We start from the raw sequence: 57671 nt of genomic DNA on the forward strand, positions 1-57671 counted from the left end.
ATAAGATGTTTGCGGAGTATTTTGGTGGAGGTGCTGGCTATAATGATAAGGGCGAGTGGAGTGCTCCAAGTTTCAAGCTACAAACTGTCAACTCTGAAGGTAGTTCTGAAGAGAAGAGCTATGATAATGTTGCGGATGCATTAGCAGGAGTAGGGACATCTTTCACGAATATTCACAAAGAAATTAACAATGTTGTTAGTGATAGCTTAGTTAAACAAGATGACAAGACGCATGTTATTAGCATTGGAGGCGAAAAAAGTGGCACAAGCATTACCCTTTCCAACATTGATGGAGCGGAACGGACTCTTTCTGGAGTGCGTGGTGGAACGATTTCAGAAACATCCACGGATGCGGTTAATGGTTCACAACTTTATTCTATGAGTAATGTCTTAGCGGCCTATTTAGGAGGAGGAGCCGGCTATAAGGATGGGAAATGGAGTGCACCGGAATTCAAGGTTGCACAATTTAAGAGCGACGGTAGTTCAGATGAGAAGACGAGCTATGATAATGTTGCGGCTGCGTTTGATGGTGTGAATACAGGTATGACCAATATCAACAATCGTATTCATGATGTTGAGAAGAATGTGGCGTCCAATGGTTTAAATTGGAATGAAACTGAAGGAGCGTACGACGCGAAGCATGATGACAAGTCGAGCAAGATTAAGAATGTCTTAGCTGGTAAAGTTGAAGAGAATTCACAAGAAGTTGTGAATGGAGGTCAGCTATGGGAGACGAATGAGAAAGTGAAAGAGGTTGAAAAGAAAGTAGATACGATTGATCAACATGTAAAAGATATTACAACAACGGTTATGGATGGAGCGGTTAAATATGACAAAGATGGTGATGGTAAAAAGACGAATAAGGTTACGTTGGTAGGTGGGAATGAGAGTGATCCAGTTTTGATAGACAATGTAGCGGATGGAAAGATTGAAACGGGCTCGCATGAAGCTGTTAATGGGGGTCAGTTACATGATTACACCGAACAGCAGATGAAGACGGTTCTTGAAGATGCCAATAAGTATACGGATGAGAAAGTTTCTCATATTGTAAAAGATGGAGTTAATGAGGCTAATTCGTATACGGATATGAAGTTTGAGACGTTAAATTATGCTGTTGAGGATGTTCGCAAGGAAGCAAGACAAGCTGCAGCGATTGGTCTAGCGGTGTCAAACTTACGTTACTATGATATACCAGGATCTTTAAGTGTTTCATTTGGTAGTGGTTTATGGCGTAGTCAATCCGCATTTGCTATTGGGGCGGGTTATACATCTGAAGATGGAAATATTCGCTCGAATGTATCTATTACGAGTGCTGGAGGTCACTGGGGGATAGGTGCTGGAATTACTCTGAGGTTGAGATGATAATAGAAAAAATGGCTGTTATTGTAAAAAAGAGAAGTATGTTAGTAAAGGTTTTGTTTGCTCTTGCCTTAATAGGCAAGAGCGAAAGCTTTGCTAATGAGAACAATAATATTTATACAGTGCATCCACCGCACTTATCGATACCTAAGGGAGAACCTGGTGAAACACGTCGAATTATTATGCAGTTTTATGACTGGACTTTGATTTGTGACGAAAAACAAAAGCTTAAACATAAGCAAGGTATATGTAATGTGACACAGACTGTTCATGATCAAGAAGGAAATACCATTTTTAGTTGGTCTCTTGTGTCTACGACAAGTGGTCAAGCAGTGATGCTTTTTCGGACATTGCCAAATTCTGATATAAATGTTCCGATTCAAATGTTTGTAAAAGGTGTTAAAAAACCTGTTCTTATTCATTATACGCAATGCAATGAAACTGTTTGTTTGGCACAATCGCCTGTAGGGCCGGTTTTGACTAAACAAATAGAGCAGGACAATAAAGTACGTATTTCCTATAAAATTAAAGAAGGAAAGGTATTTTCTTTTACTGTACCATTTAAAGGATTAAATGCGGCACTTAATTCTTTACGTCCTTAGAATCCATCGAGTGTTTTTAACAAGATTTATTTTTCATAAATTGTTGTATTATATTTTTGAGTGTAAATTATAAGGCCAAATAAGTAAGAATTTTTATATAATATGATATAGAGGTAATTTATTGGAAAGAGCGAGAGTTTTATGAATATAAAGTCACAATAAGTTCTTTGTATGTAATAGAAATTCAAGTTAGTAATTTCCATAAAGCTTAAAGAGTGATTTCGTTAGTTATTAAAAGTAAAAAAGATTAGCAATACTCGATTTAAAATAATTAAAAAGATAGCTTCCTTACAATAATAAGTAGGCTAAATTCTTTTTTAAAGCTTTAAATGGATTTTTAGAGCGATCTGATTAAGCATTAATATTTTTTAGATAAATTTATAATCCTAGAGAATTTTTTGAACGATAGTTTTAATTGGTATTCACAAAATAACAGCTATTGTAATTGCATTTTGTAGTACTACGGAACTTTTATTCCAGCATAATCAAAGCCATTTCATTGTATACAACAAACGAGGCTCGTGTGTGGATAACGAGATTGAAAAAAGAAAAATTTTTTTATAAACCGTACTAATGTATAGGTTGTTGTGACCTTAAGAGTCAGCAAATAGTATTGTTATAATAGAGGTGTGCTCCGTGTAAATGGTATAAAGAAAAGAGCAAAATTTATAAAAATTGATGCGAACGTAAACGATTAATTTATAGTTTTAAGTACATAAAGAGAAGCATGATTTTACGGAAACAATCAAAAGATTATACAAAAATCTGAATGATGCTAGTGTAGAAAATTTTAATGATAGGCAAAGAAAGAATGATTTTTTGTATTTATCATTTGATGCTGCATTATTGCTTTATTTAGGAATGAGCAGAAGAGTTTTCGCGTTTATTTATTGGGGGGAACGCTCAAGGGATAAAAGAAATGACCCCGTTAAATTATGGTTCAAAAGAGTTAAAGCGAGGAGAAATATACGATACCAAAGCAGATCAGTTGTATGATCAGGGTGGTAGTAATACAAATAATCGTTCTGCATTGTCACGAACAGAGGCATACTCTGTCTTTGTTGATATAAAGAGACAACAGAGAAAAAAACATTATGAACAGAAACAGGCTTTTGTTCAATCTGAGACAGCTTTTGAGTTTCATAGTCAGATAATGATAGCTGCTCAAAAAACAAAAAAACTCAAAGCGCCTTTTCTTCGACGGTTCCCTCCAGTAAAATCTCCACCTCTTTATGCGGCACTCGATCTCGGAACGAATAATTGTCGTCTTCTTATCGCATCTCCCAGTAGACCTGGATATTTTCGTGTTGTTGATGCTTTTTCTCGTATTGTACGATTGGGAGAAGGTTTAATAAATAACGGTTTTCTTAATACACAAGCTATGGATCGTGCGATTGAAGCATTAAAGATTTGTCATTTAAAGCTAAAACAAAGGCATATTAAGCGTTATCGCTTGATTGCAACAGAAGCTTGTCGTTCTGCAGAAAATGGTAGACATTTTATTCAGCGTGTTTTGGAAGAGACAAGTCTTGAATTGGAAATTGTTGATCGGCAAACAGAAGCGCGTTTTGCTGTTACAGGGTGTAGTACACTTGTTGAACCAAATACTGACGCAATTGTACTTTTTGATATTGGAGGAGGATCATCAGAAATTGTGCTACTTGATGTTTCTCAAAGGCGTTCTTTTAGTTTAGCGAGACAAATTATTGCTTGGACTTCTCTTCCTGTTGGTGTTGTTACGCTTGCTGAACGTTTTGGAGGAAATGATATTAGCTTAGACGATTTTGAAAAAATGAAAAGCTATGTGCGAGGGTTATTAAATAATTTTTCAGATCGTCATAAATTAGGAGAGTTAGCGCAAGGTTCGAAGTTTCATCTTTTGGGAACTTCTGGTACGGTTACGACTTTAGCAGGAATGTATCTTAATTTAGAGCGTTATGATAGGAAAAAAGTAGATGGCATTTGGATGAATGATGCAGACATTACACTTATGACACAACGCCTGTTATCATGGGATATAGAAAAACGTGTCATAAGTCCTTTTATTGGGCGCGAGAGAGCAGATTTAGTTTTAGCTGGTTGTGCAATTTTAGATGTTATTCGGGAAGTTTGGCCAAGCCAGCGTTTAAGAGTTGCTGATCGTGGATTAAGGGAAGGAATTTTGATAGATCTGATGTTACGCGATGGGGTATGGTGTCGTCATAGAAAGAGCAGAGGTTCCAAGCGTTAGAGAATTAAATATGGAGACAATGAATAACGATGAAAAAAACAACAAAAACACCGAGAGGTGGCTATGGAGGTTCAGGGTCACATGAATTATATCAGCGCGTAAAAAAGAAAGCAGGAACCATTAAAGCTTCATCACGACGATGGTTAGAGAGGCATCTGAATGATCCTTATGTTCATCAATCAAAAGTAGATGGTTATCGTTCGCGTGCGGCTTATAAACTCATTGAAATTAATGAGCGTTATAGGTTTTTGAAAAAAGGTCAAAAGGTTATTGATCTAGGAGCAGCACCTGGGGGCTGGTGTCAGGTGGCTGAGCGTATAGTAGGGTCAAGTGATGAAGATCCTAGCGTTGTTGGTATTGATTATTTACATGTTGATCCATTGCCTAGAGTTGCCATGTTGGAAATGGATTTTTTACATACAGATGCACCGCAGAAATTAATTGAAACTTTAGGGACAAACCCGGATGTGGTTCTTTCTGATATGGCAGCGCCAACAACAGGTCATCGTCAGACGGATCATTTAAGAACGATTTATTTATGTGAAGTTGCGGCTGATTTTGCTCTTTCGGTTCTTAAGCCTGGGGGACATTTTTTAGCAAAGGCTTTTCAAGGAGGAGCAGAAAATACTCTTCTCACGATACTAAAACAGCATTTTAAAAAAGTCTATCATGTTAAACCACCCGCAAGCCGATCAGAATCAGTAGAGCTTTATCTTCTAGCTCTTGAATTTAAGGGAAAAACAAAAATACAAGAATAGCGCCTTCTTTTAAGAAGCCTTAACTTTACTTAACCTATTTAGATGTGATGATTTTTTCTCAAAGAGTTATCGGCGATATTGACAGTTTTTCTGTTATCAATGATGAAAAACTGGTAAAACTAATGTATTGCCTATAGAGGTAGAGAGATTGATTCCTCAGTGAGTGCTTCCAATGAAATTTCTTGATCAAGCTAAAGTTTATATTCGTTCTGGTAATGGAGGTTCTGGAGCAGTATCATTTCGTCGTGAAAAATTCATAGAATTTGGGGGACCTGATGGGGGGAATGGAGGACGGGGTGGTGATGTTTGGGCTCTTGTTGTTGATGGGCTTAACACGCTGATTGATTATCGCTACCAACAGCATTTTAAAGCAAAAACAGGGGGGCATGGCAAGGGTCGTAATATGACGGGTGAAAAGGGTGATGATGTCATCCTTAAAGTTCCGGTTGGGACGCAAATTTTTGAAGAAGATAATACAACGTTAATCTGTGATTTAACAGAAGTGGGACAGCGCTATCGTCTTGCAAAAGGAGGGAATGGCGGTTTTGGGAATCTTCATTTTACAACATCGACAAATCGGGCACCGCGTCGTGCAAATCCAGGTTTGGCTGGAGAAGAGCGTGCAGTATGGCTTCGTTTGAAGTTAATTGCTGATGCTGGGCTTGTTGGTTTACCTAATGCTGGAAAATCAACTTTTTTAGCTTCTGTAACGGCTGCAAAACCAAAAGTTGCAGATTATCCTTTTACCACTCTACATCCTCATCTTGGTGTTGTACGTATTGATGGTCGTGAATTTGTTTTGGCTGATATTCCAGGATTAATTGAAGGAGCGCATGAAGGTGTGGGAATTGGAGATCGTTTTTTAGGACATGTGGAACGTTGTCGCGTACTGCTTCATCTAATTTCTTCTCAAGAAGAAGATGTAGCAAAAGCATATCAAATTGTGCGTCATGAACTTGAGGCATATGGAAATAATCTAAGTGATAAAACTGAAATTGTCGCTTTAAGCCAGATAGATACTCTGACAATTGAAGAGCGTAAAATGAAACAGGAAGCTTTGCAAAGAGCAGCGGATCAACCTGTTATGATGTTTTCTGCGGTTAGCCGCGAAGGTTTAGAAAATGTGCTGCGTGCTGGTGCACATATTATTGAAATGTCACGCAAAGAGGAGATTAGTGGGGATAGCAAGGTTGATTGAGATGGCTTTTGGATCGCAAAAACTTACACACTATAAACGTATTGTGGTCAAGATTGGATCTGCCCTTTTGGTTGATCCTCAGACAGGTTTACGGGTTGAATGGCTTAAAAGCTTAATCAGTGATGTTGTTGAATTGCACAAAAAAGGCGTAGAGATATTGTTGGTGTCTTCAGGTGCTATTGCTTTAGGAAGGACATTGCTACAGCTTCCTAAAGGGGCTTTGAAATTGGAAGAAAGTCAGGCATGTGCTGCTTTGGGGCAAATTGAGTTAGCAAAAACCTATGGTGATGCCCTTGCTCAACATGGGCTCAAAACAGGCCAAATTTTGCTCACTTTATTTGATACAGAAGAGCGAAGGCGTTATCTCAATGCACGTGCGACGATTAATGTGCTTTTACGTTTTAGAGCAGTACCTGTTATTAATGAGAATGATACTGTTGCGACAAATGAAATTCGTTATGGTGATAATGATCGTTTAGCTGCACGTGTGGCAACAATGATGGGGGCAGATCTTTTAATACTTTTATCTGATATTGATGGTCTTTATACAAAGTCTCCCCATAGTGATCCAACGGCTGAATTTATACCTTTTGTTGCATCCATTACGCATGATATCGAAAAAATGGCAGATGTTGCTGTTTCAGAGTTTTCACGGGGAGGAATGAAGACCAAGCTTGATGCTGGAAAGATAGCTAATGCTGCTGGAACGGCGATGATTATTACCTCAGGCAAGCGTATGAATCCTCTTGCTGCAATTGACAAAGGTGAACGCAAGAGTTTTTTTGCGGCTGGTGAGAAATCTGTTAGTGCTTGGAAAACATGGATTTCTGGTCATTTAGATCCATCTGGTGTTTTGACGATTGATCAAGGAGCCATTAAGGCTCTTGAATCAGGAAAATCATTATTAGCTGCAGGGGTTATTGCCGTTGAGGGAAATTTCCATCGTGGGGATACGGTTGCAATTGTTGATACAAATGGGGTTGAGATTGCGCGTGGACTTGTAAGCTATGGCAAAGATGAGGCTGTACGCATTATAGGATGTAAAAGCGAAGAAATTGAATCTATTCTTGGGTATGAGGCGCGCTCTGCTATGGTGCATCGTAATGATATGATTTTACGTTGCTTGACCAATTCTGTTTAAAAAAGTTACTTTTGTTTTTATTGTTTTGGCAGAGTGGATGATACGATGACTTTAGAAGAACAAATGAAAGATATGGGACAAAAAGCACGTTATGCCGCTGCAGCGTTGGCTGTTGCTTCTTCTGAGCAAAAGAATAATGCATTGGAAATGATCGCTTTAAGTCTAGAGGCTCAATCAGATGAAATTTTACGAGCGAATTGTCAAGATTTAGAGAATGCTGCTCAGAATAATTTGAAAGCTGCAATGATTGATCGGCTAAAATTAGATGACTTGCGTTTACGTGCAATGATAGACAGTGTTCGCCAAGTTGCTCGTTTATCTGATCCTGTTGGACAGGTCATGAGTGCGTGGAAACGTCCAAATGGGCTTCATATAAGTCGTGTACGAACACCTCTTGGTGTGATTGGTATTATTTATGAAAGTCGTCCAAATGTTACAGTTGATGCGAGTGCTTTGTGTTTAAAAGCAGGTAATGCTGCGATTTTGCGCGGGGGTTCGGATAGCTTTCATTCTTCTCATGCTCTTCATTTAGCTTTGGTACAAGGTTTAGAACGCTCTGGTTTACCTAAAGATGCTATCCAAATGGTTGGAACGACAGATCGCGCTGCCGTTGGGGAAATGCTCAAAGGATTGGATGGAGCGATTGATGTGATCGTACCACGTGGTGGAAAGAGCCTTGTTGCCCGTGTTCAGTCTGATGCACGTGTTCCAATTTTTGCTCATCTGGAGGGACTTTGTCATATTTATATTGATAAATCGGCAAATTTAGATATGGCACGCAATATTATTTTAAATGCAAAGTTGCGGCGGACAGGGATATGCGGTGCTGTTGAGACAGTTCTCATTGACAGCCAAGCATTAAAAAAATTTCTTCCTGTTTTAACTGCTTTACAGGAAAAGGGGTGTGAAATTCGTGCCACAGAAGATATTGTTTTTCTTATGCCAGATGTCAAATTAGCTTCTGAAGAAGATTGGTCGCATGAATATCTTGATGCTATTCTTTCTGTTAAAACGGTTGAGGGTGTTGAGGGAGCCATTTCTCATATCAAGCGTTATTCATCAGGACATACGGAATCGATTATTGCTGAGGATTTGGAAGTGGTAAAGAAATTTTTTAATCATTTAGATTCAGCTATTTTGCTGCACAATGCGTCCACACAATTTGCTGATGGAGGTGAATTTGGTTTTGGAATGGAAATTGGTATCGCAACAGGAAAAATGCATGCACGTGGCCCGATAGGTGTTGAACAGCTAACTTCATTTCAATATCATGTTAAAGGAAATGGTCAGGTTAGAGCTTGAGAACACCATTTTTTCCATGGAAAAATTGTATGCCACATGTTGAAAGATCCAATGTTGTGGGTCTTTTTGGTGGTTCCTTTAATCCACCGCATGCGGGGCATCTTCTTGTTGCAAAAATTGCCATTCGGCGTTTGCATCTTGATCAGTTATGGTGGATGATCACTCCAGGAAATCCTTTAAAGGATTGTACACAGTTGCTCTCTTTAGAGGAGAGAATGCAATTAAGTTTTAAACTTATTGACCACCCGAAAATTCGCTTAACAGGTTTTGAACAGGCTATAGGGAGTAAAGTATCAGTAGATACAATTTTTCATATTCTTACCCATTATAGTGACGTAAATTTCGTATGGATTATGGGGGCAGATAGTTTTACGACGATACATCATTGGTATCGATGGCATGATATCGTTTCTATGCTTCCTATTGCGATTATTGATCGTCCTTTAGGCAATCGGTCAGCACTTTCTTCTCCTATGGCACATATTTATCGTCGTTTTCGTTTGGATGAGAGAGAAAGTAAGCGATTACCTTTTATAAAGCCACCAGTTTGGACTTATTTGCATGGACCTTTATCTTTTCAATCTTCAACAAACCTGCGTTTGAAAAAGAATGATTTTTCTTGAACATTTCATAAGATTCTGCTTCTCTTTAGAGAAATCTCTTTTTTAGATTCCACAACGATAAGAAAGGATATTGATCTGAAAAACATTGCACACAAACACTCTTGCGATAGTATGCTTTCAAAAGAAAAAAAAGTTTTTTCTGTTAGTGAGAGTCTTGAAGTTATTCTCAAGAGTTTAGAAGATACAAAAGCAGAAGATATTGTTACTATTGATATTCGAGGAAAGTCATCTTTGGCTGATTATATGGTCATAGCTTCAGCAAATTCGCAGCGTCATGTATCTTCTGTTGCTGATCATTTATTACATACTTGGAAAGATAGTGGGCAGGGGCTTGCGCGTGTAGAAGGGCTTGCTGGAGGTGACTGGGTATTGATTGATACAGGTGATATTATCACTCATCTTTTTCGTCCAGAAATTCGTCTTTTTTATAATTTAGAAAAAATATGGATGACTCCGGATTTAAACGATACAGCTTTGCGTTTCTTCGGAGATCATTAAAATGCAAATTTCTATTTTTGCGGTTGGTCGTATGAAAAGTGGGGCGGAGCAAAAATTAGTTCAGCATTATTTGGATCGTTTTTCTAAAGTTTCTGGAGTTGTAGGCTTTCATTTAAAAAAGTTACAAGAGATACCAGAAAGTCGTGCTCAAACAGCGTGTCAACGTATGGAGGAAGAGGGGAGAAAACTTATTGAATTTTTACCTGAAAAATGTCGATTAATTGTGTTAGATGAGCGTGGAGAATCGATTTCTTCAACTTCTTTTTCTGAAAAATTGAGGTGTTATCGTGATGAAGGCATTCGAGATGTTGTTATTGCTTTGGGAGGACCTGATGGGCATAATGAACAAATAAGGAAGCATGCTGATTTTCTTTTATCTTTTGGTTTGATGACGTGGCCACATCAAATTGCACGTATTCTTCTTACAGAACAACTTTACCGCGCTGTGACAATTGAAAATAATCATCCGTATCATCGTTTTTAATATTTTTGTGCAATTTTTAGCACTTATTTATATATTTATTAATATTGTTTTAGCTGACACCATTTAAAGCATCTCTAATGTATACGATGAGGTGTCATGGTTGGGCAAATGAAAAAGCTTCTTCATAGAAAGACGCTATATTTATATGGGGAGTGCGTGATATTTGTCATTTTGCTCTTGAGTATGTTTTTTTGCTTTTCTGTATCACATGCGGAAGATACAATGAGGAGTACGCAAGCACATAAAGAATTAGGAGAAATTCGCCAAAATATTTCACTTTCGCGTGAGCGTGTTGCTTTTCTTACGCATCAAGTTGAGCATTTAAAAAAAGATCAACGTGTTTTGAGTGATGCACTCATAAAGGCGGCTAAAGAAGAACGTACAGTAGCAGATGATATTGCTAAAAGGGAAGAAAAGCTTAAAAAAATGATAGAAGAGCGGGTACAAGTCTATCAAAGTTTAAAAAGTCGTCGCGCTGAATTTGCGGAAGTTCTTGCAATTTTGGAACGTATGGGATTGAATCCACCTCCTGCTCTTATGATACAGCCAGAGGACGCGTTGGCTTCTATACGTAGTTCTGTTTTATTAGGTACTGTTATTCCTCAGATGCAAGAGAAAACGCGAGATTTAACACAGAAACTCAAGGAGTTGACCAATTTGAGTAATTCCATTACTACGGAATATACGGCATTAAAGACAAAACTGCAAAATCAAGCAGAGCAGCGAAAACGTCTAGAGCTTTTATTAGACAAAAAAAATAAACTACAAAAAAAATCAGAAAAAGAACTTACAGAACAACAACAAAAGAATATTGCTCTTGCTAAAAAAGCGCAGTCTTTGGAAGAATTGATTTTAGAGCTCGACCGTCAGTCAAAACTTAACTCTGATGCATCAGTACAGGTACGGAAAAGTTTGCAATTGTTAGAACAGTCCAATTTTGAAAGCCGAAAAGGTTCTTTACTTTTTCCTGTTTCAGGAAAAAGAATACATCACTCTAACAAGAATTCGCAGATTACGCGCTTTGGTGAAACGATAGAAACAGAGTCAGGAGCTGTTGTTATATCACCTGTGGATGCTTTTGTTGCTTTTGCTGGGCCATTTCGTTCTTACGGACAGTTAATTATTCTCAATGTTGGAAATGGTTATCATATCATTCTTACTGGAATGTCGAGAATTAATGTAAAACAGGGGCAGTTTGTTCTTTCAGGTGAGCCTCTGGGTATAATGGAGATGCAATTTATTTCAAACAGTGTTGCATTGGATATAGGAAAAACTTCTCCAATGCTTTACATTGAGTTTAGAAAGCAGGGAAAACCTGTAAATCCAACTCCTTGGTGGCAGACTGAAAAAATAAGAAGGAGCCAAAATGATTCGTAAAGTTATTCTTTTGGTCGCTGGGGTATTGCTCGGCGCCTGTTCAATGATTATGGTGCAGTCTGTTGCTGCAAATAATGAAGATAATGCATATAAAAAGCTAGCTATATTTGGCGATGTTTTTGAGCGCGTGCGTATGCAATACGTTACAGTTCCAGATGATAAAAAGCTTATTGAAAATGCTATCAATGGCATGCTCACATCACTGGACCCTCATTCATCTTATTTGAATGCTGAAGAAGCCAAGGATATGCGGGATTCTACGAAAGGAGAGTTCGGAGGTCTTGGTATTGAGGTCACTATGGAAAAAAACTTAATTAAAGTTGTTTCACCAATGGATGATACTCCCGCTTCAAAAGCAGGTATTCTAGCAGGAGACCTTATTTCAAAAATTGATGATGTACAAACGAATGGTCAAACATTGAATGAAGCTGTTAATAAGATGCGAGGTGCTCCTGGAACACCAATTACCTTAACAATTATTCGTTCTGGCGTTGATAAGCCATTTGAAGTGAAGATTGTTCGTGATATTATCAAAGTAAAAGCGGTGAAATATCGGGTTGAGGGTGACATTGGATATTTAAGAGTTATCCAGTTTTCTGAGCAGACATTGAATAATCTTCTGGCGGCAATTAAAGATATCCAATCTAAAATTCCTGAAGATAAGCTAAAAGGTTACGTCCTTGATTTGCGGCTTAATCCGGGTGGGCTTTTAGATCAAGCTGTTAGTGTTTCGAGTGCTTTTCTCAATAAAGGTGAAATTGTGTCGACTCGTGGGCGCAAAAAGAGTGATGTGACAAGATTTGATGCGAAGCCAGGTGATGTCATCAGTGGAAAACCGCTCATTGTCCTTATTAATGGTGGTTCGGCAAGTGCTTCTGAAATTGTTGCTGGTGCATTACAAGATCATCGTCGTGCAACAATTTTAGGGACGCAGTCTTTTGGTAAAGGATCTGTTCAAACAATTATTCCTTTGGGTGAAAATGGAGCTTTACGCTTAACAACAGCACTTTATTACACGCCATCTGGCACTTCTATTCAAGGGACAGGGATTACGCCTGATATTATTGTAGAGCAACCACTCCCTGAAAAATATAAGGGTTATGATGTAAAAGTTGGTGAGTCTGCATTAAAAGGACATATCAAAGGAAAACGAGAGAGTAATAAAGGATCTGGTTCAGCTGCTTTTGTTCCGAAAGACCCTAAAGATGATATTCAATTGAATGAGGCCTATAAGCTGTTACGAGGTGAAATGGCAAATGCAGCATTTCCACCAGATCCCAATAAGGATGTGTTAAAGTGAGAAATGATATCTATAGCTTGCGATTTTGAGGAATATTAAATGGATGCAGGTATTAATTTGAAGATTCTTCCATATCGCAAATGTGTTGGGATTGTAGTCTTTAATCATGAGGGTAAAGTTTGGGTTGGGCGTCGTTTAATGGCGCCCATTCATGCAGATATTGACATATCTCATCGTTGGCAGCTTCCTCAAGGAGGGATTGATGAAGATGAAAAACCATTGGATGCAGCATATCGTGAACTTTATGAAGAAACGGGTATTCGATCTGTAAAGTTAATTAAAGAAGCACAAAATTGGTTCCACTATGATTTTCCACAAGAACTTATTGGGTGCACATTAAGCAATAAGTATCGTGGGCAAATACAAAAGTGGTTTGCTTTCCAGTTTACGGGAAAGCTTTCTGAAATTGCGATTAACCCGCCACCAGATGGCAATAAAGCGGAATTCGATCAATGGAAATGGATCGATCTAGAAACCCTTCCGTTGATTGCTGTTTCTTTTAAAAAGCACGTTTATACGAAAGTGGTCAGCGAATTTCGAGGTAGCCTTAGACCATTATAAAAGCTATATGATGATGAGAAAGCTTTTTTTATTAAGATGCTTTATATTATAATAAATAATAAACATGTTTCTCTTTTATGTAAAGAACAGGAATATAAAATGAAAAAGTTATTTAATTTACTTATAGTTTTTACTCTCTTGAGTATTTCATCTGTTGCATTTGCAACAAGTTCAAAGCCTCCTGCATCAAAAGATGCGGCAGCGACATTGCCAAATGGAGCTTCTTCTTTGACTGAAACCTACGGTTTATGGACTATTAACTGTGGTATACAAGAAGGGAAAAGAATTTGTTTTATGCACCGTCAAGAAGTGAATGAGCAGGGGCGTGTTGTTGTGGCTATGGGCCTTACTCTCGATGCTGAGGGTGTTGTATCTGGTAATTTAACAGTTCCTTTTGGTATTTTGGTCTCTAAGCCTGTTCGTTTACAAGTTGATGAGGGAAAAGCTGTTATCGAAACTGGTATTCGGACTTGTGTACCAGCAGGTTGCATGGTTCCTGTCGTTTTTGACAAAAATCACGTAGCAGCTTTACGTTCTGGAAAACAGTTAAAGTTGGCAATGACAATTGCTGCTGCAGGTGAACCAGCTTTGAATGATTTATTTGTTCAGCTCAATGGTTTTAGCAGTGCTCTTAACCGTTTGACTGCTTTGCAGAAATAATTTTAAAAATAAAAGCGGCCTTTAAAAGGCCGTTTTTATTTTGTTTGTTTTTTATATATTAATAATTAAAACGATGAGATTTAAGATTAATCCTATAAGGGATATTCAGATTTTTTGCTGTTTCTTCTATTTTCATGTGCTATTTTTAATTTTGATATTTGTTTTCTAGCTGCATCGTCATTAAATAGAGAGATGAAGAATTTAGATGTCTGGTTTTTATTCAAGAAAAAAGAGTATTGAAGTATAAAACCATTTTTTGATACACAAACCTGCTTTAATGAAGGTTTTCTATACGCTCTTCTGTTTCCTTGATTGAAAGGGATCACGCATGATTTATGCATTGCTTCGGACGATTGATTTGATTTTTGATATTTATATTGATATTTTAATCGCTAGTGTTATTTTTTCTTGGCTTTATGTCTTTAATATTATAAATTCGCGCAATCGCTTTGTTGTTTTGATAGGAAGCTTTCTAAATCGTCTTACAAATCCTGTTCTAAGCCGTATCCGGCAAATTTTACCAAATTTTGGAACAATTGATATTTCACCTATTGTAGTGTTCATTATTATTTATTTTATTCGTAATTTCATGTGGCGCGTTTACGCAAACATGTATTTATAGAAATATTATTTGAGGCGAATACATGTTTTATCAAGTTGATAAAAATAACTTGATTTTGTTTGTATATCTCATTCCCAAATCATCTGTTGACAAAATAATAGGGGTTGAATGTAGAGATGGTGAAAAACAATATCTGGTTATACGCCTTCGTGCTGTTCCTGAAGATGGAAAAGCGAATAAAGCTCTCATTAAATTTCTTGCGAAGCAGTGGAGAATACCGTCTTCTTCTATTTCTCTGAAAAATGGCGCAATATCTCGCTACAAACAACTTTACTTTTCAACACATTTAGAAGAGTTAAAGCAGATATGGCAATCCTTTAGAGATTGCATCTCGTAGAAAAAATAAATAATAAAGCCTATTATAAAAACAGGCTTTATTTTATTAAAATCGTTATATTTTTTTATTGCGCTCAACAGCTTGCTTAATTAATTCATAAGCAAAGTTTTTATCACGCCATCCTTCAATTTTAGCCCATTTTCCAGGTTCCAGATCTTTGTAATGCTTGAAGAAATGTTCAATTTGTTTGAGAGTAATCTCGGGTAGATCTGTATAGTCATGAATATTGATATAGCGTTTTGTTAATTTTGGAGTGGGAATGGCAATAATTTTTTCATCTTTACCACCATCATCTTCCATCATCAGAGCTCCGATGGGGCGAACATTGATAACACAACCAGGCATAAGTGGACGGGTATTACAGATAAGGACATCAATAGGATCACCGTCATCTGAAAGCGTATGAGGGACAAAACCGTAATTTCCAGGATAAACCATTGATGTATGAAGAAAACGGTCAACAAATAATGCGCCCGACTTTTTATCCATCTCATATTTTATTGGTTCACCACCAAGGGAGACTTCCACAATAACGTTAATATCTTCTGGTGGATTTTTGCCTACGGGTATTTCCTTAATATTCATAGAGACATCCTTTCTGGGATATAGTGAGGCTCAATACAATTAAATATTTTACCAAAGAGATTATGAAATTAACTTGAAATTGATGCACGTGTTTTTTCAAAACGTTTACGTTCATTAGGATCAAGATAGAGTTTGCGGAGACGAATATTTTTAGGGGTTACTTCCACAAGCTCATCATCTTGTATCCACGATAAGGCACGTTCTAATGTCATTTTAATGGGAGGCGTTAGCTTTACGGCTTCATCTTTTCCGGAAGCGCGCATATTGGTGAGTTTTTTTCCTTTTAACACATTAACTTCTAAGTCATTATCTCGTGAGTGGATGCCAATAATCATACCTTGATAGACTTTCACACCCGCATCGATGATCATAGGTCCACGATCTTCAAGATTAAAAAGAGCATAAGCGACAGATTCACCGTTGTCATTTGAAATCATAACACCATTAACACGACCAGCAATGTCTCCTTTATAAGGTTCATAAGCATGGAAAAGGCGATTCATAATTGCTGTACCACGTGTGTCCGTTAAAAGTTCAGATTGATAACCAATGAGTCCTCGGGTTGGTGCATAAAAGACAAGGCGGACACGATTACCTCCAGAAGGGCGTAATTCCACCATTTCTCCCTTACGTTCAGACATTTTTTGTACAACAGTACCGGAATATTCTTCATCAACATCGATAACAACTTCTTCGATTGGCTCAAGAGTTATTCCATTTTCATCTTTTTGCATAACAACACGTGGGCGTGAAACACTAAGCTCAAATCCTTCACGGCGCATATTTTCAATGAGAACTGCAAGCTGTAATTCTCCTCGCCCTGAAACGTAGAAAGAATCTTTATCGGCTGATTCTTCAATTTTAAGAGCGACATTGCCTTCTGCTTCTTTTAACAATCGGTCACGAATGACACGACTTGTTACTTTATCGCCTTCAGTTCCAGCAAGGGGACTATCGTTGACGAGAAAACTCATAGTAACAGTAGGAGGATCAATTGGTTGGGCAGTAAGGGGTTCATTAACAGCAGGATCACAGAAAGTATCAGCTACGGTACCTTTTTGTAGGCCTGCAATCGCAACAATATCACCAGCACTTCCTTCTTCAATGGGTTGCCGTTCTAAGCCACGAAATGCTAAAATTTTTGAAATACGCCCAGTTTCTAAAAGTTTTCCATCTTGTCCAAGAACCTTGACACTTTGATTGGGTTTTAGAGAGCCAGAATGAATCCGCCCTGTAATAATTCGTCCCAAAAACGGATCCGCTTCAAGAATAGTTCCAATCATGCGGAACGGTCCTTCTGCTACACTAGGAGAAGGGACATGCTGTGTCACAAGATCAAATAAAGGACCTAATCCATGATCTTTTGGTCCCTCGGGGGCTTCAGCCATCCATCCATCGCGTCCAGATCCATAAAGAATAGGAAAATCAAGCTGTTCATCGGTTGCGTCAAGAGCAGCAAAAAGGTCAAAAACCTCATTAATGACTTCATCAACGCGTGCATCCGGTCGGTCAATTTTATTAATAGCAACAATAGGGCGCAAACCCACTTTCAATGCTTTGCCAACGACAAATTTTGTTTGTGGCATTGGTCCTTCAGCAGCATCAACAAGTACAATGGCTCCATCAACCATATTTAGGATACGTTCAACTTCTCCGCCAAAGTCGGCGTGTCCTGGTGTATCAACAATATTAATTCGAGTATCTTTCCAAACAACAGATGTCACTTTCGCTAGGATTGTAATTCCACGTTCTTTTTCAATATCGTTTGAATCCATCATACGTTCGCTTGTACGCTGATTATCACGGAAGTTTCCTGATTGCTTGAGAAGTCCGTCTACAAGCGTTGTTTTCCCATGGTCAACGTGGGCAATGATGGCAATGTTACGCAATTGCATAAATTTTCTTCTTTTCGTTTAATGAAATTTCATTTGAGGCAAAGTCTTTACATTCTTTGCCTGACTATTAAAAAACCTTTTACATGTTTTTTTATAATTTTGGAAGATGGAGGCAATATTTTTATGGCAAAACTATTTATCCAAGTCTTTAAGGCTCTATTAAGCTTCAATTGCTGGAGCTTCGTAAAAGGATTTTTATAGTACGTATGTTCTATTCTTGAGCTAAGAATTATCCCAAAAATCACCGTCAATTTGATTTTTATCAATATGATGTAAGGAATTTATATGAGCTCTTGTAAGAGTAAGTAAGTATAAAGCTAGCCGTATTATTGTTGTTTTTTTGCAAAGAGATTGATAAAAATCCGGAATATCTCTTAATTCATAGCCAATTTATTACAACTGTACGATATTTTTATTCTAACACAGCTTTTTCTTATTCTATAACTTGTCAATCAAAATCCAGATCTAATGCAACCGTGTATTTGAGGTAAATATTGAGACGATTAAGCATTTTATAAGAAGTTCTAGCTTTTGTATGACAGATTGGGGCAAGAATTATATCTGTTTTATTTATTTATTTATGAAACCGGAATACAGTCTTTTTTAGAAAGAAGATGAAGGCATCAAAAGAAAATTCTTATCTTTGCCGTTAAGCCAAACTTATGCTTTCAAAAGCATCTAAGCAATATCTTCTAAGCCATGGAGATAGTGCATTACCTCACACTTTTGTTAATCGCATTCTCTAATAGGAGTATGCTTTTCATGCCAAACAGAACGCTTCAAACAGAATACACTTGTTGTTGCATATTCATGTACTTAAGAGAGTTTTCTGAACGTACACTAAATCCATTCCATGATAGGGCTCATAAATGATGTAATATACGTGAATAGTATACCTATCAACACCTTTGTGAAGAAATATAAAGCCTATAGAGCATATCATTATTATTCTTTCTCAGCTGTCAATATTGCAACAGTTTTTGATACGAGAGAGAGGATATAAGGAGTATTTAATTTTTTTCTTGAATAGTTTTTAGCTATACACCAATCCCGTTTGTGACTGGCAAGAAGATGACTTTAATCGATTTAATATAAAAAGCTTTATGATGAGGTAAATTTACGATATTCGGAGCTGTTATTCAATAAAAATAATAAATTGTTTATGGAGCGGTGCGCTAGAAAATAAATTAATGGAGCTTATTCTCTTCTGGAAAGATCTTAGGTTACATGACAAAGTCTTTCCAGAAGAAAGAGTTTCTACTTTACATGTTTAAAGAAGAGTTCCTGACAAAATGATGGAAGCTACAGAGAAATAGATTATAATGCCCATGACATCTACTAAAGTTGCCACAAAAGGAGCAGAAGCACTTGCTGGATCAAATTTTAAACCTTTAAGAATAAAAGGCAGCATAGATCCAGAAAGAGAACCAAAGGTAACGATTCCGACTAAAGCTGTACCCACTGTTGTCGAAACAGCAATCCAATGTTGCCCATAGTCGTAGATACCGAATTGTTGCCAAAGAGCAATGCGCGTAATGCCAATAATTCCGAGTAAGAGACCAAGAGATAGTCCTGTTGGAATTTCACGAATGAACACTTTCCACCAGTCTTTCAACGTGAGTTCACGTAAAGCCAATGCACGGATAATAAGGGATGTAGCCTGTGAGCCGGAATTTCCTCCTGAGCTCATAATGAGAGGTATGAACAGTGTAAGAATAATCGCTTTTTCGAGTTCTGTTTCGAAATGTTGCATAGCACTTGCTGTCAGCATTTCACCGACAAAGAGTAAAGCGAGCCATCCGCCACGTTTTTTCATCATTTCAGGAAATTTAATTTGCATATAGGGCTTATTAAGCGCTTCCATACCCCCAAATTTATAGGCATCTTCATTCATCTCATCAACCATAGTATCAAGCACGTCATCGACGGTTACAATGCCAATGACATGGTTACTTTCATCAACTACAGGCACAGAGAGAAGATCATGGCGCTGGAAAAGGCGTGCGATATCTTCATGATGTGTGAAGGGCGATATTGTAATGGGCGAGTCATGGGTAGGGACATTAAGAATTTGTTCATCAGGTGAGGCAAGAATAAGGTTACGCAGTGAAACAGCTTTGAGAAGAATACCTGTTTTAGGGTCAATTACATAGCTGGTATAAACGGTTTCACGTGTTCGCTCGACCTCACGAATGTGATCCAACGTTTTTTGTATAGTCCAGTTTGAAGGAACGGCTATAAACTCTGTTGTCATCAGTGCCCCTGCTGTATGATCAGGATAACTGGTGAGTTTTTTAAGTTCAGCGCGCGTTAAGGGTTTAAGCAAGGCATAAAGTCGTGTGCGGGTTTCTTTATCCATTTCTTGAAAGACGTCCGCAGCAGCATCGGCAGACATGCCATCAAGAATTTCAACTGCACGATTTATAGGGAGAAGTTCTAGGATGGAAGCAGGTTGCTCAAGCTCTGGTTTATCAAAAAGTTCGATAACATAATCAAGAGGCAGAAGACTAAGAATGGTTACACGTTCCATGATATCGAGGTCATTGATGATATCAATAGAGTCTGCAAAATGCTGATTTTTTAACTTTTCAGCGAGAGCTTCAGGAGAAAAATTTTTGAAGTCGAAGGTCGTTTTAATTTCAGTCATGATAAAGTACCTCCTGAAGAGTTGGAGAGTTGTAAATCTAGATAATAGATGAGATAAAAACAAAAGTTTATGGAAGATTTAAAAAACTCCCCAGCTATATTCCCAATTGTTAATATTTGAAGTAAAGTCAAGGGTAAATTATAGGTTATAAACAAGTTTCTGAATCAATAAAACAAGAATACAGTTTAATTTGAGAATAATATAAAAGCGTAAATGTAAAAATCAGTTCTGATTTTTACCATCATTTCTTTGATGCAGTTTTGCGATTTTCAAAAGGATCTACAGCAATATTTTCTAAAGAGTGGAGATTATGCCTTTCTTCAAGTGTTTTTATTAATATGCAATTGTATTGTGATGTGCGAACGAATAATCTTTATTTCTCCAATATAATATGGTTTGAAATGAAAGAATTTTACGATTTCTAGATTTTTTTATTCAATAGCGTTTGGAAAGGTCGTTTTGAAACTCACGAAATAGTTTTAGTATATTATCAATTTGTGTCGTAAAGATAATCGTTACAGCTTAAATTTATAATGGAGACATAAAGTATTATGACAAAAGCAGCAGTGCTGGACTGGAAGGGATTTTCAGGTCTTCCTGATTTTTCTTCTATCAGTGATGAAGATTTTAAACCCGCTTTTGAACAGGCTCTTCAAGAAGCCGAAGAAGAACTAGAGGCGATTGCGATGGTGCAAGAACCACCAACGCTTGAGAGTTTTTTGCAGCCTTTTGAGCTTTGTGGCAAAGCGCTTGATCGTGTTTGTTCAATATTTTTCTTGCGCACCAGTGCTCATACGAATGTATTAATTCAACAGCTAGAGCAAGAGTTCGTTGTAAAACTTTCTCGTTATTCTTCAAAAATGATGATGGATGCACGGATATTTGCAAAAATAGATGTGCTTTATAAACAGTCGCAGCTGGGCATATTTGAGAGTGAAACAACACGTGTTCTTGAATTATGGTGGAAAAAGTTCGTTTGTCATGGGGCAAAACTCGATGAAAAAGCTAAGAAACGGCTTTTGGAAATTAATGAAAGACTTGCTTTTTTAAATGCTACTTTTGGACAAAATGTCTTAAATGATGAAGCTGAATGGATTCTGTTTTTAAAACAGACCGACTTATCTGGTTTACCGCAAGATCTCATTGATTCAATGAAGGAAATTGCGTGTGAAAGAGGTAATGAAGAAGCGTATGCATTAACACTAGCACGTTCGATTGTTGAACCTTTTTTAAAATTCTCTGATCGTCGTGATTTGCGTGAGGTTGCATTCCAAGCTTGGGCTAAACGTGGTGAAAATAATAACAAGAATGATAATAAAACAATTATTGTAGAGATTGTTGCGCTTCGAGATGAGCAGGCTAAATTATTAGGATATAAATCTTTTGCAGATTTGAAACTCGATAATACCATGGCTAAAAGTGTTGATTCCGTTATGGATTTGCTTATGCCTGTATGGGAGCGTGCAAGAGCAAAGGCTTCTACTGAGCAAATTGAATTACAAAATTTTGCCAACAATCAGGGCAGCAATGAATCTTTAGCTGCTTGGGATTGGCGTTATTATACTGAAAAACTTCGCACTGAAAAACTTTCTTTCGATAGCGCTGAAATTAAATATTATTTTCAGCTTGATCGTATGATTAAAGCGGCTTTTGGGGTAGCAGAAAAACTCTTTGGCATTACGTTTGAAGAAAAAAATGCTGTTGCACTTTGGCATCCTGATGCACGTTTGTGGGAAGTAAAAAAGTCTGATGGAAGTCTACTTGGGCATTTCATTGGTGATTATTTTGCACGTTCTTCAAAACGGTCCGGTGCGTGGATGAGTAGTTTGCAATCACAATATAAATTGGATGGCGGACAAAAGCCTATTATCTACAATGTTTGTAATTTTGCTAAACCACCCAAAGGGGAGGTTGCTCTTTTATCACTTGATGATGCGCGTACGCTTTTCCACGAATTTGGGCATGCATTGCATGGTTTGCTTTCTGATGTCACATGGCCATCTGTATCGGGAACATCTGTTTCACGTGATTTTGTTGAGCTGCCTTCTCAACTTTACGAACATTGGTTAACTGTACCAGAGATATTAAAATCTTATGCTACGCATGCAAAAACAGGACATCCTATGCCGCAAGCATTAATGGATAAGGTTTTGTCAGCACAGACATTTAATGCTGGCTTTGCTGCAGTTGAATTTACTTCATCAGCTCTCGTAGATATGGCTTTTCATAAAGGACAAAAGGTAACTGATCCAACAGGATTTGAACGCCAAGAATTAGAAAAGCTGCAAATGCCTGATACAATTATTATGCGCCATCGTCCTCCACATTTTACGCATATATTTTCAGGTGATGGTTACGCCGCTGGTTACTATTCTTATATGTGGGCGGAAGTCCTTGATGCTGATGCTTTTCAGGCTTTTGAAGAAACGGGAGATGTTTTTAATTCAGAGCTTGCTGATAAGTTGAAACGTTTTATTTACTCTGCTGGGGGAAGTCGTGATCCAGAGGAGCTTTATAAAGCTTTTCGGGGACGGATGCCTTTACCAGAGGCAATGATTAACAAACGTGGACTATAAGATATAACGGTATGGTTAATACCATGCCGTTTTCATATTATTCGAAAAATGCAGTTGTGATTTATACGAATTCTCTCTTCATTATAGCTCTGTAAACAGAGTTTTTTATCTTGTTCACCTTTTGTTTATGAAGGAAATTAGATTTTGTCTTTTAAAGAGACATTATGGGAAAGAAAAATTATCAGCTCGATCTTTTTGATGCCCATTTGGTGCAAACCATGATTTTTTTATAAAACTTGACTTTCTTTTGCCTAAAAGGTGAGTGTTTTGTTGTGCCATATCATCGAGGCTCATTGGAGGCTGACGCATAATATTGCTCCGCTCTTTATTCTCTGATTCTTGTATAAGTTTTTGAATAGCTTGATCGGTTGAGTAAGGATTTTTATGAGAAAAGGCATAAAAATTTAAAATATTTTTCAATGGTTTTTCTAAATAAGAGGCAAGTTTTTTCTTTCCTTCAGAGGTGAAATGCATGCCATTATTGGTGCGTAATTTGGTTATTTTTCCATTAATATCATAGCCTGAAAAAGAAAAATTTCCTGTCTCATCACTAAAGCCGCTCCAGATATCGAGGAAATATCCTCCTGCTGTTTCTGTTTCTTGTTTATAGAGCACATTAAAAATTTTCATTTTTTGTGTCAAAAGGTCATTTCTAAAGGCAGGTTGACTTATCCATATCCATGATTTTCTAGAGGCATGAAGACTTTCAACAATTTCGATAATTCTTTGTTTGTAGATGTGCATCCATTCTGATTGATCTGTGTTAATTGTTCTATAAGAGTCTGTGATTGGTTGATTATCATTTGCACCGATCATCATGATAATAACATCGGGGTTATTTTGATCAATGAGTTTAGGAATATTGCTTTGCCAAGAATAATAATTCGTCCGAACTAAGCCGGAAGCTGGCATTGTATTGTTCATGATAACGATATCGCTATTATTTATAAAAAACTTCTTAAGTGCATCGGCAACAGCAGAAGCTGTAAAATCCCCTATGACAAGAATGCGCTTTGCATTCTCATCTTTTAGCTTTTGTATGTTTTTTTGTGTTACGATCTTTTTTTGCGGCTTGTCTATTTTTTGTTCTATAATTTGCGGTGGTTGTTGCGTCTGTTTGTTATGTTGTGATAACCATTTGAAGAAGTTCGTTGCTTTACTTGGGGATGGCTGTATGATCCCCACAATGGAAAGTGAAAATAGCAATAATGCCAAGTATATCAGGCGAACAGAAGACAAAACCTTAGTCTCCATTATTGTTTGCGAAGGAGAAAAAGCACTTGAGATGATGGATATCCATTTGCTTTTAGACCGTGACGTAGTTGAAAGGCTTTAATTGCTTTGCGAGAAGCTGTTCCGATTTTTCCATCAACATTCCCTTTGTAATAGCCCAGTGCACTTAAGCGAGATTGCAGTTCTTTGCATTCTTGGAAAGTAAGAGGTTGAAAAGGTCTTTGCCAATCATGCACCAATCCAGGATGTCCAGCGATGCGGTCAGCAAGAAGAGCAACAGCAAACGCATAACGATCTGCATTATTATAATGTTTCAGAACAAAGAAATTTTTTGTGACTAAAAATATAGGTCCTTTTGCTCCATCTGGATATTTTAATATTGCTTGTTCAGCTAATGTAGGAAGAGGATGCCCATTTGCGTGTTTTACACCTAATTTTTTCCATTGTTCAAAGGAATACCAGCCTTCAGGGAGGTTTTCCCCCTGCGGTACTTTTACCTCTACTCCCCAAATAAGATTAGATTGCCAGCCATTTTTGTGGAGAAGGTTAGCAGCAGTAGCCAGAGCATCTGGAACAGAGTTCCAGATATCACGCCGTCCATCTTGGTCCATATCAACTGCATAGGCGAGATAACTGCTTGGAATAAATTGTGTATGCCCCAATGCACCGGCCCAAGATCCAGTGAGTTGAGAGCGTTTAATTTCGCCACTTTGTAGAATTTTCATAGCAGCAATCAGCTGTGTATATGCATATTTTGCACGTTTTTTATCAGCATAGGCTAAAGTTGCAAGAGAACGAATGGTGTCACGCATTACACTTTTATTAGCTAAAACTTTCCCATAGTTGCTTTCCATTGACCAAATAGCAAGCAGAATATTGCGGTCAACACCAAAACGTTTTTCAATTTGAAGAAGCCATTTGTTCCATTTTTGAGTTTGGCGCCGTCCTTCCTCAATTGCAATATCATGGACACGATTATCGAAATAGTTCCATGAAGGAGCAACAAATTCCGGTTGGTATGCGGCACTTTTTAGAACTTCTGGATCAATTGCATTAACACCTTTAAACGCCATATGAAACGTATAAGGGGTAATATTGTGAGCAATAGCTATTTTTTTAAATTCTTTAATCCAGTGTTTAAATCCGCTATCAGCATATGAAAGGGATACAAAAAACATTAAAAAAGCAGAAAAAATAACGGCAGAGCCAGTGAGAAGAGTTCTCCAATTTATGGACTTCTCTAAAAAAGAGAAAGTCTTCAATTCTGTTTTTTGCATTTTGAAATCCCCATTAATATTCAATTTATTAGATGTGCAATAACTTTATTTTGTATTTAGTTTAATCGATAATATGATCAAGAAGGGGAGAAAACTGAAATAAATAATTCGTTTTAATCCTTTCAATAAATTCTCATACTCTTTTTTACATTTTTGATTGCCCATTATAATGATAATCAAAACAATAAGATATCTTTTTTACCATTTCGTAAAAACATATGTTAAATAAAACAAAAAATATATGAATTCATTGAGGAGGGTGAGTGTGCGTAAAATCCGGAAAGCTGTATTTCCAGTAGCAGGTCTTGGTACGCGTTTTCTTCCTGCGACAAAAACAATTCCTAAAGAAATGCTAACAGTTGTTGATAAACCTGTTATTCAATATGTTGTGGATGAGGCGAGGGAGGCTGGTATTGAGCATTTTATTTTTGTGACTGGACGTAACAAAGCAGTCATTGAGGATTATTTTGATGCGCAAGTTGAATTATACACGACACTGGCTGAATGTGGAAAGAAAGAAGATCTTGCACATTTATACCGTTTACAGCCATTACCAGGGTCAACTTCTTTCACTCGGCAACAGCAACCTTTGGGATTAGGGCATGCTCTTTGGTGTGCGCGTGAATTAGTTGCAGGGGAACCTTTTGCTTTGTTATTACCCGATATGCTGATTCAAGCCAAAAAGGGATGTCTTTCTGAGATGATTAGTCTTTATGAAAAGGTGGGCGGGGGAAATATTATTGCCGTTCAGGAATGCGATCTTGAAGAAGCACATAAATACGGTATAGTTGGCAAAGGTAAACAGATTGCAAATGGTTTTAAAATCACAAAAATGGTAGAGAAACCAGTGTTAGGAACGGCACCATCAAATTTGTACATCAATGGACGTTATATTTTGCAGCCAGAAATTTTTAATATTCTTTCCACTCAAGAACGAGGAACAGGAAATGAAATTCAATTAACAGATGCTATGATACGGCTTTCAAATGAGCAGGATTTTTGGGGTTTGCAAGTAGAAGGGCGCACTTTTGATTGCGGTTCTAAAACTGGTTTCATTGAAGCCAACGTTGCATTTTCTTTGGCACGCGCTGATATGCACAGCCATGTTTCTGCCTCATTGAAAAATTTACTGGAAACCATTAATGTTGAAAGATGATATAGATCTCTCATTTAATTTTATTGATCGAATTTGATTATGATAACACCGTCTCCTCATATGGCTTTGCAAGGTGCAGTTGCATCAGCGCTTAAAACACTTGCCAGTGAAAAGCAGGGGCTTGAAGCCCTTGAAAAATCTCTTCTGGGAACTCTTTCTTCTTCTGTTGAAGCGGCTGTTCAAACTATTAGAAAAGCTCGTGGACATGTGGTCATTACTGGTCTTGGGAAAAGTGGTCATATAGGGACAAAAATTGCAGCAACCCTAGCTTCAACTGGAACGCCTGCCTTTTTTGTTCACGCTGCAGAAGCCAATCATGGTGATCTTGGTATGATTGGATCTGATAATGTTATTCTTGCTTTATCATGGTCTGGTGAAACTCAAGAGTTAAGTGGTATCATAAGTTATGCGGCGCGTTTTCGTATCCCCCTTATTGCGATGACATCAAGTGAGTACTCTGTATTAGGACGACAAGCTGATATTGTTTTATTATTACCAAAGATAGAAGAGGCTTGCCCCCATGGTTTAGCCCCTACAACTTCAACAATTATGCAATTGGCAATGGGAGATGCATTAGCGGTTTCTCTTTTAGAAATGCGTGGTTTTACCGCAACGGATTTCAAAATATATCATCCTGGTGGTTCTCTTGGTGCAAGCCTTAAATACGTGTGTGATATTATGCATGAGGGTGATAATATGCCTTTGGTTATGCAGGGAACATCTATGACTGAAGCGATGAATGTTTTGGTGGAAAAGCATTTTGGTTGTGTTGGTGTTGTGAATCAAGAAGGCGAACTAATTGGAATTGTAACCGATGGCGATCTTGCACGTAACATGCATTTTAATTTATCAAAATTTAATGTTGACGAGGTGATGACCAAAGCTCCTAAAGTTGTAAAACCAAATACACTTGTTGGTGCAGCAACAGCTTTTATTAATGATCATCATATTGGTGCATTTTTCGTGGTTGAAGATAAAAAACCGATAGGAATTGTTCATTTTCATGATCTTTTGCGCATTGGCGCTGCTTAGATTAAAGTTTCCTATCAAATAAAATGTTATTTTAGGTTAAAATAGATTGAATGATACAAAGTAACAATTTTATTGTGAGGTGGCTTTACTGATATTTGGTGGAAGAAAATGATTATTTTATGCATTTCATAATGTTTAGAAAATTTTCAAGGTAAAAATTATATCCGTATCTTTGCGTATTTTAGAGAGGATTTTCTATCAGGAGGAGAAAGGATCACCTCCTGTTTAATGTATGTGCTCCCTCTGTTCTTAAGAGAGGCTTCCTTTGTACCTTGTCTAAGATTTCCGCTTAAGGAAAAACTGTGCTCCTGTATGCGAGGTGCAGAGAAGTTGTGTGGCATCATATGACACTGTACAATTGACTCTAGAAATTGTTCCACGGAGAATAGAGCGTATTTCAATTTCTATATTTTGGGCATTGAGATAATTATATACCCCTTCTGATAGTTTTTCTTCTGTATCTGCTGCACGCGTTTCAAAAACACCATTGTGGAAAGAAGAAATAATACCATTCTCATCAACCCATTTTCCATCAATTCCAGTTGGCATATTTGAGTTATAATATTGCGAAAAGCTACAGGCACCTAACAGCAAGGTGGTAATTGTAAGACATAAAATATGATAGGTATGTTTCATTTATTGCACTCTATTTAGATTATTTTGCTCTCTAGTTTTTATAACATTATCAAATACTCCATGAGTCAATATGAAAAATTTGATGAAAATCAATGAAAAAGCAAAAAAATGGAAAAAAATGCCTTAATGTTGTATTTAATTAACAGCTTGATGAAGTTCGTAAGTGAAACACAAGAGGTGAAATATTTCTTATGGTTTACAACAATTTTTATATTAAGCTGCTGAGTAGTCTCAAAGGAGATTATTGACATTATGGTTGGTCCTATTCTTGTTGCGAGTGAAGATTATGGAAGACGGATAGAACTTTCTGCTATGCTGCGAGGTTTTGGCTATCGTGTCATTGAAGCAGAAAATGGTCTCCGTACGATTGATCTTTTACACAGGCGTAAAAACATTGTGCTTGCACTCCTTGATGTCGTTATGAGTGATTTGAGTGTGAGCGATTTAATTAAAATGATTAGAGTTGCTGGTGTTTCTGTTCCTATTGTCGTTATAGCACAACAAGAGAATCAGAATTTACTCCAGAAAGCTTTAACAGCTGGAGCTATTGATTATTGGATCCACCCAGTAACATTATTACGCGTAAGGGTTACTTTGGATATTCTTGCTCTTATTTCTGCCTTGGAGCATGAAGTTAGAGATATTCGGCGAAAAAAAGAGAATCATTTACGGTTTTCTGATCTTTGCATAAAAAGTAGAGCTATGCAGGTAGTGTTAGAACAATCGAGACAAGCAGCAACTTCTTTACAGAATCTTTTGATAGAGGGGGAAGTTGGAACAGGACGTGAAACATTAGCTCGGATTATTCATCATGAGGGATTATTCTCGGAAGGTGTTTTTATTCGCTTTCAATGTTCAGCCATTGTTGATCCAGAAGAAGAAAATCAGCAGTGGTTTAAAGAATTCCTACCATTGGTTTCTTCTCTTGAGAAAGGGACACTTTGCCTTTGTGATATTGATCGACTTGAGCCCATACAGCAAAAACGGTTCGCTCATTACCTTAAAGAAAGGGAAAGGAATACAAAAGGAGATTTTTTCCCTTTTCGGATCATTGCTATTTCAACATCGCGTTTAAAGGATTTGGTTAAAGAGAACTTTTTTTTGCATAGTTTGTTTGAACAATTTTCTCACTTGTCTATTAGCGTCCCTGCTTTGCGAGAATTAAGGGATGATTTTCCAGAGATCACACAACGTTTGATTGATCGCATTATCACCGAAACAGGGCGATCACATGTCCATGGTTTAGCAGGATCTGCTCTTTCCTTGCTTATGCAGTATGATTGGCCTGGCAATAGAAATGAGCTTGAAAACTTTTTATTTCGTGCGATTTTACTCAGTGAAGGACCGTTATTAACTGTTCGAGATTTTCCGCAATTAATGGGAAATCCATTAATGAATGTTCCCAATATCATTGAGGGTGCTATGCAAGAAGATAATGAACAAGAATCGATAAAATTTTTGAATACAGATGGGCATGTGCGTACTTTTGCAGAGATGGAACATGATATTATCGAGAAAGCGGTCAAACATTATAAAGGACATATGAGTGAGATTGCGCGCCGCCTTCATATTGGTCGCTCTACACTTTATAGAAAAATGGAAGAATTACGAGCAATAAGAAATCAAGAACGAAAGTAAAATTCATAACAAATCTCTCTTCATGACAAGCATGAGTTTCAAAAAAATAGAGTGGATTTTGATAAAGTCCGTGGGGGGGCTTAAGAAAACAATCATTTATTGCAAAATTTATCTATAGAGGATGATTTTGTAGATTTAAAACAAATATAAATTTTATGTGACTATTTTAATCGTCTGTTTCAGTTTATACAATTTTAGTTAAGTTTATATTTATTAAAGCAGAGAGGCATTTTTAAAAACTTTTAAATACTACCGCTAAAATTTTTGTATCATCAATATTAAATTTATACTCTCTTAAGCAAGAAGTGGCATTTTATCTGCTACACGGTTAAGATAAAGTGATTAGGATTATCGTTTGCATTACTGATGATGCGATAGCTTAAAATAGAAAGTTTGTCCTCTTTGACTCTTTTACATATTGTTATTGGTTTTGTTCTCTTTTTTTTTATTGCATCTATGTTGGCAATCTACACTTATGGGCGTTTTGTGAAAAATGCTAGGGGGCAATGTTCTTATGCGTTACCTATTCAGAAAGATGAAACTAAGCTTGATCGTATCGTCAGTCAATTAGCTGAGGAAGAAAATGGATTGGGGATTGATAAAGATGCTCTTTCCCTCATTATCAGCAATTTGGATGCGTTTTGCGTTCGTGCAATAGGAGCTGCAGAGGCTGGGCGTAGCCTTGATCTGATGTATTATATTTGGGATGATGATTTAACAGGGCGTCTATTATTAAGTGAAATAGTTAAGGCAGCGGATCGGGGTGTTCGGGTACGGCTTCTTTTGGATGATATTAACGCTCAAGCACGTGATCCAGCTTATATTGCGCTAGATAAACACCCTCATATTGAGGTGAGAATGTTTAATCCAGGACGATCGCGTAAAGGTGGATTACGTCGTGGTTTAGAGATTATATTACGGGCGATTACTGTTACACGTAGAATGCATAATAAAGCTTTTATTGTTGATGGTAGGATCGCTTTTGTAGGAGGACGTAATCTTGCAGATTCTTATTTTGATGCTGGTGAAGAATCCCATTTTCGAGATTTAGATTTGATGTTAATCGGACCCTCTGTTAAAAAGGTGGAAAGTATTTTTGATGATTTTTGGAATAGTGCTGTTGTTTTGCCAATTCATACTTTGGTTGTTCCTAAAAGCGCAAGTGATCTTAGCTATTGGAAGGATAAATTACAAAAATTTCGGGATTCCAAGGTTGCAAAAGTTTATTTAGATTATGTCAAACAGCACATTAATTTTGATTGTTTTATTCAAACAGGAAGGCGGTTATTTTTAGCAGACAAAGTTGTTGTTCTTTCTGATCCTCCAGAAAAAGCATTGCGTAAAAAAGCAAGCAATTGGCTTATGAAGGCACTTTCAAAGGTTATTGGAAATGCCCAAAAAACGGTTCAGATTACGTCACCTTATTTTGTTCCTGGTAAGGTTGGAACGCAGAATTTTAGTAATTTGGTTTCAAAGGGTGTTGATGTAAAAATTCTGACGAATTCTTTAGCAGCTACTGATGTAGCACTGGTGCATGGGGGTTATGTATCGTATCGTAAGGCGTTGTTGAAAAGTGGTGTTAAGCTTTATGAATTAAAATCTGAGGGCAACACCCATGGATTACGGTTGTTTCGATCGAGTAAGGCAAGTTTACATGCCAAAGCTTTTTTAATTGATCGTAAAACAGCTTTTATTGGATCTTTAAATTTTGATCCCAGATCAGCATCATTAAATACAGAAATGGGCATTCTTTTTGAATGTGCTCCCATTACAGCAAGATTAGATTTGTTGTTTTCTGAAGAAACAACAGGAGAAATGAGTTATCATCTGCGTCTTGGTGATAATAATCGTATTTATTGGGATTTTATTGAAAATGAAAAAAAATATAGCATTGACCATGAGCCAGAAAGCAATTTTTGGCGTCGCACATTTACAAAAATAATAAGTTGGTTACCTATTGAATCACAATTGTAAATTTTTATAAACCACACTTAAAAAAAATATTTATTTTTCTTTTCATTTTGTTTGTAGCATGGCATAATTTTTTGCCAATCTACCATGTATGAGAACCGCAGTTGTATTTTAAAGCTCCTTGCGGTGTTTTATTATAAAAGGAATTTTGCTATGGCAAAGATTGTTGAAACGGGGACAGGTGCATTGGCACTGACTTTTGATGATGTACTTTTACAGCCCGGTCATTCTCTTGTTATGCCTAGTCAAGTGGATCTCAGTACGCGCATTGCAGCGGATATTAAGCTCAATTTGCCATTGCTTTCTGCTGCAATGGATACGGTAACAGAATCGCGTTTGGCAATTGCTATGGCTCAAGCTGGAGGTCTTGGAGTTATTCATCGTAATATGTCTCCTGCAGAACAGGCAGAAGAAGTCCGCCAAGTAAAAAAGTTTGAATCTGGTATGGTTGTTAATCCGGTGACAATTGGACCAGATGCAACACTTGAGGAAGCGAAATCTTTGATGCGCTCTCATGGCATTTCAGGTATTCCGGTTGTTGAAAATAGTGTTAAAGGTGAGACAGCAGGACGACTTGTTGGTATTTTGACCAATAGAGATGTTCGTTTCGCATCGGATCCAAAACAAAAAATTTATGAATTAATGACGCATGAAAATTTGATCACGGTGCGTGAAAATGTCAAACTTAATGAAGCAAAATATCTTTTACATCATCATCGTATTGAAAAATTATTAGTTGTGGATGAACAAAATCGTTGTGTCGGACTGATAACAGTTAAGGATATTGAAAAAGCAAAATTAAATCCAAATGCTGCTAAAGATTCTCAAGGGCGTTTGCGTGCTGCAGCAGCCAGTAGTGTTGGGAATGGAGGGATTGAACGTGCTGAACGCCTCATCGACGCGGGTGTTGATGTGTTGGTTATTGATACAGCGCATGGGCATTCTCAACATGTGCTAGAAACTGTTGAACGAATTAAAAAGATGGCTTCCTCTCTAGCTGTTATTGCTGGGAACGTAGCAACTGCTCAAGCAACGCAGGCATTGATTGACAGTGGTGCAGATGCGGTAAAAGTTGGTATTGGTCCTGGCTCTATTTGCACAACGCGTATTGTTGCTGGTGTCGGTGTTCCTCAACTTGCAGCCATAATGAATGCTGCAGAAGTTGCTGAAAAAGCGGGCATTCCCATCATTGCAGATGGTGGAATCAAAGCATCAGGTGATTTTGCTAAAGCTTTAGCTGGTGGGGCTTGTGCAGCGATGATTGGATCTCTTTTAGCAGGTACAGAAGAAAGTCCTGGTGAAGTTTATCTCTATCAAGGCCGATCTTTTAAAGCCTATCGTGGTATGGGATCTGTTGGTGCTATGGCACGAGGATCGGCAGATCGCTATTTTCAAGATGATGTTCGTGATGAACTTAAGTTGGTTCCTGAAGGTGTGGAGGGGCAGGTGGCTTATAAAGGTCCTATAGCATCAGTTCTACATCAGCTTGCTGGTGGACTTCGTGCTTCAATGGGATATGTTGGAGCAAAAGATCTCGTAGAGTTTCGTGAAAAAGCAACATTTGTACGTATTACGAATGCGGGACTCCATGAAAGTCATACGCATGATGTTTCTATTACACGGGAGAGTCCCAACTATCGTGGGCCAGTTTAAAGATATTTAAAGATATAAGAGCATAATGTCATATCGCATAAATTTAAATCTTCCGAGAACGAGAAAGGAAGACTGCGCTTTTTCTGTTTGTGATTTGGTGTAATAATCCCAAAAAGGAAAGAATTAGAGGTCAAAACTCTAACTCTTTCTGTTAAGACTATATGAAATAAGTTATATAAAATTAGAATTAACTTTTTGTAGTCTTCCGTCCTGTCTTTGACGCACGTTGGCGAGTGTTTGTCTGATCACTTTGGACGGATTTCTTTCCGTTGTTTGAGGGCATTGTGTTATGACGGCTTTTAGATGAAGTTGTTTTTTCATTATTATAAGTCATTATTTTCTCCTTTTAAATTGTCTGGCAGTTGCCAGTAGAGTAAAAACGGTCATGCCAAATAGTGGTTCCAAGCATTTTCTAAAAAGTTAATTTTTTGGTGAACGTAAGATAAACTTTTTTAATTTTATGAGAAGATTTTTTCTATTTTTTCAGAAGGATAGCTATAAAAGATGGGAGATATTTGATTTTTTCTGCTATTCAGATAATTCTCATAAATTTTATTTAAAGAGTTTATTTTTTTCGTAATGCATGGCGGAAATAAGGTCTTTATGGATAACTGCGTATCTTTTAGTATAAGAGGTAGAGGGATAAAAAAGTGAATGGGCAGAAGATGAAAGGAAAAATCTAGATACTCTAATATTGGATCTTATAAAAAGTATGATCAAATCATTTTAATGTTGAATGTAAATTTTTAATGGCTTTGAGAAGGTTTTATTGGCAAGAAGAAGATAATATTATTTTTTTAGATGATTTAAAATTTTATTATTTTAATGGGAGAAATGAATGCGATTAGGTGGGCGTTTGCAAGCAGCAATAGATGTTCTCAAAGAGATAGAAATGAAGCATCGCCCAGTAGGAGAAGCTTTAAAGGATTGGGGCCTTTCTCATCGCTTTGCTGGAGCAGGTGATCGCGCAGCTATTGGTACAATCGTTTATGATGTGTTAAGACGACGCTATTCTTTACAATGGCGTATGGAGAGTGATGATATCCGAGATATCGCTTTTGGTGCCTTATTAGATTCTGGAAAAATGACGCTGGAGCAAATTGACGGTGAGTTGGCAGAAGATCGGTTTGCACCGCAGTTATTAGGAGCTAAACAGCGTAAATCCTGGCAAGGTCAGCAATTAGTGGATGCTCCAGACTATATTCGTGGTGATATTCCGCAATGGTGTCAAGCGCATCTTCGTCCTTTATTTGGTGATAATTGGATCACTGAAGCGGCTGCGTTAGCAACGCGTCCTTCTTTAGACCTACGGGTAAATAATCTAAAAGCAACACCAGAAAAGGTGTTGAAAGAATTAGCAAAAACCAAACTTAAATCTTTGCCATGGTTTGGGCAAGCTTTAAGAATTGCACCGATTGAAAAGTTTAACCGTCATCCTCATATTCAAGTGGAACCAGCTTTTCAAAAAGGACACTTTGAAATACAGGATTTAGGATCTCAAATTGTTGCTCACCTTGTGGAAGCGCAAGAAAGCATGCAGGTATTAGATTATTGTGCAGGTGCTGGGGGTAAGACATTAGCTTTAGCTTCTGATATGAACAATCGTGGGCAGATTTATGCTTATGATTCAGACAAAGCTCGTTTGGCTCCTATTTTTGATCGTCTTCGACGCGCTGGTGTTCGTAATGTACAAATACGAGTGCAAAGAGAAGAATTAAAACCATTAATAGGTCAGATGGATAGAGTTCTACTAGATGCGCCATGTAGTGGGACAGGAACATGGCGTCGTCGTCCAGATGCGAAATGGCGTTTAACATTAGAACAGGTGAAACAACGCCAAACAGAACAGAGGGCTATTTTGAATGAAGCGATAGCTTATCTTAAGCCAAATGGGCGCCTAGTCTATATTACCTGTTCTCTTTTTACAGATGAAAATGAGGAACAAATTTCCCATTTCCTTCAACAACATTCTCATTTTTCTCCAATAGATATGCCAGCGCTTTGGCAGAAACATTTTAGTTTTTCTCCTGTGCAACCAGTTTTTTCAAATTATGGACTTACTTTGTCTCCGGCTACAACACAAACAGATGGGTTCTTTTTGTCTGTATTACAAAAAAAACATTGATCCATATTTTTGCATTTTTTATCATAAATTTTACGAGAATAATCTTTTTCGTAAGAAAACAGGCTTGTGAAAAGAGAAAGATTGAATCATAACTCTCATGAGTTTTCTTTTATAATTGTTGATTGGTTTTCTATGAGCATATCACATCCAGACACTGTTCTTATTATTGACTTTGGTTCACAAGTTACACAACTTATTGCACGACGGGTACGAGCAATGGGGGTATATTGTGAAATTGTTCCTTTTCAATTGGCTTTAGAAGCTGTGCGCCGCATAAATCCTAAAGCTATTATTTTATCAGGGAGTCCTTATTCCGTTATTGATGAGGGCTCTCCGCGTGCTCCAATAGAAATTTTTGAGGCGGGTGTTCCGATTCTGGGTATTTGCTATGGTGAACAAGTCATGTGTGTTCAGCTTGGAGGAAAGGTTGAAGCTGGACATGAGCGTGAATTTGGGCGTGCTTTTTTGGAAGTGCAAGAAGAGAGTGCCCTTTTTGATGGAGTGTGGAAAAAAGGTTCTCGTTATCAAGTATGGATGAGCCATGGTGACCGTGTGGCAGCTTTACCAGAAGGTTTTCGTGTCATAGGAACCTCAAACGGAGCTCCCTATGCGGCTATTGCTGATGAAAAAAGGCATTTTTATGCAGTACAGTTTCATCCTGAAGTTATCCATACACAGAATGGTACAAAACTTTTGCAAAATTTTGTTCATAAGATCTCTGCTATTAAAGGCAATTGGTCAATGGCTTCTTATCGTGAGCAGGCAATTGCTACGATACGACAAAAAGTTGGGAAAAGTCGTGTGATTTGTGGTCTTTCAGGGGGAGTGGATTCATCTGTTGTAGCGGTACTCCTTCATGAAGCTATAGGAGATCAACTGACATGTATTTTGGTAGACCATGGGCTGATGCGCAAGAATGAAGCTGAAGAAGTTCTCACGCTCTTTCGTGATCATTATAATATAGAGCTTATTCATGTTAATGCTGCCGATATATTTCTTAATGCTTTAGAAGGTGAGACAGATCCAGAAAAAAAGCGCAAAACGATTGGTCGCCTTTTTATTGAAGTTTTTGAAGAAGAAACTAAAAAAATAGGAGGTGCAGAGTTTTTAGCACAAGGAACACTTTATCCAGATGTTATTGAGAGTGTGTCTGCTATTGGTAAAACGGTAACCATTAAAAGCCATCATAATGTGGGTGGGCTACCAGAACAGATGAATATGAAACTTGTAGAACCGTTGCGTGAGCTCTTTAAGGATGAAGTTCGCTCGCTAGGGCGAGAGTTAGGGCTACCGGAGCAGTTTATTGGTCGCCATCCTTTTCCAGGTCCCGGCCTTGCAATTCGCTGTCCAGGTACTGTGACCCGTGAAAAATTAGAAATTTTACGTGAAGCAGATGCTATCTATCTTGAGGAAATCCGTAAAGCCGGTCTTTATGACGAAATTTGGCAAGCTTTTGCTGTTCTTCTTCCTGTTCAAACTGTTGGCGTGATGGGCGATGGTCGCACTTATGAATTTGTTTGTGCTCTTCGCGCCGTCACATCTGTAGATGGAATGACTGCTGATTTTTATCCCTATGATATGGCGTTTTTAAGTAAGACGGCAGCACGTATTATTAATGAAGTTAGAGGGATTAATCGTGTTGTATATGATGTAACCTCAAAGCCTCCTAGTACTATTGAATGGGAATAATTAAAATGAAGGATAAGTCTTTTTAAGAATAAAATATGACTGAGGGTTTGATATTCGAAAAGTGTAGAAAAAATCATTTAAAAATGATTGTGTATTTTCATATGATATAAGCCTTTATCTGGCAATCTGTACGTCAATATCGTTTAAAATTGAGAAGTGTGGAATTTTGCATGTCTGAGAAAAAAATTGTTGCACACCGTGGTGGAGCTCATCTTTATCCTGAAAATACCCTTTCGGCATTTAATAATGCTATAGCGTTAGGTGTTGATGAAGTTGAATGTGATGTTCATTTGCTGAAAAGCGGTGAAGTGGTTGTCTTTCACGATTTCCGTCTAGACCAATTGGTTGGAAAAAAGGGGTATATTCACGACATTGATAATGAAACACGCAAACAACTCTGCGTAAAAGGAAGCCAAGAAGCCCCCCCCTTATTAGAAGAGGTGCTTGATCTTTTAGCACCAACGAATGTTGCATTGCATCTTGAAATCAAGACATGTGGTGAAGTGGAGCGTGAAACAATATTATCCCAAAAAGCGCTTGGGCTAATAAAAAGTCGAAATTTATCAGAACGGGTTTCTGCAATTAGTTTTGATCCTTTTATCCTTCGTCCTTTTATTGAAGCAGGAATACCATCTGGTCCATGTGTTGATAATTTTGAAGGTGATATGTACCGTCATTTTTCTGAATGGAAGCAATTAGGTTATTCTGATCTAAGTTTAGATGGCTCTATTGTTTCACAGGACTTTATTGAATCAGCTCTTGAGGCTGGTTTTACTGTAGGGGTATGGACAATTAATGGAAAAGCTCGGTTATCACATTGGCTTGATATGCCTGTACATTATATTACGACAGATCAACCTGATCTCGCATTGCAATTGTGTGCACAAAGGTAAAAAATACATCAACACAAAAGAAACTATATATCCTCATAAAGCTAACGTAATGAAAGAAGAAAAATTACCTAATATATAACAATAATACATTGATTTATAATGATAATTAATAGTTTGTTCATGCGAACAAGAGACATTAATACATAAGATTCTCTTATTTCAAATCTGTTTGCAATGAATCAATCAAAATCATTCGTTTGCACATTATAAACAGGGTTGGTGTGTGGATAAAAATTATTGAGAAAAGAATAAAAATATTCATTTAACGTATTTTAAATGCAAGACTTTTTGAAGCATTCGGGTCTCATATGATGGTGTCGTTTTGCACTTTTATGAAGTGTAAAAATGATGGTATACAAAAAGTCTTATATACTTTAGTGGAGAGGCTTTGTGGCTTATTTTATAGGCGCTATCATGAAATTTAGATGTATTGAAAGATTTTTTAACAGCATGGAAATTGGTAATACAGTATCATTTTGTTTTGCGTGAGGGGTGTAATCTCGCTACAGGGAAGGAGACTATTAAGCGCTTAAAAATGATTTTCTTAATTGTAAGAAAAATACTATTTATCTCTTCGTTAAATTCAGTAGCAATATCGTGTTAAAGTTATAAGCCGAAGGTTATAAGACAAATAATAAAAGAATGAATAATTCTTTTTAAAAAAATAAATTCAGATATTAAAATAGTCATTGAGTGACATTTACGATCTATATCTTTTTACCAATTGACTTTGCTTATTAAAGCCATTTCACTTTTTTCAGATAGTTACAAACGCGTATCTCGTTAATACATAAGAAAGCTTATAAAAGAAAATGAATAAATTTAAACAAATTCATTTGACCTTTTGGTGGTTCCTGTTTAAATGAGAGAATATATTTCTGAAATAAAACTGTCATAGCATGTTCATGTGTAATACTATAAATTTAGGGGTATTCTGTATTCCATCACTTCAGAAAGGGTGAACCATGAGTCGTTTTTATCTTTCCATAGCGGCCACGGTTGCTATCATAATGTCAACAGCGGGAATAACAGCAAGTTTTGCGCAGACAAAAATCAGCTTTTGGCATTCTATGAGTGGTGAATTAGGAAAGCAAACTGAAAGTCTCATTAACGATTTTAATGCAAGTCAATCTGAGTATAAAGTTGTTTCGTCATTTCGTGGCGAATATGAAGAGGGGTTGATTTCACTCATTGCAGCATTTCGTGGAAAGAAACAGCCAGTGCTTGCTCAAATTTATGACGTTGGTACTGGAACTCTGATGGCTGCAAAAGGCGCAATCTACCCATTTTATCAACTTATGGCTGATACAAAACAAGAATTTGATCTTACAGATTATTTCCCTGCTATTAGTGGTTATTACTCCGATGAACAGGGACGTATCGTCTCTATGCCATTCAATATTTCAACACCCATCCTTTATTATAACAAAGATATCTTTAAAAAAGCAGGGCTTGATCCAGAACAGCCTCCTAAAACGTGGCAAGATATAGAAGAATTTTCCAAAAAAATTCTTGAGACTAAAGCGGCAACTTGTGGTTTTACAATGGCTTATGCCGCTCAATGGATTGGTATAGAAAATTTTTCAGCGTTGCATAATGTTCCTTTTGGAACGAAGGAAAATGGCTTTAAAGGACTTGATTCAGAACTTACATTTAATGGACCTTTACAAGTGCGTATGTGGACTGACCTGAAAAAGTGGTCTGATCAAGGTATTTTCCGTTATGGTGGTCCAGCAGGTGCATTAGATTCAACACCAATGTTTATGGCACAAAATTGTGCAATTTTTATGCAATCTTCAGGATCACATGCTGGAATTGTTTCTGAAGCTCAGTTTAATGTGGGGGTTGGTATGCTACCTTACTATAAGGATACAGAAGGAGCACCACAAAATTCAGTTATTGGGGGCGCTTCTATTTGGGCGTTTAAGGGACATACCCCAAAGGAATATGCAGGGGCAGCTGCTTTTCTTAAATTTCTTTCAAAAACAGAAAATCAAGCAAAATGGCATCAGGAAACAGGTTATCTTCCAACCACAAAAACGACTTATGAATTGAGCAAAAAACAACATTTCTATGAAAAAACGCCAGGTGCGGATATAGCTATCAAACAGATTAATCTTAATCCACCAACAGTTAACTCGAAGGGGATAAGATTTGGTAATTTACCACAAATCCGTGCCATTCTTGATCAAGAGTTGGAAGCTGTTCTTAGTGGTTCAAAAACACCGAAAGATGGTTTAGATGAGACCGTTGAACGTGGAAATAAACTCTTGCGTGAATTTGAAAAGTCTAATCATTAATTTCGTTTTATTGTTAAACATTAAAGACTCAACAAAAACAGTTGAGTCCTTTTTGTTTACCTTTTTAAAGTCTCTACATTTAAAGAGCCCTACGAATGCAAGAAAAACAAGCATATTTTAAAAATAGTCTACTTTCTTACGGACTGCTTTTTCCTCAGCTTCTTGTGACTTTTTTGTTTTTCTTTTGGCCTGCTGCTCAGGCAATAAAATCATCTTTTGAGCGTGAAGACCCTTTTGGTTTTACAACAACCTTTATTGGTTTTGAAAATTATCTAACCGTTCTTTCTGATCCTACTTATCGGCAATCACTTCTTACAACCGCAGTATTTTCCATCTCCGTTACTGTCGCTTCAATGACAATATCACTTCTCTTAGCTGTTTGTGTTGATCGTGTCATCCGTGCAAAAAAGGCGTATACAATGCTTTTGCTCTGGCCCTATGCTGTTGCTCCAGTATTGGCAGGTATATTGTGGCTGTTTATCTTTCATCCCACCATCGGAATTATCCCTTTTCTACTCGAGAAAATAGGGGTGCTATGGAATTATCGTATTAATGGCACTCAAGCAATGATTCTTATTGTCATTGCGGCTAGTTGGAAACAAATTTCTTACAATTTTCTCTTTTTTCTTACAGGTCTTCAGTCTGTTCCGCGTTCTCAAATAGAAGCAGCCGCCATTGATGGTGCTGGTCCCTTTAAACGATTTTGGACAGTGGTCTTTCCGCAAATTTCACCAACGACGTTTTTCCTTCTTATTGTCAATGTCAATTATGTTATGTTTGATACTTTTGGTATTATTGATAATACAACTTCTGGAGGTCCTGCGCGTGCAACGAGCATCCTCGTCTATAAAGTATATGACGATGGCTTTAGAAATCAAATAATCGGTGCATCAGCAGCACAATCAACAATATTGATGTTGATGGTTATTGTCTTAACGTTTATCCAGTTTCGCTGGATTGAGCGCCGTGTACAATATTAGGAAGTAAATTATGGTTGAAAATCGCCCTGTTTTGAAATTTCTAACCCATATTACTCTCATTATTGGCATTATCATTATTTTCTTTCCAGTTTATGTTGCTATCATTGCATCAACCCATAGTTCAGCAGCATTCAACTCAGGAACACTTCCTCTTTTACCTGGGAAGTATGCTTTGGAAAATTATAAAACAATCTTTGGTGATGGCCTCGCACAACTCGGTCTTCCCAACCTCTGGCCACTCTTAATGAATTCACTCATTATGGCTCTTGGGATTAGTATTGGGAAAATTATTATTTCACTTTTGTCTGCTTATGCAATTGTTTATATGCGTTTTCCTTTCCGAAAAACTGCTTTTGTTCTTATTTTTGTTACATTGATGCTCCCTGTCGAAGTTCGTATTCTTCCAACCTATGAGGTTGTTGCAAAATTGGGGATGATCGACACCTATAGTGGAATGATTATTCCACTTATTGCATCTGCAACCGCTACATTTTTATTTCGCCAGTTTTTTCTGACTATTCCAGATGAACTCTTAGAGGCGGCACGTGTTGATGGTGCAGGTCCAGTTAAATTTTTTAAGGATATTCTTCTTCCTCTCAGCAAAAGCAATATCGCTGCTTTATTTATCATTATGTTTATTTATGGATGGATACAATATCTCTGGCCTCTTATCATCACAACGGATCAAAAGCATCAAACGATCCTTATTATTTTAAAACAGCTTATTGTCGAATCACTTCAACATGATCCTCAATGGAATATACTCATGGCAGTATCGGTTGTTGCCATGGTTCCCCCTGTTCTTGTTGTTATCTTCATGCAACGGCTTTTTATCAAAGGCCTTATTGAAACGGAGAAGTAATTATGGCCATAATCCAGTTATCAAATATAAAAAAACGGTATGACAACGGCATTCTGGTCATTGATGATTTAAACTTAACTGTTGCTGATAAAGAACTTCTTGTTCTTGTCGGTCCTTCAGGGTGTGGGAAATCAACCTTATTGCGTATTATAGCAGGACTTGAACAAGTTACTTCAGGTGAATTATGTATTGATAACGAACGCATCAATGATCGTGAACCAGCTGATCGTGATATTGCTATGGTTTTTCAAAATTATGCTCTTTATCCCCATATGACAGTTCGTGGAAATTTAGAATATGGTCTTAAAAATCGTAAAACCCCTAAAGAAGAAATTAAAAAACGCATCGCACATGCTGCAAAACTTTTGGAGATAGAACCATTTCTTGATCGTAAACCACGACAATTATCAGGAGGACAACGTCAGCGTGTTGCAATGGGGCGTGTGATTGTACGTCAACCCCGTGTTTTTCTCTTTGATGAACCTCTTTCAAATCTTGATGCAAAATTACGGGCGCAAATGTGTATTGAAATAAAAACACTACAGCGTTCATTAGGAACAACCAGCCTCTATGTTACCCATGATCAACTAGAAGCTATGACATTAGCTGATAGAATAGTCGTTTTGAATAAAGGAGCTATCGAGCAAATTGGAACACCAATGGAAATTTACGACACTCCAGCAACAACATTTGTTGCTGATTTTATTGGTTCTCCTCCTATGAATTTTCTTGATCGCCATGTCTTAGAACAACATTTAGGGCATTCATTGTCTTATGGCGAAGAAACTGATCTTTTAGCATTCAGACCTGAAATAATCTTATTAGGCGAACATCCAGATAAAGGACCTGTCTTTCACACAAAAATTGAGCTTATCAAGCCTATTGGAACAGGTTGCCATGTTTTAACGCGCTGGAATGATATCATCTTTACGATTGAAATAAAAGAACGCTTGACACACGACTATGGTCAAAAACTAAGTTTTACTGTCGCTCATCAGAATTTTCATACTTTTAATAAAAACACTGGAAAGCGCACAAATAATAAGTAAGCATTAATTGATGTGACACGACTTTCTTTTATGTTGCGTCATGATAATGTTGTGTTTTGACTTTCTCGATTACATTTACAAAATCAGGTTGTACCCGATGTGATTAAAAACAAAATTTTAAAAGTTTTGGTAATGATCTATTGTTCCATGGCGCTGAGAGTGTCAAAATATTTATATGAAGAAAATTTGCATTTTCACGGTCTGTAAGAAGAATATTATTTTCAAACCTCAAACATAATAAAATCATTTTCATTATAAAAAATATCAATATAAAATAACCATTCATTAACCATATGTTTCTTGATGTAATAATTTATGTATCTTATAAAAAGTAAATGAGGGAAATAGAGGGAACCAATAATTCACAGATGAGAGGGGATGCGCCCCATATCTTAGCTCTGATCCCTAACATAAGAAGTCTATTTGATCCAAAAAATACGACGCTGTTCTAAATAGCCTGTACGAGAATAGGCATATTTTATTTTACCGCTGACCATATGATCTTAAATGGTTTCAGAGCTTCTATAAGAAGCTTTTATTTTTTCTCATGTAAATCACTATGCAATTTTCAGCTAGGGTATCTGGTCAGTTGCAAAAGAAATCACTGAGAGATAGAAGGCGCGCTTGTTTTAAAATTTTCATTACTTTTAATGATAAAAGCAGATGAAACACATCTGTAACATCCCATCAAATTTTCTATATTCTTGAGTTAAAAAATTGCCTATAGATCATCCTTAGACAGATCTTTATGAATATGACATAAGGGATTGGTGCGAATACCTATAAGAATTAGCAGGGACAAAGACAGTTATCTTGTTGTTTTGCAAAGCATTTTATAAAAGCTGATATATTTTTTTAATATATTGCCAGTATATTAATGGTTTTATGATATTGCATTCTTATAAAGTGCGTACTTTTTTGTTGCTTATAAACCAACCTAAACTTTATACAACAGTATGTTTGAGACAAATATGAAGACGGTTCAGTGCTGTATTCAGTTTTTTATCTCTTTTGTAGAAGATCTTAATGTTTTGTGATGGCATCAATGATGGTATTCACATTATGTTCCATCATATCGAGATAAGTTGCTGCGGGGCCATTTTTATTTGACAATGCATCAGAATAAAGTGTCCCACCAATTTTCAAACCTGTTTCTTTTGCAATCTGTTTTATGAGACGGGGATTAGAGATATTTTCAACGAATAGTGCAGCTGCTTTATTCGCCTTAATTTGTTTGATAAGTTTAGCAACATCGGCTGCGGTTGCTTCAGCTTCTGTTGAAGCACTTTGAGGGGCGAGGATAGTAAAACCGTATTCTTTTGCAAAATAGCCAAAGGCGTCATGAGATGTGATAATGATACGTTTATCTTTAGGGATGGTAGTAATTTTTGTTTTCAGGGTATCTTGTGCTATTTTAAGTTTTTGGATGTAGGTTTCGGCATTTTTTTTGTAGCTTGTGCAGGATTGTGGATCGATTTTACAAAAAGCAGCAGCGATATTCTTCACATAGATTTTGACATTGGGAATTGTTTGCCAAGCATGTGGATCAATAACGCTGTGGTGATGATGGGCGTTATGTTCTTGATTTTTCATTTTGAGGGAGGGAATGTTAGCGCTAACTTTGACAAGAAGTGCTTTTGTACCGCTTGCTGTAATGAGGCGATCAATGAATCCTTCTAAATGAAGTCCGTTGATGAAAATAATTTGAGCATTTCTAAGAGCTTGAACATCATGGGGGGTAGGTTCATAAGTGTGGGTATTTGCATTGGGACCTACAAAAGTGGTCATAGAGATATGGTTGTCTCCTACATTTTTTACGAGATCTGCGAGAATAGAAAAGCTCGCAACAACTTTGATTTTATTGTTTGCAGAAGCAGAAAATGGAGAAAAAGAAAGCAATAAAGCTCCAAGAAGAACAAATTTTTGAGCAAACTTAGGCACATTTTTTTCCTTAAAGTGAGGAGGTATAAAAGAGGTGGGGAAACCATGTTACAATAAGTCCACGTGGACTTATCAAGCAGGAAAAAAGATAAATAAATCCTGCGGCAATGATGATCGCAGGGCCGGAGGGAAGTGAAAGATGAAAAGAAAGCAGGAGACCACATACGCTAGAAATGATTCCAAAAAGAGTGGAAAGTGCGCAAATAGGGCCTAGCCGTGAAAACCAAAAACGGGCTGTAATAGCTGGAATCATCATAATGCCAACGGAAAGTAATGTTCCTAGTGATTGAAATCCTCCAACCAGATTCAACACCACAAGTCCAAGCAATGAAATATGAATATATTTACTCAATGGAGAGAGTGATTTAAAAAAGAGGGGGTCAAAGCTTTCTAAAACGAGTGCACGCCAAAAAATACAAAGGCTGCATAGTGTAATCAGCATTATAGTAGTGATTAACCAGAGGGCTTGTGCATCAAGTGCAAGAACCGATCCGAATAAGAGATGAAGCAGCTCAATTGTTGAGTCTTTTAGTGAGATAATAATGACACCTGCCGCGAGTGCAATAAGATAAAAGACAGTCATGGATGCATCTTCTTTCTGAAAGCTATTTCGTGAAATTAAAATGGTTGCTAAAGCGACAATAATACCAGCGAAGATGCCACCAAGTGTCATAGATATGAGGGAAAAGCCACAAATCAGAAAAGCAGTTGCAACACCAGGAAGAATGGCATGAGAGATAGCATCTCCTGTCAAGCTCATTCCACGGAGCATCAAAAATACACCAACAGGACAAGCGCTAATAGACAGGAAAATAGAACCGATAAGGGCGTTTTGCATAAATTGGAAATCAACAAAGGGAGCAAGAAAAAATGCATACACGTCTTATAACCTAAGAAAGAGAGGATCATTGATGGGAAGATTTTGTTTTTGTGCGCTAATAGGAAAAGAATTGGATGTGAGAGGTGGCATAACGTGATGAATAGTGTTGTTTAAAAACTGTGTTGTTTCTCCATAAAAGGCGTTTTGTTGATTAATTTGAATCATTTGGGGGAAAAATTCTTGCACGATGAGAGGGTTATGGAGTGCTGTGAGAACTGTGCGTCCTTGCTGTTGCCAGTATGTGATCAGTGCAAGAAGATCTTTTTGGGTCTTATGATCTACACCATTGAAAGGTTCATCAAGCAAAATAATATTGGCATCTTGCACAATGATACGTGCAAAAAGAGCGCGTTGTAATTGCCCGCCTGATAATGTTTCAAGCGAACGGGGTGCGAGTTCTGTAAGCCCAACCATTTCAAGCGCATTTTGAATCTTAGAATCATAAGGGCGCTGGCTTTTCCATAATCCACAAAAAGACCACAGCCCTGTTTTTACAAGCGTTTTCACATCAATTGGAAATGTTTGATCTACATCACATTGCTGAGAAAGATAAGCAATGCGGCTTTTTTTTGGTTTTGTAATTTTTCCCTTAAGAGGTTTAATCAATCCGGCGATGGCTTTTAGCAGTGTCGATTTTCCAGCGCCATTATCACCTGTTATTGCGACCAATGAACCAGCTTTTAACTTCGCTGAAAAGTTCTTTATTGCTATTCTATTTCCATAGCCTAATGTTGTCTTATTGAAGTGCAGATCCATATTTTTTACCATCGTTGCTTATTATTTTGGAAACTATGTAATAATATAACGTTTGTCAATAAAATGTTATATTATTACATAGTTTTGAGAACTGAAAATTTTAGTGTGAAGATCGTGGAAAATTAAAAATAATAATTGAATTCACCTTGACGAAAGAGAGAGAGTATATACTATATATAGTATCAAAATGATTGGTGATTCTAAATAAGCACAAGAGAGGGTGTTAGTGTGTTTCGTTTGGTATCTAAGTTATTTCCATTATTGTAAAGAGTTTATTGACCAAGGGCATAGCAGTATTTTTGCTGAAGGATCTCTTTTGGAAGGATTCCTTTCGTTTTTGTAATTGATTTTTGCCGAAAAAGAGTAAAACAGAGCTCTTGAAAAACGGTAGTTTAGAACGTTAGTTTTTTAGACAGCAGGAGGGAATTGTAATGCAAGCAAAAGATTGTTTATAACTGGGGGGCTTTGCCATTTAAGTTATAGAATAATCGCTTATTCTCATCATAGTCTTTGAAGTTATTTGATGAGGAATTCTGTTATGTTCAGGAAGCTGTGTACTATTCGAAAATAACCACATGTTTTGCGTACAATTTCTGTTTTTTTGTTATTCTTGAGTACTTATAAAATTATTAGATTGACCCTTTAGGGTTGATTATTTGGAATTGTGAAAGTTGAAGAAAATGTCGATCACTATTTATAGCAAACCATCTTGTGTCCAATGTGATGCTACACGCCGTGCTTTTGATGCAAAAGGCATTCATTATCGCGTTGTTGATATTTCTTGTGATGAACAAGCATACAGTTTTGTTCAATCTCTGGGGTATCGTCAGGTTCCTGTCGTTGTTTGTGGTGAAAATCATTGGTCTGGTTTTAGACCAGATATGATTAGTGGTCTTTGTGCTTAATGGGGCTTATTGTTTATTATTCGAGTGCAACGGGTAATACAGAACATTTTGTCTCGCAACTTGGTCAACGACTCTTCAAAATTGATAAAAGAAAGCCTTCTGCATTGGTTGGTGAACCTTATGTACTGGTTGTTCCTACATATGCAGATGGTGAAGGAAGAGGAGCAGTGCCGAAAGCCGTTATCCATTTTCTTAATGAAGCTGAGAACCGAAAATTAATTCGTGGTGTCATTGGTGGTGGGAATCGTAATTTTGGTTGTTATTATAATTTAGCAAGTAAAATCATTGCTGAAAAATGTTGTGTACCTTGCCTTTATCGTTTTGAGCTGCGTGGAACTGATGAAGACGTTCTTTATGTAAAAAAGGGATTGGAAAGATTTTGGAAACAATTGGTATAGGACAATCGCAGAAATCGGATCAGATTACTGATTATCATGCGCTGAATGCAATGCTTAATCTTTATGATGAAAATGGTCATATTCAATTTGATATGGATCGACTTGCCGCACGGCAGTATTTCCTTCAGCATGTTAATCAAAATACAGTTTTTTTTCATAACCTGAAGGAAAAAATAGATTACTTAATAGAAGAAGGTTATTATGAAAAAGCTTTATTTGATCTTTATGATTTTTCTTTTATTAAAAAACTTTTTAAACGTGCTTATGCATTTAAGTTTCGTTTTCCCACCTTTTTAGGCGCATTTAAGTATTATACCAGTTATACACTGAAGACTTTTGATGGGAAACGTTATCTTGAACGTTATGAAGATCGCGTCTGTCTTGTAGCTTTATATTTGGCACAAGGAAATAAATCTCTTGCTGAAAATTTTGTGGATGAAATTGTTACAGGCCGGTTTCAACCGGCTACACCGACATTTTTAAATGCTGGGAAAAAACAACGTGGTGAATTGGTTTCGTGTTTTTTGCTACGTGTTGAAGATAATATGGAATCGATAGGTCGTGCGGTTAATTCGGCTTTGCAGCTTTCAAAACGTGGTGGAGGTGTGGCGCTTTGTTTAACCAATTTGCGGGAAGCTGGAGCACCAATTAAGCAAATAGAAAATCAGTCCTCAGGTGTCTTACCGGTGATGAAACTCTTAGAAGATTCTTTTTCTTACGCCAATCAGCTTGGGGCACGACAGGGGGCTGGAGCTGTTTATTTGCATGCCCATCATTTAGATATTATGAAGTTTTTGGATACAAAGCGTGAAAATGCTGATGAAAAAGTTAGAATCAAAACGCTTTCGCTTGGTGTCGTTATTCCTGATATTACTTTTGAGCTTGCACGGAATAATGAGGATATGTATCTCTTCTCATCTTATGATATCGAGCGTGTGACAGGGAAGCCCTTTAGCGATATTTCTTTAACGGAGCATTATCGTTCTTTTGTTGATAATGCAAAGATTCGTAAAAAGAAAATAAGTGCACGCGTTTTTTTCCAGACATTAGCAGAAATTCAATTTGAATCAGGTTATCCCTATATTTTATTTGAGGATACTGCTAATCGATCGAATCCGATAGCTGGGCGCATAAGTATGAGCAATTTATGTTCAGAAATTTTGCAGGTGAGTGAGGCGAGTGAACTGGAGACAGATTTAACTTATCGCACGATTGGAAGTGATATATCCTGTAATCTTGGATCTATGAATATTGCCAAAGCAATGGAAAGTCCTGATTTCGGACAGACCGTGGAATCTGCTGTTCGTGCCCTTACTGCGGTTTCGGATATGAGTAATATTGCCTGTGTGCCTTCCATTGCGAAAGGCAATGCTGAAAGTCATGCGATTGGTTTGGGACAAATGAATTTGCATGGGTTTCTAGCGCGTGAACAGATCTATTATGGGTCTCCAGAAGCGATAGATTTTACCAATATCTATTTTTATATTGTGACATATCACGCCATACGGGCTTCCAATTTGATTGCACGTGAACGTCAAGAAATGTTTGCAGGGTTTGAAAAATCAGCTTATGCAGATGGACGTTTTTTCGAAAAATATATTGAAAAAGAATGGAAACCGCAATTTGCGCTTGTGCAAGAGCTTTTTGCGCGGAACAATATTGTTATCCCAGATCAAAAGGATTGGCAGGAACTGAAAAAATTAGTCATTGAGTATGGGCTTTATAACCGCAATTTGCAGGCAGTTCCACCTACGGGATCTATTTCCTATATTAATCATGCCACTTCTTCTATTCATCCAATTGCTTCAAAAATTGAAATTCGCAAAGAGGGAAAAATTGGGCGCGTTTATTATCCCGCTCCTTATATGGATAATACGAATTTAAATTTTTACCAAGATGCTTATGAGATTGGTCCTGAAAAAATTATAGATACCTATGCTGCTGCAACACAGCATGTTGATCAAGGTCTTTCATTAACATTATTTTTTCCTGATACCGCTACCACACGTGATATTAACCGCGCACAAATTTATGCCTGGAAAAAGGGTATAAAGAGTATTTACTATGTACGATTACGGCAAGTAGCGTTGAGTGGAACAGAAGTTGATGGCTGTGTTTCGTGTAGTTTATAGGAGATCATCATATGACAAAGATTACAACCAAAAATCCTGTTGTGTGCGCTGTTAATTGGAATAGATTACATGATGAGAAAGATCTTGAAGTATGGAACCGCTTAACTGGGAATTTTTGGTTACCTGAGAAGGTACCACTTTCCAATGATATTCCCTCATGGTCAAGCTTAACGGATGAAGAACGTAAATTAACAATTCGTGTTTTTACAGGACTAACGCTTTTAGATACAATTCAAAACACCGTAGGAGCCATTTCGCTTCTGGCTGATGCGATAACAGAGCATGAGGAGGCAGTGTTGACGAATATTGCTTTCATGGAAGCGGTTCATGCACGTTCTTATTCCTCTATTTTTTCAACCCTTTGTTCGACGGTAGAGGTTGATGATGCGTTTAGATGGTCAGAAGAAAATATTCATTTGCAGAAAAAGGCTAGATTAGTACTTGAGCGTTATGAAGCAAATGATCCACTTAAGAAAAAAATTGCTTCGACTTTGCTGGAAAGCTTTTTATTTTATTCTGGCTTTTATTTGCCCATGTATTGGGCCAGTCGCGCTAAGTTGACCAATACAGCAGATCTCATTCGATTAATCATTCGTGATGAAGCAGTCCATGGTTATTATATAGGTTATAAATTCCAATTGGGCTTTGCAAAGCTTGATGAAGCCAAAAGACAAGAAATTAAAGATTTTGCTTTTAACCTGCTCTTTGACCTTTATAATATCGAGTGCAAATATACTGAAGATCTTTATGATGCACTTGGATTGACAGAAGATGTTAAAATTTTTCTTCATTATAATGCTAACAAGGCTTTAATGAATTTAGGTTTTGAAGCTCTTTTTCCCCCTGAGGTTTGTCGTGTTAATCCCGCTATTTTGGCAGCTTTATCACCAAACTCTGACGAAAATCATGACTTTTTTTCAGGGGCAGGTTCTTCTTATGTCATTGGCAAGGCGGTTGCTACCACGGATGATGATTGGGAATTTTAATGTTTGCATGCAAATAGAAGTGCGCGGGGTATTCCACTTAGATCTTTACGCACTTCTAAACATTGAAAACCATTTTTTTTAAATAAATTGCAGACTTCATTTTCTTGAGAGTAACCAATTTCAACAGCGACATAGCCGTTTTCTTTTAAGTAGTTGGCTGCTTCATGGGCGAGTTTTCGATAAAAATAAAGTCCATCTTCCCCTCCTATCAGGGCGCGCAATGGGTCATGTAAGCGCACTTCTTTTGCAAGTTTTTTGATATCTTGTGCGGGAATATAAGGTGGATTGGAAACAATGAAATCAAAGCGATCTGCGACAGCATCAAACCAGTCGCTAAGAAGCGGTGTGAAGCGGTGTGCTACTTCAGCATTCTTTGCATTTTTTTTCGCTGTTTTAAGGGCATCTTCAGAAATATCGACTGCCACCGCATAGGATTGGGGAATTTGTTTAAGGAGTGTAATGGCAATGGCGCCACTTCCTGTTCCCATATCAAGGAATGTTGTTCTTCCCGAATTTTCGACCTGTTTTTGGAGAAAAGGGAGAACAAGATCTATCAGCGTTTCTGTATCAGGACGAGGTTCTAACGTCTCTTGAGACAATGTAAAAGATATACCATAAAATTCTCGTGCTCCTATAATACGATAGACGGGTTCGCCTGCAATACGCCGTTGTAAAGCCTGTTCTATTTGTATAATATGCTCAGAAGACAGATGCATATCTGGTTTAGAAATTCTTTCAGCAGCATTTATTCCTGTTATCCATTCAACGAGTATTTTCGCATCGAGATCGGCTTCAGCAATTCCTTTCGTGCGCAATTTTTCTTGCATTTGTTGGATGACATTCTTGAAAGAATATTTTCTCAATTATTATCCATTTCCATCAGCAGTGTTGTTTGATGATCTGAGATGAGTGCATGAAGAAGCTCATCAAGATCTCCCTCTAGAATGCGATCAAGCTTATACAAGGTTAGATTAATACGGTGATCCGTGACACGTCCTTGTGGAAAATTATAGGTACGAATACGTTCTGAACGATCACCAGAACCAACTTGGCTTTTACGAGAAGCTGAACGTTCACTTTCCGCTTTTTGTCGTTCGATATCGAATAAGCGTGCCCGTAAAATTTGAAGGGCTCGTGCTCGGTTTTGATGTTGTGATTTTTCTGCTTGTACGACCATAATTCCTGTTGGAATATGCGTGATACGAACAGCTGAATCCGTTGTATTAACATGCTGTCCTCCTGCTCCAGATGCACGCATTGTGTCAATACGAATATCTTCAGGGCGAATATCAATATCAATTTCTTCAGCCTCCGGAAGGACTGCAACGGTAGCAGCAGATGTATGGATACGTCCACCGGTTTCTGTTTCGGGGATGCGTTGCACACGATGAACCCCTGATTCATATTTCAATTTAGAAAAGACACCTTTTCCTGAGATAGTAGCAATAATCTCTTTATATCCGCCAACTTCTCCCTCACTGAGTGAAATAACTTCTACTTTCCAATGGTGAGCATGGGCATAACGTTCATACATACGGAAAAGATCACCGGAAAAAAGTGCTGCTTCTGATCCACCTGTTCCTGCTCGAATTTCAACAATAGCGTTTTTTTCATCAGCAACATCTTTAGGCAAAAGCAGAATCTGGAGTTCTTTTTCAAATTGCTCTACTTTTTTATATAACAATGGTAGCTCTTCTTGGGCAAGATTACGCATCTCTATATCTGTTTGTTTATCATTGATAATCGTTTCTAATTCTGTAATCTCTCCGTAAAGAGCATTTAATGCGCGTATAGAGGCAATAACGGGTTGTAGTTCTGCATATTCAGAAGCTAATTTGACATATGTTTCAGCATTTGGATTAGTCGTCATTTGGCTTTCAATTATTTCAAAGCGCTTTTCAAGCTGTCTCATACGATCTTGTGGCAAAGAAACCATGATAATATTGGCCTAATTTTTCATAATACAATTTTTATAATATTTTGTTGCAATGATTTTTCGTTATAATGCTGACAATGAATTACCGTATAGCATCATACAAAAAGGGGTAATAGAGCAAAAAAATTTTTTTGCCAATGGAAACTGTTATATCTTAAAGGTAAATTTTTATAAAACTTGATTTACCTGAGGTATTTTATCTAATGATATATAATCACTTTTTTAAGAGTTTTTTTTTCCGTAAAGTTCAAGGCGGTGATGAATAATATCATAGCCAAGGGACTTTGCAATTTCCTCTTGCAGCTTTTCAATAACATCAGAATGAAACTCGATAACTTGTCCTGTTTCTATATCAATGAGATGATCATGATGTTGCCCATCTGCTTGCTCAAAACGAGATGGACCACCACTAAAGCTATGGCGATGAATTGTTCCATTTCCTTCTAATGTTTTCATGGTTCGATAAACAGTTGAGAGTGAAATACTCGAATCTATTTTGTTTGCACGCTGAAAAATCTCAAATGCATTGGGATGGTCATTTGTATCAGCCAAAATATCAAGAATAACTCGTCGTTGACGTGTTACTCTTAAACCAGCTGTGCGCAATTCTTGCTCATAATTTCGCTTTTTATTCATTTTCATAGTTTGCTTTTCAAACAAAGGCTCCATGACAGTGTTTGTATTTTTTCTCTGAACCGCAAGGACAACGCTCATTACGTCCAACTTTTCCCCATGTGGTTACATCGTTAGGGTCACGATCTTGTGGATTAACAAATCTATTTTCTTGTGATCGTGCCCATAAGGTGGGAGCATTTTCTTGACTTTGATCATTAAAAACAGAAGAAGCAGCATCAGTTTGCTCAGGCATGGTCGGTTCTGTAGGTTGTTGAATGATTTCAAAGCGCATAAGCTTAGAAGTGACAATTCTGCGCAAATTTCTCAACATACTTTGAAAGAGTTCAAAAGATTCTGTCTTATATTCATTGAGCGGATCCCGCTGCGCATAACCACGAAAACCAACAACAGAACGCAAATGGTCTAAACTCACCAGATGTTCACGCCATAACGTGTCAATAGTTTCGAGCAATACTGCCTTGTGAAAATAAGCCATAACTTCTGGAGAATAGCGTTCAGTACGTTCATTTTCAAGTTTTGTAACAGCATCTGATACACGCTCTAAAATCTGCTCCTCGGCAATTCCATCTTCTTTTGCCCATTCTCTTACTGGAAGCTCAAGATTAAAGAGTTGTTGAAGTTCTTCTTCGAGAGTTTTTACATCCCATTTTTCAGAATATGTCCCTGATGGAATATAAGCCTCTACGAGATCCTCTACGACTTCATTGCGCATTTCAAGGATCATTTCTGATAAATCATCTGCGTTCATGATCTCCATACGCTGTTCAAAAATAACCTTGCGTTGATCATTCATGACATCATCATATTTTAGCAGATTTTTACGAATTTCAAAGTTTCGTGCTTCGACCTTTTTTTGTGCTTTTTCAAGGGCTTTATTAATCCATGGATGGATAATAGCTTCATTTTCTTTCAATCCAAGTTTTTGCAGCATACCATCCATACGATTGGAGCCAAAGATACGCATAAGATCATCTTGAAGAGAGAGAAAGAATTTTGAGCGACCTGGATCGCCTTGGCGACCAGAACGTCCACGAAGCTGGTTATCAATACGACGGCTTTCATGACGTTCCGTCGCAATGACGTAAAGACCACCAGCAGCTAAAGCTTTGTCTTTAAGCTTCTGAACATCTTTTTTTATTTCTTCAATTTTAGCTGTCCGCTCTGGACCTTCGGGGATATCCTGTAACTCTTGTCGGATGCGCATTTCAACATTACCACCAAGCTGTATATCCGTACCGCGTCCTGCCATGTTGGTTGCGATGGTGAGAGCTCTAGGAACTCCTGCTTGCGCAATGATGTACGCTTCTTGTTCGTGATAGCGAGCATTTAAGACTCTAAAATCGGTAATGCCTTCTTTTCGCAAACGCTCTGCCAATTGTTCTGACTTTTCAATAGAGGTTGTTCCAACAAGAATAGGCTGTTCTTTTTCGTGTGCTTGACGGATATCACGCACAATTGCCCGATATTTCTCTTCTGCTGTTCGATAAATTTCATCATCTTCATCAATACGTTGTATTGGCAAATTTGTAGGGACTTCAACAACGTCAAGACCATAAATATTTCTGAATTCTTCGGCTTCTGTTGTTGCAGTTCCAGTCATTCCAGATAATTTCCTATACATACGGAAGTAATTTTGGAAAGTGATGGAAGCAAGTGTCTGGTTTTCTGGTTGAATAGCAACATGCTCCTTAGCTTCTAACGCTTGATGAAGTCCTTCAGAATAACGCCGCCCAGGCATCATTCGCCCTGTAAATTCGTCAATAATAACGATTTCATCATTGCGAACAATGTAATCTTTATCGCGAGCAAACAGTTTATGAGCTTTTAGAGCATTATTGACATGATGAACGATAGCGACATTTTCTATGTCATAAAGACTTTCACCTTTAAGATGTCCAGCTTGTTCGAGCATTTTTTCAATTTTTTCAGTACCAACTTCGGTAAAAGTCGTTGTTTTTTGTTTTTCGTCTATTTCATAGTCTTCTGGAGTTAAGGCAGGAATAAATGTATCAATAAGGTTATAGAAGTCAGTACGATCTTCTAGAGGACCAGAAATAATAAGGGGTGTACGGGCTTCATCGATAAGAATCGAATCAACTTCATCAACAATCGCGTAATGATGTCCACGTTGGACCATTTGACTACGATCGAAGGCCATATTATCACGCAAATAATCAAAACCTAGTTCATTATTTGTAGCATAGGTGATGTCGCATGCATAGGCCTCTCGGCGGGCATCACTATCAAGATCATGAAGAATCACGCCTGTTGTAAGCCCTAGAAAACTAAAAATTTTCCCCATTGTTTCAGCATCACGACTGGCGAGATAATCATTTACTGTCACAACATGAACGCCTTTACCTTCCAATGCATTGAGATAAATTGGTAAAGTTGCCATTAATGTTTTACCTTCACCAGTACGCATTTCAGCTATGCCACAGTCGTGAAGGACCATTCCACCAATAAGTTGCACGTCAAAAGGACGCATGTCATAAACACGTTTTGCGGCTTCACGAACAGTTGCGAAAGCTTCTGGTAAGAGCAAATCAACACTTTCACCTTCACTAAGACGTTTACGAAAGGCATCTGTTTTTTGGCAAAGCTGCTCATCACTTAATTTTACAAATTGTTCTTCCAAAGCATTAATTTGTGCAACTTTTTGGCGGAGTGCTTTGAGACGTCGCTCATGAGCTGAACCAAAAAACTTACGGGCAAAAACACCTAAACTGACCATCTCTGGCCCTTTCTTTTAATTGTTGTCACTCTTGTTGGGTAATTCATACGCTTTCCCCATACTCTACATTTTCTTCAAGTTATCTGATATTATTAGAGACATCATGAAATGCAGATGGTACCATTATACTTGTTGGTGTGCAATTTTTCACTTTAATTGTAAAGTAGAGATAAGAGGCTAAGCGCTCTATGTCAACTTTAGGTACGCTATTTAACTGATACAATACAAAGTAATTTAAGATACAATATGTCATTTTTCTCTATTATCATGTTTTTCATCTGCATTAGATAGGATTGGAGCAACTGAGATAAAAGGACAATTTTATACTTTTTTAAAATAAAATTACTAATTTATTTCTCTATGTTTAAAGGTTAAAGTGTTATGGTAAAGAAAATTGGAATCTTGAACCTGCCTTCATTTTTAAGGAGTATATTTATGAAATTTAACTTTATCACGCTTTTTTTAGCATCAGCTTTATTGGCAAGTACAAGTTTAGGGGTGAGAGCCCAAGAAGGTTTGAATTCATCGTCGAATGATTTAAAGACTTTGGAGAAAGCTTCTGAAAAAGCCGTTTCTCCTTCTCATGTTATGGCGGTTATCGATGGGAAAAATATTACAGCAGGCCAATTGGATGATTTAGCGCTTGAAATAAATCCTAATTTAGCACGTTTTCCTGATGAACAACGCCGTATGATGGTTCTAAAAGCTTATTTAGATATGCAGGCACTTGCAAAAGCAGCAAGAAGCAAAGGTCTTGATAAGACAGAAGCTTACGATAAACGTATGTCAGTCATGCGTGACAATGTTCTTCAACAGCTTTATTTTAAACAGGCGATTGTTGACAAAATCTCGGATACTGATTTGGAAGCTCTTTATAAGCAAGAAGTCGCTGCTTTACCTAAAGAAGATGAGGTTAAAGCGCGTCATATTTTGGTCAAAACAAGAAAAGAAGCAGAATCTATCATTAAGCATTTAAATAAAGGCGAAAGTTTTGAAGAGATTGCAAAGAAAAGTTCAACAGATGGTTCTGCTGCTGTTGGAGGTGATCTTGGTTATTTTAGCCATGGTCAAATGGTCAAGCCTTTTGAAGATGCTGCATTTGGTTTAAAAATTGGCGAA

At 37.4% G+C, this 57671-nt stretch carries 48 protein-coding genes (1 of these 48 running past the window's edge); 34 read left to right on the plus strand and 14 right to left on the minus strand.

Annotated elements, in window-relative coordinates:
• The 16 genes from ACFIKJ_RS03075 to ACFIKJ_RS03150 all read left to right on the plus strand — a co-directional run.
• The coding region (locus ACFIKJ_RS03075) for a Vomp family autotransporter (protein WP_375653768.1) at positions 1-1361 on the plus strand (1361 nt) is incomplete at its 5' end.
• The gene (locus tag ACFIKJ_RS03080) at positions 1358-1960 is read left to right on the plus strand and encodes an invasion associated locus B family protein (RefSeq protein ID WP_375625562.1); all 603 of its coding nucleotides are present in this window, start codon (positions 1358-1360) and stop codon (positions 1958-1960) included. The genes ACFIKJ_RS03075 and ACFIKJ_RS03080, both read left to right, overlap by 4 nt.
• A gap of 919 nt (positions 1961-2879) precedes the next feature.
• Positions 2880-4190: a Ppx/GppA phosphatase family protein gene (locus tag ACFIKJ_RS03085; protein ID WP_375653769.1), complete on the plus strand. Its 1311-nt coding sequence runs from the start codon at positions 2880-2882 to the stop codon at positions 4188-4190.
• A gap of 29 nt (positions 4191-4219) precedes the next feature.
• Positions 4220-4948, plus strand: a complete 729-nt coding sequence (locus ACFIKJ_RS03090) for an RlmE family RNA methyltransferase (protein WP_375653770.1) — start codon at positions 4220-4222, stop codon at positions 4946-4948.
• A gap of 172 nt (positions 4949-5120) precedes the next feature.
• Positions 5121-6146 (plus strand): GTPase ObgE, encoded by a 1026-nt coding sequence (gene obgE / locus ACFIKJ_RS03095; RefSeq protein WP_375670250.1) that lies wholly within the window; start codon positions 5121-5123, stop codon positions 6144-6146.
• Between the two features lies 1 nt (position 6147).
• Complete coding sequence (gene proB, locus ACFIKJ_RS03100; RefSeq protein WP_375651787.1) at positions 6148-7287, plus strand: glutamate 5-kinase; 1140 nt, start codon at positions 6148-6150, stop codon at positions 7285-7287.
• A gap of 45 nt (positions 7288-7332) precedes the next feature.
• Complete coding sequence (locus ACFIKJ_RS03105) at positions 7333-8589, plus strand: glutamate-5-semialdehyde dehydrogenase (RefSeq protein WP_375670251.1); 1257 nt, start codon at positions 7333-7335, stop codon at positions 8587-8589.
• 29 nt (positions 8590-8618) lie between these two features.
• Positions 8619-9212 (plus strand): nicotinate-nucleotide adenylyltransferase, encoded by a 594-nt coding sequence (locus ACFIKJ_RS03110; protein ID WP_375626679.1) that lies wholly within the window; start codon positions 8619-8621, stop codon positions 9210-9212.
• A 111-nt stretch (positions 9213-9323) separates the two neighbouring features.
• Positions 9324-9710, plus strand: coding sequence for a ribosome silencing factor (gene rsfS / locus ACFIKJ_RS03115; RefSeq protein WP_375626681.1), 387 nt, complete (start codon positions 9324-9326; stop codon positions 9708-9710).
• A 1-nt stretch (position 9711) separates the two neighbouring features.
• A complete protein-coding gene (gene rlmH, locus ACFIKJ_RS03120) occupies positions 9712-10194 on the plus strand; it encodes a 23S rRNA (pseudouridine(1915)-N(3))-methyltransferase RlmH (protein WP_375651789.1) in 483 nt (160 codons plus the stop codon).
• 96 nt (positions 10195-10290) lie between these two features.
• Complete coding sequence (locus ACFIKJ_RS03125; RefSeq protein WP_375648621.1) at positions 10291-11571, plus strand: murein hydrolase activator EnvC family protein; 1281 nt, start codon at positions 10291-10293, stop codon at positions 11569-11571.
• Positions 11561-12871: a S41 family peptidase gene (locus tag ACFIKJ_RS03130; protein WP_375626687.1), complete on the plus strand. Its 1311-nt coding sequence runs from the start codon at positions 11561-11563 to the stop codon at positions 12869-12871. The genes ACFIKJ_RS03125 and ACFIKJ_RS03130 overlap by 11 nt, the downstream gene beginning before the upstream one ends.
• 39 nt (positions 12872-12910) lie before the next feature.
• On the plus strand, positions 12911-13432 hold the full coding sequence (locus ACFIKJ_RS03135; protein WP_375648622.1) for an RNA pyrophosphohydrolase: 522 nt from the start codon (positions 12911-12913) through the stop codon (positions 13430-13432).
• Between the two features lie 99 nt (positions 13433-13531).
• Positions 13532-14092, plus strand: coding sequence for an invasion associated locus B family protein (locus tag ACFIKJ_RS03140; protein ID WP_375626691.1), 561 nt, complete (start codon positions 13532-13534; stop codon positions 14090-14092).
• Between the two features lie 328 nt (positions 14093-14420).
• The gene (locus ACFIKJ_RS03145) at positions 14421-14714 is read left to right on the plus strand and encodes a YggT family protein (RefSeq protein ID WP_375626693.1); all 294 of its coding nucleotides are present in this window, start codon (positions 14421-14423) and stop codon (positions 14712-14714) included.
• 22 nt (positions 14715-14736) lie between these two features.
• On the plus strand, positions 14737-15051 hold the full coding sequence (locus ACFIKJ_RS03150; RefSeq protein ID WP_375625575.1) for a DUF167 domain-containing protein: 315 nt from the start codon (positions 14737-14739) through the stop codon (positions 15049-15051).
• A 54-nt stretch (positions 15052-15105) separates the two neighbouring features.
• Here ACFIKJ_RS03150 and ppa read toward each other — a convergent pair whose 3' ends face one another.
• From ppa to mgtE, 3 genes are all read right to left on the minus strand, one after another.
• A complete protein-coding gene (gene ppa, locus ACFIKJ_RS03155) occupies positions 15106-15636 on the minus strand; it encodes an inorganic diphosphatase (protein ID WP_375648623.1) in 531 nt (176 codons plus the stop codon).
• Positions 15637-15704: 68 nt separating this feature from the next.
• On the minus strand, positions 15705-17531 hold the full coding sequence (gene typA / locus ACFIKJ_RS03160; protein WP_375626698.1) for a translational GTPase TypA: 1827 nt from the start codon (positions 17529-17531) through the stop codon (positions 15705-15707).
• Between the two features lie 1270 nt (positions 17532-18801).
• A complete protein-coding gene (gene mgtE, locus ACFIKJ_RS03165) occupies positions 18802-20178 on the minus strand; it encodes a magnesium transporter (RefSeq protein WP_012754587.1) in 1377 nt (458 codons plus the stop codon).
• Positions 20179-20729: 551 nt separating this feature from the next.
• Between mgtE and ACFIKJ_RS03170 the strand changes: the two genes are divergently transcribed.
• Positions 20730-22754, plus strand: coding sequence for a M3 family metallopeptidase (locus ACFIKJ_RS03170; protein ID WP_375626701.1), 2025 nt, complete (start codon positions 20730-20732; stop codon positions 22752-22754).
• A 162-nt stretch (positions 22755-22916) separates the two neighbouring features.
• On the opposite strand, the gene ACFIKJ_RS03175 is transcribed toward ACFIKJ_RS03170, so the two are convergent.
• The gene (locus ACFIKJ_RS03175; protein WP_375626703.1) at positions 22917-23993 is read right to left on the minus strand and encodes an SGNH family hydrolase; all 1077 of its coding nucleotides are present in this window, start codon (positions 23991-23993) and stop codon (positions 22917-22919) included.
• 14 nt (positions 23994-24007) lie between these two features.
• On the minus strand, positions 24008-25264 hold the full coding sequence (locus ACFIKJ_RS03180; RefSeq protein WP_375626705.1) for a lytic murein transglycosylase: 1257 nt from the start codon (positions 25262-25264) through the stop codon (positions 24008-24010).
• A 265-nt stretch (positions 25265-25529) separates the two neighbouring features.
• On the opposite strand from ACFIKJ_RS03180, the gene ACFIKJ_RS03185 reads away from it, so the two are divergent.
• Entirely contained in the window at positions 25530-26420 is an 891-nt protein-coding gene (locus tag ACFIKJ_RS03185) for a UTP--glucose-1-phosphate uridylyltransferase (RefSeq protein ID WP_375626707.1), read from the plus strand.
• 39 nt (positions 26421-26459) lie between these two features.
• On the plus strand, positions 26460-27452 hold the full coding sequence (locus ACFIKJ_RS03190; protein WP_375626709.1) for an SIS domain-containing protein: 993 nt from the start codon (positions 26460-26462) through the stop codon (positions 27450-27452).
• A gap of 276 nt (positions 27453-27728) precedes the next feature.
• Here the strand turns inward: ACFIKJ_RS03190 and ACFIKJ_RS03195 are convergent, their stop codons facing one another.
• Positions 27729-28088 carry a hypothetical protein gene (locus ACFIKJ_RS03195; RefSeq protein WP_375625583.1) on the minus strand — a complete coding sequence of 120 codons (360 nt, stop codon included), beginning with the start codon at positions 28086-28088 and terminating at the stop codon, positions 27729-27731.
• A gap of 252 nt (positions 28089-28340) precedes the next feature.
• On the opposite strand from ACFIKJ_RS03195, the gene ACFIKJ_RS03200 reads away from it, so the two are divergent.
• The 3 genes from ACFIKJ_RS03200 to guaB all read left to right on the plus strand — a co-directional run bounded on the left by ACFIKJ_RS03200 (position 28341) and on the right by guaB (position 33350).
• Positions 28341-29726, plus strand: coding sequence for a sigma-54-dependent transcriptional regulator (locus tag ACFIKJ_RS03200; protein ID WP_375625584.1), 1386 nt, complete (start codon positions 28341-28343; stop codon positions 29724-29726).
• A gap of 402 nt (positions 29727-30128) precedes the next feature.
• A complete protein-coding gene (locus ACFIKJ_RS03205) occupies positions 30129-31700 on the plus strand; it encodes a phospholipase D family protein (protein ID WP_375625585.1) in 1572 nt (523 codons plus the stop codon).
• Positions 31701-31850: 150 nt separating this feature from the next.
• Positions 31851-33350, plus strand: coding sequence for an IMP dehydrogenase (gene guaB, locus ACFIKJ_RS03210; RefSeq protein ID WP_375626712.1), 1500 nt, complete (start codon positions 31851-31853; stop codon positions 33348-33350).
• 187 nt (positions 33351-33537) lie between these two features.
• Here guaB and ACFIKJ_RS03215 read toward each other — a convergent pair whose 3' ends face one another.
• Positions 33538-33684 (minus strand): hypothetical protein, encoded by a 147-nt coding sequence (locus ACFIKJ_RS03215; protein ID WP_169728634.1) that lies wholly within the window; start codon positions 33682-33684, stop codon positions 33538-33540.
• Between the two features lie 504 nt (positions 33685-34188).
• On the opposite strand from ACFIKJ_RS03215, the gene ACFIKJ_RS03220 reads away from it, so the two are divergent.
• The 7 genes from ACFIKJ_RS03220 to ACFIKJ_RS03250 all read left to right on the plus strand — a co-directional run bounded on the left by ACFIKJ_RS03220 (position 34189) and on the right by ACFIKJ_RS03250 (position 43248).
• Positions 34189-35475, plus strand: coding sequence for an RsmB/NOP family class I SAM-dependent RNA methyltransferase (locus ACFIKJ_RS03220; protein WP_375670252.1), 1287 nt, complete (start codon positions 34189-34191; stop codon positions 35473-35475).
• Between the two features lie 132 nt (positions 35476-35607).
• Positions 35608-37164 (plus strand): glutamine-hydrolyzing GMP synthase, encoded by a 1557-nt coding sequence (guaA, locus tag ACFIKJ_RS03225; protein WP_375670253.1) that lies wholly within the window; start codon positions 35608-35610, stop codon positions 37162-37164.
• Between the two features lie 170 nt (positions 37165-37334).
• Positions 37335-38057 (plus strand): glycerophosphodiester phosphodiesterase, encoded by a 723-nt coding sequence (locus tag ACFIKJ_RS03230; protein WP_375670254.1) that lies wholly within the window; start codon positions 37335-37337, stop codon positions 38055-38057.
• Between the two features lie 965 nt (positions 38058-39022).
• On the plus strand, positions 39023-40357 hold the full coding sequence (gene ugpB / locus ACFIKJ_RS03235) for a sn-glycerol-3-phosphate ABC transporter substrate-binding protein UgpB (RefSeq protein ID WP_375670255.1): 1335 nt from the start codon (positions 39023-39025) through the stop codon (positions 40355-40357).
• Positions 40358-40452: 95 nt separating this feature from the next.
• Positions 40453-41337 (plus strand): sn-glycerol-3-phosphate ABC transporter permease UgpA, encoded by an 885-nt coding sequence (gene ugpA / locus ACFIKJ_RS03240; protein WP_273790614.1) that lies wholly within the window; start codon positions 40453-40455, stop codon positions 41335-41337.
• A gap of 10 nt (positions 41338-41347) precedes the next feature.
• Positions 41348-42199, plus strand: a complete 852-nt coding sequence (gene ugpE / locus ACFIKJ_RS03245; RefSeq protein WP_375626720.1) for a sn-glycerol-3-phosphate ABC transporter permease UgpE — start codon at positions 41348-41350, stop codon at positions 42197-42199.
• 2 nt (positions 42200-42201) lie between these two features.
• Entirely contained in the window at positions 42202-43248 is a 1047-nt protein-coding gene (locus ACFIKJ_RS03250) for a sn-glycerol-3-phosphate import ATP-binding protein UgpC (RefSeq protein ID WP_375626722.1), read from the plus strand.
• 1023 nt (positions 43249-44271) lie between these two features.
• On the opposite strand, the gene ACFIKJ_RS03255 is transcribed toward ACFIKJ_RS03250, so the two are convergent.
• The 3 genes from ACFIKJ_RS03255 to ACFIKJ_RS03265 are packed head-to-tail and all read right to left on the minus strand — an operon-like array spanning position 44272 to position 46825.
• A complete protein-coding gene (locus ACFIKJ_RS03255) occupies positions 44272-45189 on the minus strand; it encodes a metal ABC transporter solute-binding protein, Zn/Mn family (protein WP_375625593.1) in 918 nt (305 codons plus the stop codon).
• A gap of 10 nt (positions 45190-45199) precedes the next feature.
• On the minus strand, positions 45200-46069 hold the full coding sequence (locus ACFIKJ_RS03260) for a metal ABC transporter permease (protein WP_375625594.1): 870 nt from the start codon (positions 46067-46069) through the stop codon (positions 45200-45202).
• A 3-nt stretch (positions 46070-46072) separates the two neighbouring features.
• Positions 46073-46825 (minus strand): ABC transporter ATP-binding protein, encoded by a 753-nt coding sequence (locus ACFIKJ_RS03265; protein WP_375626724.1) that lies wholly within the window; start codon positions 46823-46825, stop codon positions 46073-46075.
• 680 nt (positions 46826-47505) lie between these two features.
• Here ACFIKJ_RS03265 and nrdH point away from each other — a divergent pair.
• The 4 genes from nrdH to nrdF are packed head-to-tail and all read left to right on the plus strand — an operon-like array spanning position 47506 to position 51246.
• Positions 47506-47730, plus strand: a complete 225-nt coding sequence (gene nrdH / locus ACFIKJ_RS03270) for a glutaredoxin-like protein NrdH (RefSeq protein ID WP_005774163.1) — start codon at positions 47506-47508, stop codon at positions 47728-47730.
• Positions 47730-48128 carry a class Ib ribonucleoside-diphosphate reductase assembly flavoprotein NrdI gene (gene nrdI / locus ACFIKJ_RS03275; protein WP_012754607.1) on the plus strand — a complete coding sequence of 133 codons (399 nt, stop codon included), beginning with the start codon at positions 47730-47732 and terminating at the stop codon, positions 48126-48128. Before nrdH ends, nrdI begins: the two co-directional genes overlap by 1 nt.
• Entirely contained in the window at positions 48110-50260 is a 2151-nt protein-coding gene (gene nrdE, locus ACFIKJ_RS03280; protein ID WP_375670256.1) for a class 1b ribonucleoside-diphosphate reductase subunit alpha, read from the plus strand. The genes nrdI and nrdE overlap by 19 nt, the downstream gene beginning before the upstream one ends.
• Before the next feature lie 11 nt (positions 50261-50271).
• A complete protein-coding gene (gene nrdF / locus ACFIKJ_RS03285) occupies positions 50272-51246 on the plus strand; it encodes a class 1b ribonucleoside-diphosphate reductase subunit beta (RefSeq protein WP_273722534.1) in 975 nt (324 codons plus the stop codon).
• On the opposite strand, the gene prmC is transcribed toward nrdF, so the two are convergent.
• The 4 genes from prmC to secA all read right to left on the minus strand — a co-directional run bounded on the left by prmC (position 51243) and on the right by secA (position 56552).
• Positions 51243-52109 carry a peptide chain release factor N(5)-glutamine methyltransferase gene (gene prmC, locus ACFIKJ_RS03290; RefSeq protein WP_375625599.1) on the minus strand — a complete coding sequence of 289 codons (867 nt, stop codon included), beginning with the start codon at positions 52107-52109 and terminating at the stop codon, positions 51243-51245. The two genes, nrdF and prmC, sit on opposite strands and share 4 nt — an antisense overlap.
• On the minus strand, positions 52106-53182 hold the full coding sequence (prfA, locus tag ACFIKJ_RS03295; protein WP_375625601.1) for a peptide chain release factor 1: 1077 nt from the start codon (positions 53180-53182) through the stop codon (positions 52106-52108). Before prfA ends, prmC begins: the two co-directional genes overlap by 4 nt.
• Positions 53183-53404: 222 nt before the next feature.
• Complete coding sequence (locus tag ACFIKJ_RS03300) at positions 53405-53896, minus strand: Fur family transcriptional regulator (protein WP_375625603.1); 492 nt, start codon at positions 53894-53896, stop codon at positions 53405-53407.
• Positions 53835-56552 (minus strand): preprotein translocase subunit SecA, encoded by a 2718-nt coding sequence (secA, locus tag ACFIKJ_RS03305; protein ID WP_375626732.1) that lies wholly within the window; start codon positions 56550-56552, stop codon positions 53835-53837. Before secA ends, ACFIKJ_RS03300 begins: the two co-directional genes overlap by 62 nt.
• A 435-nt stretch (positions 56553-56987) precedes the next feature.
• On the opposite strand from secA, the gene ACFIKJ_RS03310 reads away from it, so the two are divergent.
• Positions 56988-57671: the 5' portion of a peptidylprolyl isomerase gene (locus ACFIKJ_RS03310; RefSeq protein ID WP_375670257.1), read on the plus strand. It continues 270 nt past the right edge of the window; only the first 684 of its 954 coding nucleotides appear in the window; its start codon is at positions 56988-56990; its stop codon lies off the right edge, out of view.

Origin of the sequence: Bartonella sp. PS7NMGDW (assembly GCF_042193585.1) — a bacterium.
GTDB lineage: Bacteria > Pseudomonadota > Alphaproteobacteria > Rhizobiales > Rhizobiaceae > Bartonella > Bartonella grahamii.

What these genes read in the sequence shown, in the direction of transcription:
- nrdH (WP_005774163.1), top strand. Translation starts at nt 47,506, where the DNA reads ATGTCGATCACTATTTATAGCAAACCATCTTGTGTCCAATGTGATGCT.
- ACFIKJ_RS03110 (WP_375626679.1), top strand. Translation starts at nt 8,619, where the DNA reads ATGCCACATGTTGAAAGATCCAATGTTGTGGGTCTTTTTGGTGGTTCC.
- ACFIKJ_RS03090 (WP_375653770.1), top strand. Translation starts at nt 4,220, where the DNA reads ATGAAAAAAACAACAAAAACACCGAGAGGTGGCTATGGAGGTTCAGGG.
- obgE (WP_375670250.1), top strand. Translation starts at nt 5,121, where the DNA reads ATGAAATTTCTTGATCAAGCTAAAGTTTATATTCGTTCTGGTAATGGA.
- ACFIKJ_RS03170 (WP_375626701.1), top strand. Translation starts at nt 20,730, where the DNA reads ATGACAAAAGCAGCAGTGCTGGACTGGAAGGGATTTTCAGGTCTTCCT.
- ACFIKJ_RS03085 (WP_375653769.1), top strand. Translation starts at nt 2,880, where the DNA reads ATGACCCCGTTAAATTATGGTTCAAAAGAGTTAAAGCGAGGAGAAATA.
- ACFIKJ_RS03200 (WP_375625584.1), top strand. Translation starts at nt 28,341, where the DNA reads ATGGTTGGTCCTATTCTTGTTGCGAGTGAAGATTATGGAAGACGGATA.
- ugpB (WP_375670255.1), top strand. Translation starts at nt 39,023, where the DNA reads ATGAGTCGTTTTTATCTTTCCATAGCGGCCACGGTTGCTATCATAATG.
- ACFIKJ_RS03105 (WP_375670251.1), top strand. Translation starts at nt 7,333, where the DNA reads ATGACTTTAGAAGAACAAATGAAAGATATGGGACAAAAAGCACGTTAT.
- ugpA (WP_273790614.1), top strand. Translation starts at nt 40,453, where the DNA reads ATGCAAGAAAAACAAGCATATTTTAAAAATAGTCTACTTTCTTACGGA.
- ACFIKJ_RS03220 (WP_375670252.1), top strand. Translation starts at nt 34,189, where the DNA reads ATGCGATTAGGTGGGCGTTTGCAAGCAGCAATAGATGTTCTCAAAGAG.
- ACFIKJ_RS03250 (WP_375626722.1), top strand. Translation starts at nt 42,202, where the DNA reads ATGGCCATAATCCAGTTATCAAATATAAAAAAACGGTATGACAACGGC.
- rlmH (WP_375651789.1), top strand. Translation starts at nt 9,712, where the DNA reads ATGCAAATTTCTATTTTTGCGGTTGGTCGTATGAAAAGTGGGGCGGAG.
- guaB (WP_375626712.1), top strand. Translation starts at nt 31,851, where the DNA reads ATGGCAAAGATTGTTGAAACGGGGACAGGTGCATTGGCACTGACTTTT.
- typA (WP_375626698.1), bottom strand. Translation starts at nt 17,531, where the DNA reads ATGCAATTGCGTAACATTGCCATCATTGCCCACGTTGACCATGGGAAA.
- secA (WP_375626732.1), bottom strand. Translation starts at nt 56,552, where the DNA reads ATGGTCAGTTTAGGTGTTTTTGCCCGTAAGTTTTTTGGTTCAGCTCAT.
- ACFIKJ_RS03140 (WP_375626691.1), top strand. Translation starts at nt 13,532, where the DNA reads ATGAAAAAGTTATTTAATTTACTTATAGTTTTTACTCTCTTGAGTATT.
- ACFIKJ_RS03135 (WP_375648622.1), top strand. Translation starts at nt 12,911, where the DNA reads ATGGATGCAGGTATTAATTTGAAGATTCTTCCATATCGCAAATGTGTT.
- ACFIKJ_RS03265 (WP_375626724.1), bottom strand. Translation starts at nt 46,825, where the DNA reads ATGGATCTGCACTTCAATAAGACAACATTAGGCTATGGAAATAGAATA.
- ugpE (WP_375626720.1), top strand. Translation starts at nt 41,348, where the DNA reads ATGGTTGAAAATCGCCCTGTTTTGAAATTTCTAACCCATATTACTCTC.
- ACFIKJ_RS03080 (WP_375625562.1), top strand. Translation starts at nt 1,358, where the DNA reads ATGATAATAGAAAAAATGGCTGTTATTGTAAAAAAGAGAAGTATGTTA.
- ACFIKJ_RS03130 (WP_375626687.1), top strand. Translation starts at nt 11,561, where the DNA reads ATGATTCGTAAAGTTATTCTTTTGGTCGCTGGGGTATTGCTCGGCGCC.
- ACFIKJ_RS03195 (WP_375625583.1), bottom strand. Translation starts at nt 28,088, where the DNA reads ATGAAACATACCTATCATATTTTATGTCTTACAATTACCACCTTGCTG.
- mgtE (WP_012754587.1), bottom strand. Translation starts at nt 20,178, where the DNA reads ATGACTGAAATTAAAACGACCTTCGACTTCAAAAATTTTTCTCCTGAA.
- ACFIKJ_RS03230 (WP_375670254.1), top strand. Translation starts at nt 37,335, where the DNA reads ATGTCTGAGAAAAAAATTGTTGCACACCGTGGTGGAGCTCATCTTTAT.
- ACFIKJ_RS03215 (WP_169728634.1), bottom strand. Translation starts at nt 33,684, where the DNA reads ATGACTTATAATAATGAAAAAACAACTTCATCTAAAAGCCGTCATAAC.
- proB (WP_375651787.1), top strand. Translation starts at nt 6,148, where the DNA reads ATGGCTTTTGGATCGCAAAAACTTACACACTATAAACGTATTGTGGTC.
- rsfS (WP_375626681.1), top strand. Translation starts at nt 9,324, where the DNA reads ATGCTTTCAAAAGAAAAAAAAGTTTTTTCTGTTAGTGAGAGTCTTGAA.
- ACFIKJ_RS03125 (WP_375648621.1), top strand. Translation starts at nt 10,291, where the DNA reads ATGGTTGGGCAAATGAAAAAGCTTCTTCATAGAAAGACGCTATATTTA.
- ppa (WP_375648623.1), bottom strand. Translation starts at nt 15,636, where the DNA reads ATGAATATTAAGGAAATACCCGTAGGCAAAAATCCACCAGAAGATATT.
- ACFIKJ_RS03300 (WP_375625603.1), bottom strand. Translation starts at nt 53,896, where the DNA reads ATGAGCGTTGTCCTTGCGGTTCAGAGAAAAAATACAAACACTGTCATG.
- guaA (WP_375670253.1), top strand. Translation starts at nt 35,608, where the DNA reads ATGAGCATATCACATCCAGACACTGTTCTTATTATTGACTTTGGTTCA.
- ACFIKJ_RS03150 (WP_375625575.1), top strand. Translation starts at nt 14,737, where the DNA reads ATGTTTTATCAAGTTGATAAAAATAACTTGATTTTGTTTGTATATCTC.
- prfA (WP_375625601.1), bottom strand. Translation starts at nt 53,182, where the DNA reads ATGGTTTCTTTGCCACAAGATCGTATGAGACAGCTTGAAAAGCGCTTT.
- nrdI (WP_012754607.1), top strand. Translation starts at nt 47,730, where the DNA reads ATGGGGCTTATTGTTTATTATTCGAGTGCAACGGGTAATACAGAACAT.
- ACFIKJ_RS03180 (WP_375626705.1), bottom strand. Translation starts at nt 25,264, where the DNA reads ATGCAAAAAACAGAATTGAAGACTTTCTCTTTTTTAGAGAAGTCCATA.
- ACFIKJ_RS03145 (WP_375626693.1), top strand. Translation starts at nt 14,421, where the DNA reads ATGATTTATGCATTGCTTCGGACGATTGATTTGATTTTTGATATTTAT.
- nrdF (WP_273722534.1), top strand. Translation starts at nt 50,272, where the DNA reads ATGACAAAGATTACAACCAAAAATCCTGTTGTGTGCGCTGTTAATTGG.
- ACFIKJ_RS03190 (WP_375626709.1), top strand. Translation starts at nt 26,460, where the DNA reads ATGATAACACCGTCTCCTCATATGGCTTTGCAAGGTGCAGTTGCATCA.